The organism is Frigidibacter sp. RF13 (assembly GCF_026626305.1).
Taxonomy (GTDB): Bacteria; Pseudomonadota; Alphaproteobacteria; order Rhodobacterales; family Rhodobacteraceae; genus TMP-24.
The window spans coordinates 1-56,781 of record NZ_JAPNUE010000010.1 but is presented as its reverse complement, the minus strand read 5'-3'; the positions used below and the strand labels follow the sequence as shown (position 1 = coordinate 56,781).

51 protein-coding genes and 1 riboswitch (1 of these 52 only partly in view) are annotated in these 56,781 nt (G+C 65.1%); of the genes, 14 read left to right on the top strand and 37 right to left on the bottom strand.

Annotated elements, in window-relative coordinates; translation table 11 throughout:
* Window positions 1-291, bottom strand: partial view of a helix-turn-helix transcriptional regulator gene (locus OU426_RS15670; RefSeq protein ID WP_267635009.1) — the start only. The gene continues 390 nt to the left of window position 1, outside the view; only the first 291 of its 681 coding nucleotides appear in the window; the start codon lies at window positions 289-291; its stop codon lies beyond the left edge, outside the window.
* Window positions 292-361: 70 nt separating this feature from the next.
* On the opposite strand from OU426_RS15670, the gene OU426_RS15665 reads away from it, so the two are divergent.
* Together OU426_RS15665 and OU426_RS15660 are read left to right on the top strand one after the other, a co-directional pair.
* Window positions 362-970 (top strand): glutathione S-transferase family protein, encoded by a 609-nt coding sequence (locus OU426_RS15665; RefSeq protein ID WP_267635008.1) that lies wholly within the window; start codon window positions 362-364, stop codon window positions 968-970.
* A 65-nt stretch (window positions 971-1,035) separates the two neighbouring features.
* Window positions 1,036-2,145, top strand: coding sequence for a histone deacetylase-like amidohydrolase (locus tag OU426_RS15660; RefSeq protein WP_267635007.1), 1,110 nt, complete (start codon window positions 1,036-1,038; stop codon window positions 2,143-2,145).
* A gap of 85 nt (window positions 2,146-2,230) precedes the next feature.
* Here the strand turns inward: OU426_RS15660 and OU426_RS15655 are convergent, their stop codons facing one another.
* The 10 genes from OU426_RS15655 to fabA all read right to left on the bottom strand — a co-directional run bounded on the left by OU426_RS15655 (window position 2,231) and on the right by fabA (window position 11,966).
* On the bottom strand, window positions 2,231-3,478 hold the full coding sequence (locus OU426_RS15655; RefSeq protein ID WP_267635006.1) for a mandelate racemase/muconate lactonizing enzyme family protein: 1,248 nt from the start codon (window positions 3,476-3,478) through the stop codon (window positions 2,231-2,233).
* 155 nt (window positions 3,479-3,633) lie between these two features.
* Window positions 3,634-4,413, bottom strand: coding sequence for a 3-oxoadipate enol-lactonase (gene pcaD / locus OU426_RS15650; protein ID WP_267635004.1), 780 nt, complete (start codon window positions 4,411-4,413; stop codon window positions 3,634-3,636).
* Window positions 4,410-5,387, bottom strand: a complete 978-nt coding sequence (locus tag OU426_RS15645) for a threonine ammonia-lyase (protein WP_267635003.1) — start codon at window positions 5,385-5,387, stop codon at window positions 4,410-4,412. Before OU426_RS15645 ends, pcaD begins: the two co-directional genes overlap by 4 nt.
* Entirely contained in the window at window positions 5,384-6,211 is an 828-nt protein-coding gene (locus tag OU426_RS15640; protein ID WP_267635001.1) for an alpha/beta fold hydrolase, read from the bottom strand. Before OU426_RS15640 ends, OU426_RS15645 begins: the two co-directional genes overlap by 4 nt.
* Before the next feature lie 90 nt (window positions 6,212-6,301).
* A complete protein-coding gene (locus OU426_RS15635) occupies window positions 6,302-7,810 on the bottom strand; it encodes a hypothetical protein (RefSeq protein ID WP_267635000.1) in 1,509 nt (502 codons plus the stop codon).
* Complete coding sequence (locus OU426_RS15630) at window positions 7,807-8,592, bottom strand: metalloprotease (protein ID WP_267634999.1); 786 nt, start codon at window positions 8,590-8,592, stop codon at window positions 7,807-7,809. Before OU426_RS15630 ends, OU426_RS15635 begins: the two co-directional genes overlap by 4 nt.
* A gap of 99 nt (window positions 8,593-8,691) precedes the next feature.
* On the bottom strand, window positions 8,692-9,378 hold the full coding sequence (locus tag OU426_RS15625) for a haloacid dehalogenase type II (protein ID WP_267634998.1): 687 nt from the start codon (window positions 9,376-9,378) through the stop codon (window positions 8,692-8,694).
* 25 nt (window positions 9,379-9,403) lie between these two features.
* Entirely contained in the window at window positions 9,404-10,198 is a 795-nt protein-coding gene (locus tag OU426_RS15620; protein WP_267634997.1) for an enoyl-ACP reductase FabI, read from the bottom strand.
* Window positions 10,199-10,205: 7 nt separating this feature from the next.
* The gene (gene fabB / locus OU426_RS15615; protein ID WP_267634996.1) at window positions 10,206-11,435 is read right to left on the bottom strand and encodes a beta-ketoacyl-ACP synthase I; all 1,230 of its coding nucleotides are present in this window, start codon (window positions 11,433-11,435) and stop codon (window positions 10,206-10,208) included.
* A 21-nt stretch (window positions 11,436-11,456) separates the two neighbouring features.
* Complete coding sequence (fabA, locus tag OU426_RS15610; RefSeq protein ID WP_267634995.1) at window positions 11,457-11,966, bottom strand: bifunctional 3-hydroxydecanoyl-ACP dehydratase/trans-2-decenoyl-ACP isomerase; 510 nt, start codon at window positions 11,964-11,966, stop codon at window positions 11,457-11,459.
* Between the two features lie 141 nt (window positions 11,967-12,107).
* Here fabA and irrA point away from each other — a divergent pair, with 141 nt between their 5' ends.
* On the top strand, window positions 12,108-12,542 hold the full coding sequence (irrA, locus tag OU426_RS15605) for an iron response transcriptional regulator IrrA (protein ID WP_267634994.1): 435 nt from the start codon (window positions 12,108-12,110) through the stop codon (window positions 12,540-12,542).
* Between the two features lie 157 nt (window positions 12,543-12,699).
* Here the strand turns inward: irrA and OU426_RS15600 are convergent, their stop codons facing one another.
* Window positions 12,700-13,569 (bottom strand): hypothetical protein, encoded by an 870-nt coding sequence (locus tag OU426_RS15600; protein WP_267634993.1) that lies wholly within the window; start codon window positions 13,567-13,569, stop codon window positions 12,700-12,702.
* Window positions 13,570-13,680: 111 nt separating this feature from the next.
* On the opposite strand from OU426_RS15600, the gene miaB reads away from it, so the two are divergent.
* Window positions 13,681-14,991, top strand: coding sequence for a tRNA (N6-isopentenyl adenosine(37)-C2)-methylthiotransferase MiaB (gene miaB / locus OU426_RS15595; protein WP_267634992.1), 1,311 nt, complete (start codon window positions 13,681-13,683; stop codon window positions 14,989-14,991).
* On the opposite strand, the gene OU426_RS15590 is transcribed toward miaB, so the two are convergent.
* From OU426_RS15590 to OU426_RS15545, 10 genes are all read right to left on the bottom strand, one after another.
* Window positions 14,988-15,689, bottom strand: a complete 702-nt coding sequence (locus OU426_RS15590) for a Crp/Fnr family transcriptional regulator (protein ID WP_267634991.1) — start codon at window positions 15,687-15,689, stop codon at window positions 14,988-14,990. The two genes, miaB and OU426_RS15590, sit on opposite strands and share 4 nt — an antisense overlap.
* 113 nt (window positions 15,690-15,802) lie before the next feature.
* Entirely contained in the window at window positions 15,803-16,210 is a 408-nt protein-coding gene (locus OU426_RS15585; RefSeq protein WP_267634990.1) for a c-type cytochrome, read from the bottom strand.
* 25 nt (window positions 16,211-16,235) lie between these two features.
* Window positions 16,236-17,147 (bottom strand): FAD:protein FMN transferase, encoded by a 912-nt coding sequence (locus tag OU426_RS15580; RefSeq protein ID WP_267634988.1) that lies wholly within the window; start codon window positions 17,145-17,147, stop codon window positions 16,236-16,238.
* A gap of 1 nt (window position 17,148) precedes the next feature.
* On the bottom strand, window positions 17,149-17,721 hold the full coding sequence (locus OU426_RS15575; RefSeq protein ID WP_267634987.1) for a nitrous oxide reductase accessory protein NosL: 573 nt from the start codon (window positions 17,719-17,721) through the stop codon (window positions 17,149-17,151).
* On the bottom strand, window positions 17,718-18,539 hold the full coding sequence (locus tag OU426_RS15570) for an ABC transporter permease (RefSeq protein ID WP_267634986.1): 822 nt from the start codon (window positions 18,537-18,539) through the stop codon (window positions 17,718-17,720). The genes OU426_RS15575 and OU426_RS15570 overlap by 4 nt, the downstream gene beginning before the upstream one ends.
* Window positions 18,536-19,432, bottom strand: a complete 897-nt coding sequence (locus OU426_RS15565; protein WP_267634985.1) for an ABC transporter ATP-binding protein — start codon at window positions 19,430-19,432, stop codon at window positions 18,536-18,538. The genes OU426_RS15570 and OU426_RS15565 overlap by 4 nt, the downstream gene beginning before the upstream one ends.
* Window positions 19,398-20,732: a nitrous oxide reductase family maturation protein NosD gene (locus OU426_RS15560; protein ID WP_267634984.1), complete on the bottom strand. Its 1,335-nt coding sequence runs from the start codon at window positions 20,730-20,732 to the stop codon at window positions 19,398-19,400. Before OU426_RS15560 ends, OU426_RS15565 begins: the two co-directional genes overlap by 35 nt.
* Before the next feature lie 4 nt (window positions 20,733-20,736).
* Window positions 20,737-22,677: a TAT-dependent nitrous-oxide reductase gene (gene nosZ, locus OU426_RS15555; RefSeq protein ID WP_267634983.1), complete on the bottom strand. Its 1,941-nt coding sequence runs from the start codon at window positions 22,675-22,677 to the stop codon at window positions 20,737-20,739.
* An 11-nt stretch (window positions 22,678-22,688) separates the two neighbouring features.
* Window positions 22,689-24,866, bottom strand: a complete 2,178-nt coding sequence (locus OU426_RS15550) for a NosR/NirI family protein (RefSeq protein ID WP_267634982.1) — start codon at window positions 24,864-24,866, stop codon at window positions 22,689-22,691.
* Window positions 24,867-25,567: 701 nt separating this feature from the next.
* Complete coding sequence (locus OU426_RS15545; RefSeq protein WP_267634981.1) at window positions 25,568-26,407, bottom strand: prephenate dehydratase; 840 nt, start codon at window positions 26,405-26,407, stop codon at window positions 25,568-25,570.
* A 119-nt stretch (window positions 26,408-26,526) separates the two neighbouring features.
* On the opposite strand from OU426_RS15545, the gene OU426_RS15540 reads away from it, so the two are divergent.
* The 6 genes from OU426_RS15540 (at window position 26,527) to OU426_RS15515 (ending at window position 34,132) form a co-directional block, all read left to right on the top strand.
* Complete coding sequence (locus OU426_RS15540) at window positions 26,527-27,054, top strand: c-type cytochrome (protein WP_267634979.1); 528 nt, start codon at window positions 26,527-26,529, stop codon at window positions 27,052-27,054.
* Window positions 27,055-27,185: 131 nt separating this feature from the next.
* Window positions 27,186-29,081 carry an extracellular solute-binding protein gene (locus tag OU426_RS15535; protein ID WP_267634978.1) on the top strand — a complete coding sequence of 632 codons (1,896 nt, stop codon included), beginning with the start codon at window positions 27,186-27,188 and terminating at the stop codon, window positions 29,079-29,081.
* 41 nt (window positions 29,082-29,122) lie between these two features.
* Window positions 29,123-30,211, top strand: a complete 1,089-nt coding sequence (locus OU426_RS15530) for a microcin C ABC transporter permease YejB (protein WP_267634977.1) — start codon at window positions 29,123-29,125, stop codon at window positions 30,209-30,211.
* On the top strand, window positions 30,211-31,314 hold the full coding sequence (locus tag OU426_RS15525; RefSeq protein WP_267635053.1) for an ABC transporter permease: 1,104 nt from the start codon (window positions 30,211-30,213) through the stop codon (window positions 31,312-31,314). Before OU426_RS15530 ends, OU426_RS15525 begins: the two co-directional genes overlap by 1 nt.
* A complete protein-coding gene (locus OU426_RS15520; RefSeq protein ID WP_267634975.1) occupies window positions 31,311-32,912 on the top strand; it encodes an ABC transporter ATP-binding protein in 1,602 nt (533 codons plus the stop codon). Before OU426_RS15525 ends, OU426_RS15520 begins: the two co-directional genes overlap by 4 nt.
* A complete protein-coding gene (locus OU426_RS15515) occupies window positions 32,909-34,132 on the top strand; it encodes a glycosyltransferase (protein WP_267634974.1) in 1,224 nt (407 codons plus the stop codon). The genes OU426_RS15520 and OU426_RS15515 overlap by 4 nt, the downstream gene beginning before the upstream one ends.
* Before the next feature lie 144 nt (window positions 34,133-34,276).
* On the opposite strand, the gene OU426_RS15510 is transcribed toward OU426_RS15515, so the two are convergent.
* From OU426_RS15510 to OU426_RS15440, 15 genes are all read right to left on the bottom strand, one after another.
* Window positions 34,277-35,374: a transporter substrate-binding domain-containing protein gene (locus OU426_RS15510; protein WP_267634973.1), complete on the bottom strand. Its 1,098-nt coding sequence runs from the start codon at window positions 35,372-35,374 to the stop codon at window positions 34,277-34,279.
* Window positions 35,375-35,512: 138 nt separating this feature from the next.
* Window positions 35,513-36,811: a transporter substrate-binding domain-containing protein gene (locus OU426_RS15505; RefSeq protein ID WP_267634972.1), complete on the bottom strand. Its 1,299-nt coding sequence runs from the start codon at window positions 36,809-36,811 to the stop codon at window positions 35,513-35,515.
* Between the two features lie 38 nt (window positions 36,812-36,849).
* Window positions 36,850-37,617 carry a PP2C family protein-serine/threonine phosphatase gene (locus OU426_RS15500; protein WP_267634971.1) on the bottom strand — a complete coding sequence of 256 codons (768 nt, stop codon included), beginning with the start codon at window positions 37,615-37,617 and terminating at the stop codon, window positions 36,850-36,852.
* 16 nt (window positions 37,618-37,633) lie between these two features.
* Entirely contained in the window at window positions 37,634-38,632 is a 999-nt protein-coding gene (locus tag OU426_RS15495; RefSeq protein WP_267634970.1) for an FHA domain-containing protein, read from the bottom strand.
* Between the two features lie 92 nt (window positions 38,633-38,724).
* On the bottom strand, window positions 38,725-40,851 hold the full coding sequence (locus tag OU426_RS15490; RefSeq protein WP_267634969.1) for a serine/threonine-protein kinase: 2,127 nt from the start codon (window positions 40,849-40,851) through the stop codon (window positions 38,725-38,727).
* Between the two features lie 358 nt (window positions 40,852-41,209).
* Entirely contained in the window at window positions 41,210-42,538 is a 1,329-nt protein-coding gene (locus OU426_RS15485) for a dynamin family protein (RefSeq protein WP_267634968.1), read from the bottom strand.
* The gene (locus OU426_RS15480; protein ID WP_267634967.1) at window positions 42,535-43,356 is read right to left on the bottom strand and encodes a hypothetical protein; all 822 of its coding nucleotides are present in this window, start codon (window positions 43,354-43,356) and stop codon (window positions 42,535-42,537) included. Before OU426_RS15480 ends, OU426_RS15485 begins: the two co-directional genes overlap by 4 nt.
* 28 nt (window positions 43,357-43,384) lie before the next feature.
* Window positions 43,385-43,780, bottom strand: a complete 396-nt coding sequence (locus tag OU426_RS15475) for a hypothetical protein (RefSeq protein ID WP_267634965.1) — start codon at window positions 43,778-43,780, stop codon at window positions 43,385-43,387.
* Window positions 43,781-43,843: 63 nt separating this feature from the next.
* Window positions 43,844-45,445, bottom strand: a complete 1,602-nt coding sequence (locus OU426_RS15470) for a dynamin family protein (RefSeq protein WP_267634964.1) — start codon at window positions 45,443-45,445, stop codon at window positions 43,844-43,846.
* A gap of 13 nt (window positions 45,446-45,458) precedes the next feature.
* On the bottom strand, window positions 45,459-47,486 hold the full coding sequence (locus tag OU426_RS15465) for a dynamin family protein (protein ID WP_267634963.1): 2,028 nt from the start codon (window positions 47,484-47,486) through the stop codon (window positions 45,459-45,461).
* A gap of 422 nt (window positions 47,487-47,908) precedes the next feature.
* Window positions 47,909-48,499: a (d)CMP kinase gene (locus tag OU426_RS15460; RefSeq protein WP_267634962.1), complete on the bottom strand. Its 591-nt coding sequence runs from the start codon at window positions 48,497-48,499 to the stop codon at window positions 47,909-47,911.
* Window positions 48,496-49,014: a hypothetical protein gene (locus tag OU426_RS15455; protein WP_267634960.1), complete on the bottom strand. Its 519-nt coding sequence runs from the start codon at window positions 49,012-49,014 to the stop codon at window positions 48,496-48,498. Before OU426_RS15455 ends, OU426_RS15460 begins: the two co-directional genes overlap by 4 nt.
* Window positions 49,011-50,360, bottom strand: coding sequence for a 3-phosphoshikimate 1-carboxyvinyltransferase (gene aroA / locus OU426_RS15450; protein ID WP_267634959.1), 1,350 nt, complete (start codon window positions 50,358-50,360; stop codon window positions 49,011-49,013). The genes OU426_RS15455 and aroA overlap by 4 nt, the downstream gene beginning before the upstream one ends.
* 82 nt (window positions 50,361-50,442) lie before the next feature.
* On the bottom strand, window positions 50,443-51,543 hold the full coding sequence (aroC, locus tag OU426_RS15445; RefSeq protein ID WP_267634958.1) for a chorismate synthase: 1,101 nt from the start codon (window positions 51,541-51,543) through the stop codon (window positions 50,443-50,445).
* Between the two features lie 150 nt (window positions 51,544-51,693).
* Entirely contained in the window at window positions 51,694-52,146 is a 453-nt protein-coding gene (locus tag OU426_RS15440; protein ID WP_267634956.1) for a GNAT family N-acetyltransferase, read from the bottom strand.
* 112 nt (window positions 52,147-52,258) lie between these two features.
* Window positions 52,259-52,366: riboswitch (TPP riboswitch) on the top strand.
* Between the two features lie 41 nt (window positions 52,367-52,407).
* On the opposite strand from OU426_RS15440, the gene OU426_RS15435 reads away from it, so the two are divergent.
* The 4 genes from OU426_RS15435 to OU426_RS15420 are packed head-to-tail and all read left to right on the top strand — an operon-like array spanning window position 52,408 to window position 56,633.
* Complete coding sequence (locus OU426_RS15435) at window positions 52,408-53,403, top strand: thiamine ABC transporter substrate-binding protein (RefSeq protein ID WP_267634955.1); 996 nt, start codon at window positions 52,408-52,410, stop codon at window positions 53,401-53,403.
* Between the two features lie 2 nt (window positions 53,404-53,405).
* A complete protein-coding gene (thiB, locus tag OU426_RS15430; protein WP_267634954.1) occupies window positions 53,406-54,407 on the top strand; it encodes a thiamine ABC transporter substrate binding subunit in 1,002 nt (333 codons plus the stop codon).
* Complete coding sequence (locus OU426_RS15425; protein ID WP_267634953.1) at window positions 54,383-55,951, top strand: ABC transporter permease subunit; 1,569 nt, start codon at window positions 54,383-54,385, stop codon at window positions 55,949-55,951. Before thiB ends, OU426_RS15425 begins: the two co-directional genes overlap by 25 nt.
* Window positions 55,938-56,633 carry a thiamine ABC transporter ATP-binding protein gene (locus OU426_RS15420; RefSeq protein ID WP_267634952.1) on the top strand — a complete coding sequence of 232 codons (696 nt, stop codon included), beginning with the start codon at window positions 55,938-55,940 and terminating at the stop codon, window positions 56,631-56,633. The genes OU426_RS15425 and OU426_RS15420 overlap by 14 nt, the downstream gene beginning before the upstream one ends.
* The last annotated feature ends 148 nt before the right edge of the window (window positions 56,634-56,781 follow it).

The following is a 56,781-nucleotide window of genomic DNA, read 5'->3' as shown; positions in this document are numbered from 1 at the left end:
CTGGGCAAGCGCCGGATCGCCCATCTGGCGAACCTCGGCGAGGCCGAGCGCCAGCGCCTCGACCTCTATCCGCGTGAACATCTGCGGCGGCAGCGCCGGATCTTCGGTCAGCACATAGCCAAGGCCCGGCGCCCCGTCGATCAGCGCGCCGCCCGCGCGCAGGGCCTCGATATCGCGGTAGAGCGTGCGTTCCGACACGCCGGTTTCCGCGGCAAGCCGCCCGGCCGTGACCGGCTGGGGCAGAAGCCGGAAGGCGGTGAGCAGGCGAAGAAGGCGGTCCGCGCGGGCCATGGAATACTGACAGGTTCTGACAGGATGAACGGAGCATAAGGCAAGAGCAACCAACCGGAAAGGACCGATCATGCTGACCCTCTTTCACGCACCCAATTCCCGCTCCTCGGCGATCGTCACGCTTATCGACGAGATGGATATCGCCGACCGTGTCGATCTGCGCGTCGTCACCGTCCCGCGCCATGACGGGTCGGGCGCCGCCGATCCGGCCAATCCTCATCCCGAGGCGAAGGTGCCCGCGCTTGTCCATGACGGGCAGGTCATCACCGAACGGGCAGCGATCATCCTGCATCTGACCACGCTCTTCCCGGACAGAGGTCTCGCGCCACGGGTCGGGACGGCGGACTGGGGCCGGTTTGTCATGTGGCTCACCTGGTATCAGGGGGTGCTGGAGCCGGTGCTGATCCACGAGATGGCGGGCCTCTCTCACCCCTACCTGACCAGCACATTCCGGGGCTCCGCAGAGGTGAAGGCACGGCTCCGGGCGGCGCTGGAAGAGGGCCCGTGGCTTCTGGGCGGCAGCTACAGCGCGGCCGATCTTCTGGTCCATTCGCCATACGCCTGGTTGCCGGATGCGACGCCCGACGACGATCTGATCCGCGACTGGGTGGCGCGCTGCATGGCGCGGCCCGCGCGTCAGCGCACGCTGGCCGCCGATGCCGCGCGGATGGCGGCCTGAGGCGCTTGCCCCCGGACGGCCCCGCGTGCTTCTCTTGGCGGGGCCGGTTCGGACAGGGGAGCGCGATGGCGGGGACGGGATTTTTCTGGGACGAGCTCTGTTTCTGGCACACGACCGGGGAGCATGCGCTGTTTGTGCCGGTAGGCGGCTGGGTCCAGCCGCCTGCCGCCGCAGGCCATGCGGAATCGCCCGAAAGCAAGCGGCGCATGAAGGCGCTGATGGATGTATCGGGCCTAACCGCCCGCCTTGCGGCGCAATCCGCGCCGCCCGCATCGGACGAAGACCTGCGCCGGGTCCACCCGGCCAGCTATCTTGAGGCGTTCCGCGTGGCGAGCCGCAAGCGGGGCGGCGATCTGGGTGAGGATGCGCCCTTCGGGCGCGGCAGTTTCGAGATCGCCTGCCAGTCGGCGGGCCTCGCCCTTGCCGCCGTCGATCAGGTGGTGTCGGGCGCGCTTGCCAATGCCTATGCGCTCTCCCGTCCACCGGGGCACCATTGCCTGCCCGACCGGCCGATGGGCTTCTGCCTGCTCGCCAATATCGCCATTGCCATCGAGGCCGCGAAGGCACGTCATGGACTTGGCCGTGTCGCCGTCGTGGACTGGGATGTCCATCACGGCAATGGCACACAGGCGATCTATTACGGCCGCGACGATGTGCTGACCATCTCGCTTCACCAGGAGAAATGCTATCCGACCGATACCGGCTTTGCCGGGGAACGGGGCGAGGGCAAGGGTGATGGCTTCAACATCAATATCCCGCTGATGCCGGGCGGGGGGCATATCTCCTACCTTGCCGCGATCGACCGGATCGTGCTGCCCGCGCTCGCGCGGTTCCGGCCCGACCTGATTATCGTCGCCTGCGGCTTCGACGCAAACGGCTGCGATCCACTCGCACGGATGCTGGCAACGAGCGAGACTTTCCACGTCATGACGGAGCGGCTGCGGCAAGCAGCGGAGGTACTGTGCGGCGGGCGGTTGGTGATGGTGCATGAGGGTGGTTACGCCGAGGCGGTCGTGCCCTTCTGCGGCCTTGCAACCATCGAGGCGCTGTCGGGTGAGCAGACCGAGGTCAGGGACCCGTTCTTGCCGCTTCTGAATGACCAGCAGCCACCCGACGAATTCGACCGTCTGGAGGCCGAGCGGCTCGCTGCGCTCGCCGAAGCCTTCGGCCTGTAACGCGGGAGGGGCCGAAATCCTGCATAAATTGCGGACCTGAACCCGTGACGGGTTCCGGCCGAATTTCGTGCCGAAATCCGGTGCCTCAGGCCTTGGGCCGGGTCGTCGTAGGCGCGCCGCCCTCGAACCAGTTCGGGCGCGCGTAATCGCAGGGCGCTTCCTGCATCTGCAGATGCAGACCGGTTCCGGTATAGGGATGGGCACGGGCGAGATCCTCGTCGAAGTCGATGCCGAGGCCCGGCGCGTCAGGGACGATCACATAGCCCTCTTCCCAGCGGATCGAATTCTTGATGAGTTTCAGATGGAATGCCCCGCCTGTCTCGATCGTTTCGACCATCAGGAGGTTGGGGATCGAGGCGCCAAGCTGGACGTTCGCCGCCCATTCCACCGGGCCGGCGTAAAGGTGCGGCGCCATCTGGGCGGTGAAGACCTCGGCGATGGCGGCGATCTTCTTGCATTCCCAGATGCCGCCCGCGCGGCCAAGCGCCGGTTGCAGGATGCGCGCGCCCCCCGTCCTGAGGACAGTCGCGAATTCTGCCTTGGTGGTGAAGCGCTCGCCGGTTGCGACCGGGATGCGCACCGCTTTCTGCACTTCGGCGAAATCGAGAAGGTTGTCGGGCGGGATCGGTTCTTCGTACCACAAGGGTCCGTAGGGTTCGATCGCCTGCGCGAGCCTGACCGCGCCCGCGATGTTGAACTGGCCGTGTGTGCCGAACAGGAGGTCGGCGCGGTCGCCCACCGCCTCGCGGATCCGTTTGCAGAAGAGCGCCGAGCGGGTGATGTCTGACTGGCTTGGGTCATGGCCGCCGCGGATCGTATAGGGGCCGGCGGGATCGAACTTCACTGCAGTGAAGCCCATATCAACGAACCGTGCCGCCGCCTCGGCGGTCATGTCGGCATTCACCCAGAACTCGCCAATTTCCTTGCCGGGCTCAGGGTAGAGGTAGGTGTAGGACCTGAGCCGTTCGTTCAGCTTGCCGCCAAGAAGTGCGTGAACGGGGCGGTTCCGTGCCTTGCCGATGATGTCCCAGCAGGCGATCTCCAGCCCCGAGAAGGCGCCCATCACCGTGGGGTCTGGCCGCTGAGTGAAGCCCGAGGAATAGGCCCGGCGGTACATCAGCTCGATCTCTTCGGGATTTGTGCCCGCCATATGACGGTTGAACACATCCTCGATCACCGCGCGCATCGCCTCGGGCCCGACGGTCGAGGCGTAGCATTCACCATAGCCCACGATGCCGTTGTCGGTCGTGAGCTTGGTGAAGATCCAGTAGCGCCCGCCCCATCCCGGCGCGGGCGGCGCCACGACGAAGATTTCGAGATCCTTGAGTTTCATCGGCGTCCCCTTTTTCTGCACCGACCCTGCTTTCGGCTCAGCGCCGCTTCCCCTGCATTTGCGACAGAATCTGCCGCAAACGAGCCAGAGCGCTCGTCGTGGCTCTCCGTGCGCCCCTCACGATACCCGACGAGAAGCGACGTGCGCGACGAGGATCAGCTCGAACTATGCCCGATCCGGGTGAGAAAGTCGCAGAGCTTCGCCGCGAACACCTCGGGTTGGTCAACCGGGGGCAGGTGCCCGGCGCCGCGCAGGATGCGGAAGTCCGACCCGGGGATGAGGTCGGCCAGTTCGCGCACCAGATCGGGCGGGGTGGAGCCATCGCGGTCGCCCGCGAGGACCAGGGTGGGCAGGCGCAGGCCGGAGGTGGGGGTGATTAAGTCCGTCCCGCCGATCGCCGCCGATACGCCGATATAGCCCTCGACCGGGGTAGAGAGCAGCCTGTCACGCCAGAGCCTCCCATCAGGTCCGTCGCGGAAGGATTTCGGGAACCAGCGTTCCAGCGTCGCATCGGCAATCGCCGTGATGCCGCCCTGGCGAACAGCCTCCACCCTGCCCTCCCAGATCGCGCGGGTGCCGATCTTTGCCGCCGTGTTCGACAGGACGAGCGCGCGCACCATGTCGAGCCGCTTGACCGCCAGCCCCTGCGCGATCAGTCCGCCGACCGAGAGGCCGACGAAGACACAATCGAGAACCTCAAGCCGGTCGAGCAGCGCCTCAGCGTCGCGCACCAGCGCCCCCATCGCATAAGGGGCGGGTGGGACCTCGGATTGCCCATGCCCGCGCAGGTCGAAACGGATAAGGCGGAGCCCCGTCGGCAGCAGCGGCAGAACCTTGTCCCAGAGCCTCAGGTCAAGGCCGAGCGCATGGGCGAAGACGACCGGCGCACCCTTTGGATCTCCCTCCTCCTGCCAATGAAGGCGCGGCTCGCTCATGCGGCCTCCACGAGGTCGAGCGCGCGCCGGAAGACGGCAGCGTCGACATTGCCGCCCGAGACGACCGCGATGATCGTGTCAGCCTCGGTTTCGGCCGTCCGGTAGAGGGCAGCGGCAAGCGCCACGGCCCCGCCGGGCTCGGCCACGATCCTGAGCCGCTGCCAGGCCTCGCCCACTGCTTTCAGCGCCTCTTCATCGCTGACCGCAAGGCCCCGACCGGCACGGGCAGAGACCAGCGGAAAGGTGATGTTGCCCGGCTGAGGTGTGACGATCGCGTCACAAAGGCTGGGGCGCGGGTTTTCATTGGCGCGGATCGCGCCTGCCACCAGCGACCGGCGCATGTCGTCGTGGGTTTCGGGCTCGCAGGGACGCACGCTCAGGCCCGGTGCGTCAGCCTCGAGCGCGAGCGCGATGCCAGAGGTCAGCCCGCCGCCGCCGCAGGGCACGAACACTTCGGCCCGCCCGATTCCGAGCGCGCGCGCCTCGGCGGCGATCTCCAGGCCGACTGTCCCCTGGCCCGCGATGACTTGAGGATCGTCATAAGGGCGCACGAGCGTCAGGCCGCGATCCCCGGCGATCCGTGCGCCCAGCGCGTCGCGGTCCTCGGTCTGGCGGTCATAGAGGATGACCTCCGCACCCAACGCGCGAGTGTTGGCGATCTTCACCGCAGGCGCATCCGACGGCATCAGGATCACCACCGGCGCGCCCTGCTCGGCCCCGGCCAGTGCCACGCCTTGGGCATGGTTGCCGGAGGAAAAGGCCACCACGCCTCGCGCCCGGGCTTCTGGCGTCAGCGCGGACAGCGCAGCAGAGGCACCCCGGTACTTGAACGATCCCGTATGCTGCAGGCATTCGGGCTTCACCAATATCCGCCGCCCGGCGATCCGATCGAGGAAGGGCGAAGAGAGGAACGGCGTGTACCTGAGGCGCGCGCCGATGCGCGCCTGCGCCGCGCGGATCATCTCGATATTCATTCCATCAACTCCAGCCAGGACCGGATGGCCGCCAGCGCCTCCGGCTCGTCCAGGAAGGGCACATGCGCGCGGTCGGGCACGTCGGCAAAGATCATGTCAGGGCGGCGGCGGCGCATCTCGGTCGCGGTTTCGGACGAGAGGAGATCGGAATTCGCCCCCCGGATCAGTGCGAGCGGCAAGCCCGCACATGCGTCGAACAGCGGCCAGAGATCTACCGGCGGCCCTTCGAAAGCGGCAAGGAAGGACATGCGCAGCGCCGGGTCGTAGCGGATTTCCAACCCGCGCGGCCCTTCCGTGTAAAGCCGCTCGGCAAAGGCGCGCCAGCGTGCCTTGGGCACATTGGCAAAGCCCGCCATGGTGCGGGAAAAGCGCTCGACCAGCTGGTCGATGGACTTGGCGGCAGGGTTGCGGCCGACATAGTCGAAGATCTTCTCAAGCCCCGCCCGTTCGACCACCGGGCCGACGTCATTCAGGCAAAGACCGAGGAGCCGGTCCTTTGCCGTGGCCGCCAGCGCCATGCCGATCAACCCGCCGCGCGAGGTGCCGAGGATCGCGGCCCGGTCGAGCGCGAGGTGATCCATCAGCGCAAGCACGTCCTGCGCCTCCTGCGGGATCGTGTAGGTCGCGGCACCGGTCCGCTCCGACGCGCCCCGGCCGCGATAGTCGGGCCGGATCAGCCGCAGGCCGGTCAGGTGTGGCGCGAGGAAATCGAAATCTGTATGCGCCCGCGTCAGCCCGGCCAGCGCGATCACCGGCAAGCCCCTGCCCTCTTCCCGATAGGCAAGCCGCGCCCCATCGGCGGCGGTAAAGAAATCAACCGTCATGCTGCCTCCTTGCGGGCGCAGACTGGCTGCGGCCACGATCGGGGACAAGCGTGAAGATGTACCGGCTACAAAGTCGACCGATACCCACCGTTAGGGCAAAGGGACGATTCTGCGCCAAAATCGGTGATTTTCAGCCTCGCCGACGAACCGGTAGTCCGCCATGGCGGCAGCGAAGGAAGGTTCGGCAAAATAGCGCTTCTGAAGATCGTATCGTCTGTCGCTATCGAGCGGCCAGAAGAAGGGTGATCTGCTGTCAAAAACCACAAGGTCGGGCTTCTTGTCGCGAATGTCCTGCGCGACGAGATCGACGGTCCCTGCTATGCGATCATTCAACTCTGCGCAGCGATCTGGCGCCGTCGCGCAATCGGTCCGGGCAAGTTCCAGCAATGGCCCGACGACTGGCCATTGCACTGGAAAACGCCCCTCCCACTCTGTGCCGTACAGGTCGACCAGCGGGAAGTAAGGCATGATGTCCGGCGACACCGCCACGATGCTCCGTGCCCGGTCCGGGCCGGACATGTAGGGGGCGAAGACTTCTTCCATCGCATAGCTGTAGGGATGGGCGCGGAAAGTGAACTGGGCTTGCAGCGCGAGAGCCGCGAGCCCGAGAGCAAGGGTCGGCCCGCCGGGCGCTGCGGCGGCGAGCCAAGTGTAATACAGGCACAGAAGCGCGAAGAGCGGGATGGCGTGATAGTCGAAACCATTCCCTTGCGCCAGGTAAGCGCCAAGCGCGCCTGTCGCGGCAAGCAGTGCATAGGGCAGGCCACGGGGCAGCCCGGCTCGCCAAGCGGCGGCACTAACCGCAAACAGTGGAATGACGAGCCAGGGTTGCGAAGCGCTTGCCAGCTCAACCGGGGTCAACCGATAGGCGTCATAGGTCGCGACGGCGAGCGGCACTATCGATTCGAAATAAGCCGGTAAGAGCAACCACGCGGCGAGGACATATACGACTCCGGCCACACCGAATGTTAGATTTCCGCAAGACAGTACGGCGCGCGGGTCGCGTTCGGATAGCAAACGCCCAAATGTAACCGTAAGCGGGATGAGGATGAAATAGGGTTTCAGGAGAACACCGAACGCTGCAAAGAGCGCCCGCGTCACCGCGCGCCACCCTGCATCCGGCCGGCCCTCTGTCAGATGGGCTGCGAGATAGGGCCAGAGGAAGATCACGAGGAAATGTTCGCGTTGGCCGAAGTAGATCGAGAAGGGAAAGACCAGCGCCAGCGCGCTGCCGGCCAGGAATACCAATGCCGTTCGCCTGCCGTGGGTGCGCGCCACGATCTGCCCGCTCCACCACAGGCTTGCGAAGATGAGGGCGAGGATCGTCGCATAGAAGGCTTGGGTGCGGGTGATGCCCAAGACATCTGAGAGAAGCACCGCCGGAACATGGTGAAGAAAGATCAGCGGCGGGTTGACCTCCATGATGTCCTGGTAAAGCCGCGCGCCGCGCAGCCATTCCGCGGTCGCATGCAGGAACCACGAACTGTCATGATTGATCGGTGCGCCACTGAACCAGTACATCAGAAGGCCGAGGTAGAAGAGAAGCCCCACCGCAGCCGGGAACCCCGGCGAGCGGGTATGTTTCGCGGGTCCGCTCATCCCAGCAGCGCCGCAATATAGCTGCCGGACCCCATGAAAAAGGCGGCAAGCGTGGAAAGATAGCAGGCGAGGCAAAGAAGCGCCCGGCCTTTCGGCATCGGGCGCTGAAGACGCGAGAATATGTCGGCTTGGGCAAGCGAGCGTGTCGTCATAAGGCAGAAGAAAATCAGGAGGAGCGATTTCAGGTAGACCGCCGTCGCAAAGGCGATGCCAGACATCAGAAGCGTCGCGGGGCGGACCGCCTCGGGCCAGAAGGTCGCGAGGATGGGGCGGAGGCATTTCGAGCCGTCGAGCGGCCAGAGCGGCAGGAGGTTGAAGAAATTCAGGACCGCCGTCACCTGGCCGAAGGTCCAGAAGAACCAGGCTGCCTGAGGCGCGCGGTCGTAGGTGAGCTCGAAGAGGCTCAGCGACAGGACCATGGGTGCGAGGCCGATTGCCGGGCCCATGAGCGAGATGAAGAACTGCTTTTCCTGGCTCGCGGGCAAGCTGTTCGAAATCGCAAGCCCCCCCATCAGCGGCACAAGGCGAAAGCGGGCGTCGGCATGGCCGCAGATCCGGTAGGCGGCGACATGGCCGAACTCGTGGATCATCACGGCGAGGATCAGCGCGGCGCCGACCATCGGCCCCCAGAAATACCCGGCGGCAAGGATCGCCAGCAGGCCCATGCCCATCGCCTCGGGGTCAAGGCCGACCACCTGCAGGCCGCGATGGCCCTTGAGGCCACCCATCAGGATCAGGCCGGTACCGGCGCAGAGCGATAGCGAAATCAAGAGCGCGAGCATCGGTCTTCCGTGGTTACAACCTGCACGAGACCTGCATAGCGCAAAGTCGGGCGTTGGAAAGGCCGCACAAAGGCATCGCTGCGACCTGTGGCCTATCGGTCAGCCTTCGGCCGCAAGTGCAGGCAGGCCGGTGAGATCGGACAGGATATGGTGGGGGCCTGCGGGCAGGCGGTCGACCGGCAGGCCCGCGCGGTTCACCCAAAGCGTGCGGAAACCGAAGGCGCTTGCACCCGCCACGTCCCAGCCGTTTGAAGAGACGAAAAGCACCTCATCAGCCACGCAACCGAAATGCGCGGTCACCAGCGCATAGACCCGCGCGTCGGGCTTGAAGTTGCCGATGCTTTCGACCGACAGGCAGGCGTCAAGGAGGCTTTCGATCCCGGCAGAACGCGTCGCGGCGGCAAGCATCGAGGGCGTGCCGTTCGACAGGATCGCGCGCGGCAGGCCCATGGCCTTCAGCGCCTCAAGCATCGCGGGTACTTCCGGATAGGCGGGCAATTCGTCGTAAAGCGCCAGAAGCCGCGCCCGCAGCGTCGGATCGCCGATCCCAGCCGCCTCCAAAGCCCAGTCGAGCCCCTCGGCCGTTACCTGCGCAAAATCGGCATGCTGCCCCATGATCGCCCGGAGCCAGGTATATTCGAGCTGCTTCCTCCGCCAGTCCTCGGCGAGCTTCGGCCAGATCGTGCCCAGCCGCTCGCCCCCCGGCTCCGCCGCCGCACGGCGCGCGGCACCTGCTACATCAAAGAGCGTGCCGTAAGCGTCAAAGATCACGGTCGCGACGGGCATAGCTACCTCCCTTCGCGGACACAGATCATCCGCCCAGATGGTCCTGCTGCGGCATGCCGAGGACGTGGAAGCCGCCGTCCACCCGGATGATCTCGCCGGTGGTGCAGGCGCCATGGCCGGAGAGCAGATAGACCGCCGTGCCGCCGATCGCCTCCAGCGTCGCGTTGGCGCGCAAGGGCGCGTTCGCCTCGGTATGGCGGAAAGTGGCACGCGCGCCGCCAATCGCTGCCCCGGCGAGGGTCTTCATCGGACCGGGCGATATGGCGTTCACGCGGACCTGTTGCGGGCCAAGGTCGTTGGCCAAATAGCGCACCGAGCTTTCAAGTGCCGCCTTCGCGACGCCCATCACATTGTAGTTGGGCGTCACCCGGTTCGACCCGCCATAAGTTAGCGTGATGAGAGACCCGCCCTCGGGCATCATCTCGGACGCGCGCCGCGCGACGTCGATGAAGGAAAAGCAGGAAATGTCGAGCGACTGTTTGAAATTCGCGCGGCTGGTGTTGATGAAACGCCCGGTAAGCTCGTTCTTGTCGGAATAGGCGATGGCGTGGACAAGGAAGTCCATTGTCCCCCAGCGCGCCTTGAGGCCCGCGAAACAGGCGTCCAGGCTTTCATCGTTCGTGACATCGACATCGACGAGGAAATCCGAGCCGACCGAGGCGGCCAAGGGCTCGACCCGCTTGCCGAAGGCTTCGCCCTGATAGGAAAAGGCAAGTTCCGCGCCCTCGTCGGCCAGTGCCTTGGCAATCCCCCAGGCGATCGACCGTTCGTTCGCGACGCCCATAACGAGCCCGCGCTTGCCCTTCATCAGTTCCGGCATCTGCCCCTCACCCCAGGTATCTGCTCATGACCAGCGTGGCATTCGTGCCGCCGAACCCGAACGAGTTCGAGAGAACCGAATCCAGTTTTACACCCTCCCGGAGAGTGGTGACAATTTCCGCCGGGTCAAGGGCAGGATCAAGCGTGGTGACATTGGCCGAAGCGGCGATGAAGTCCTTGTTCATCATGATCAGCGAATAGATCGCCTCATGCACACCGGTCGCGCCCAAGGAATGGCCGGTCAGCGATTTCGTCGAGGCAACGGGCGGGGTCGAGCCCTTGCCAAAGACGCGGCGGATCGCATCCATTTCGGTCACGTCGCCCACCGGCGTTGAGGTGCCGTGGCTGTTGATATAGTCGATCGTTCGCCCTTCGGGCAGGGTCGAGACCGCCAGCCGCATCGACCGCTCGCCGCCCTCGCCCGAGGGCGCGACCATATCATAGCCGTCCGAAGTCGCGCCGTAACCAGTGACCTCGCCATAGATCTTCGCGCCGCGCGCCAGCGCGTGGCTAAGCTCCTCCAGCACCACGACCCCGCCGCCGCCCGCAATCACGAACCCGTCGCGGGTCGCGTCGTAGGTGCGGGATGCAGTTTCCGGTGCATCGTTGTACTTGGACGACATCGCCCCCATCGCGTCGAAGAGGCACGACAGCGTCCAGTCCAGCTCCTCGCCGCCGCCGGCGAAAACCACATCCTGCTTGCCCATCTGGATCAGTTCCACGCCATTGCCGATGCAATGCGCGCTGGTCGAGCAGGCCGAAGTGATCGAATAGTTCACGCCCTTGATCTTGAAGGGCGTCGCAAGGCAGGCCGAGTTGGTCGACGACATGCAGCGTGTCACCATGAACGGGCCCATGCGCTTCGGCGCGCCCTTGTTGATGACCGTGTCGAAGGCCACGAAGAAGTTCGAGGTCGACGGCCCGCCCGAGCCCATCACCAGGCCGGTGCGCTCGTTCGAGACGTCTGTTTCCTCCAGCCCGCTGTCGGCGATCGCCTGTTCCATGGCGAGGAAGTTGTAGGCCGCCCCCGGCCCCATGAAGCGCAGGTTGCGCTTGTCGATGTGATCCTCAAGCACGATCTGCGGCTTGCCGTGCACCTGGCTGCGGAAGCCGTGCTCGGCATAGTCGGGCGAGAAGACGATACCGGATTTTCCGGCGCGCAGGGAGGCTTCGACCTCGGCCACAGAATTGCCGATGGGCGAAATGATCCCCATACCGGTGATGACGACGCGGCGCATGGGCCTACTCCTTCAATTCCGTCAGTTCGCCGAGAGGGCGACCTTCATATCCGTGACCTGATAGATAACCTCGCCGTCGGCTTCGACAATGCCGTTGGCGACGCCCATCGTCAGGCGGCGGGTCTGGATGGCCTTGGTGAAGTCGACCTTGTAGGTCAGCATTTTGCGGTCAGGCCGCACCATGCCGGTCAGTTTCACCTCGCCCACGCCCAGCGCATAACCGCGCCCCTCCCAGCCGCGCCAGCCAAGGTTGAAACCGGTGAGCTGCCACAGTCCGTCCAGCCCGAGGCAGCCCGGCATGATCGGGTTGCCGGGGAAATGGCAGTCGAAGAACCACAGGTCCGGCGTGATGTCGAATTCGGCCACCACATGGCCCTTGCCATGCTCGCCCCGGTCTTCCGAAATATCGGTGATCCGGTCCATCATCAGCATGGGCGGCGCGGGCAGCTGCGCATTGCCAGGGCCGAAGAGGTCCCCCCGCGCGCATTTCAGTAGGTCTTCCTTTGAGAAGCTCGAAGGATAAAGCGCCATTCGCCCCGCCTGTTTGATCGCGTTTCGTTACAGGCCCTGTAACATTCCGCCCCTCGCAAGGGCAAGCGCAACTGCCCCGCCGTCCCGCAAAAGACCGTGTCCCGATTGAATTTGTGCGCGAAGCTGCCGTATAAGGGTGGCATGACGGATTTGACCGCTTCGCAGAAAGCCGCCGAAGAGCGCGGCACACGCTGGCTGGATGGCGCGGGCCTGAGGCCGACGCGGCAGCGTGTGGCTTTGGCGACGCTTCTGGTTGGCGACGGCAAGGACCGCCATGTCACTGCCGAATGGCTCTTCGGTGCGGCCCGCGACGCGGGCGAGACGGTGTCGCTCGCCACCGTCTACAACACGCTCCGCGCCTTCTGCGAGGCCGGGCTGATGAGCGAGATCACGGTGGATGGCTCGCGGTCCTATTTCGACACCAGGCTGGATGACCATCCGCATTTCTACTGGGAAGAATCCGCCGAACTGACCGACGCGCCGAAGGAAGAGCTGGATATCGCCCGCCTGCCGCAGGCACCCCACGACACCGAGGTGACACGCGTCGATGTGGTGATCCGCCTCAGGCGGCGGTAGGTCTGCCGCATTCCAAACCGCACCTAGGACGGCAGTATGTCAGCAGGCGGGTTTCCTGACCGCCCCTCGCCTAATCAGGTCGCTCATCGGGCCTTTCAGTCCTCTTCGCGGCGAAGACGCCTGACAGGGCGGATGAGCCCCCCGTAGACGGACCGTCTCAGAACCACTGGCCGGGTTCCATCATGCCCGCGTCGAGCAGCTGTTTCGACGACCAGTCGAACCGCTCTGAGCCGCGCCAGAGGAAATTGCCGATCGCCCATTTCGAGCCGGGATTGGCGCGGAGTGCCTTTGCCGTGCGGAACGAGGCGACGGCGGCAGTGAGGTTATTGTGCCAGGGGCAGGAGATCGTGTTGCGCTCCTCCTCCGACAGGGTGAAATCGGGGCGCATTTCCAGCCCCTTTTCCGGCCGGATCAGCGCCACGCGGTCAAGACGGCGGCTTTTCCAGGGGATATGTTCCTCGAACCGCCAGCGGATGCCGCCGAAGACTTCCATCTGCCGGTCCAGCGGCTGGCCGTCGCGGTAGCGCGCTGCGGCGTAATAGCCCGAGCGGTCGAAATGGGCGTTGCCCAGCGTCACGCCATCGGGGTGGGCCTGCAGATCCGGCGCATAGAGGTCGATCACATAGGCGATCATCGCCTGTCGCCGCTCCTCGGCGTGGAAGGCGAGCATCTCGCCCACCGTCCGCGTCTCGCAGAAGGGGAAGAGCAGATATTCGGCGTTGTAGCCCCAGTAGAGCCAGGTCGCCTCAGGCGTCACCGCCATGATCCTTGTCAGAGCCTGAGGCACCGCATCGCGCGGGAAGGGATCGAAGGTCACCACGGACAGGCGCGCGGCGGTCTCGGCCTCGGGTGCCCAATCGACCGCCTCGGGTTTCAGCACCGCGACCGACCGGAAGCCGAGCTTCAGGTGATGGGCAACGGTCGAGGTCAGTTCCACCCCGTCCTCGGCAAAGATCAGCGCCACCGGCCCCTTGGCCAGCACCGCCCGTCCCCGCGTCAGGAAATCCTCTAATCCGTTGAAGTTCATTCCGCCTCCGCCCCTCACCTTCCCGATCGGGCGGGCCAAATCAAGCCCCGCCATTGCGGGGGCCGCCCGCTTTGCGGTAGAAGCGCCCGGTCCCGCGGAAAGACCCCGACGATGCCAGAGCCGAAGAAGCTTTTTATCAAGACCTACGGCTGTCAGATGAATGTCTATGACAGCGAGCGCATGGCCGAGGCTCTGGGCGCGGAAGGCTATGTCACGACCGAGCTGCAGGAAGAGGCGGACATGGTCCTTCTCAACACCTGCCATATCCGCGAGAAAGCCTCTGAGAAGCTCTATTCCGATCTCGGGCGGCTGCGGTCGCTGAAAGCCGGTAAGCCCGATCTGAAGATCGGCGTGGCGGGCTGCGTCGCCCAGGCCGAGGGCGAGGAGATTTTGCGGCGGATGCCGCTGGTCGATCTGGTGGTGGGGCCGCAAAGCTATCACCGGCTGCCCGCGATGGCGAAGGCCGCGGCGCGGGGCGAGAAGACCGTCGACACCGAGTTTCCGGCCGAGGACAAGTTCGACCATCTGCCCGACCGGCCGATGGCGAAGGCCCGGCCCACCGCCTTTCTGACGGTGCAGGAAGGCTGCGACAAGTTCTGCGCCTTCTGCGTGGTGCCCTACACCCGCGGCGCCGAGGTCAGCCGCCCGGCGGAGCGCATTCTGACGGAAGCGCGGAAGCTGGTGGAAAAAGGCGTGCGGGAAATCACGCTTCTGGGCCAGAACGTGAATGGCTATCACGGCGACGACGGCTGGACGCTCGCCCGGCTCGTCCGGGCGCTGGCGAAGATCGACGGGCTCGACCGTATCCGCTATACGACCTCGCACCCAAACGACATGGGCGATGACCTGATCGCAGCCCATGGCGAGCAGCCGAAGTTGATGCCCTATCTGCATCTGCCGGTGCAGTCGGGATCGGACCGGATTCTGAAGGCGATGAACCGCAAGCACACGGCCGAGGCCTATCTGCGCCTGATCGAGAGGATCCGCTTGGCACGACCCGACATGATGATGTCGGGCGATTTCATCGTGGGCTTCCCGGGCGAGACGGACGCGGATTTCGCGGCGACGATGGATCTGATCCGCGCCGTGAACTACGGCATGGCCTATTCCTTCAAATATTCCGCCCGCCCCGGCACGCCTGCGGCGGAACGCACGCCGGTTGCGGCGGACGTCGCCGATGCACGGTTACAGGAATTGCAGGCGCTGATCCTCGACCAGCAGCGCGCCGCTCAGCAAGCAATGGTCGGGCGCGAGGTTTCGGTCCTTTACGAAAAGCCGGGGCGGCTTGCCGGCCAGATGGGCGGCAAGTCTGACTATCTGCATGCCGTCCATGTCATGGACCGGACAGCGCAGGTCGGAGAGATCGCGCGGGTCCGGATCACCGCGAGCGCTCCCAATTCTCTGACCGGCGAACGGGTCTAGTCCCGCGACCAGGCCAGCGCGGGGTCGGCCTCGGCATAATCGCGCAGGCGGTGGATATCGGCGATCTCGGCCACATTCTGGCGGATGGTGACGCCCTGCCCCTTCAGGCGCGAAAAGGCGCGGCTGAGGCTTTCGGGCTTCATGCCCAGCCGACCGGCGATCAGCACCTTGTCATAGGGAAGCGTGACCCGGCAGGCACCCGCCGGGCAGGGAGCGAGTTCGAGAAGGAACTCCGCCACACGTTGCGCGCCGGTCTGGGCTTTCAGCTGTTCGACCTGTGCCACCAGCAGGTGAAGATGCGCGAAAGTCGATGACAGCATCGAGATCGCGATATCAGGATTTTCCCGCAACAGGCGCAGGAAGACATCCGCCTCGATCCGGACCAGGGTGCATTCCGTCACCGCCTCGGCCGAGACCGGATAGGTGTCATGGCGGAAAGCCACCGCTTCGCCGAAGCTCGCGCCTTTGGTGAAGACCCCGACGATGGCCTCGGCCCCGTTTGGCGCGATCCGGTAGAGCTTCACCCAGCCATCAATGACGATATAGATAGCGCTCGCGGGCTCACCCTGCAGAAAGACGGTCGAGCCCCGATCCAGATCGCGCACCCGCGCCTGCTGCAAAAGCTCTGCGGCGACCCCGTCTGGAAGCGTTGCGAGCAGAAGTGCGCGTCGCGCGAGCGCCTGAATTTCGGGTTTCATATCCACATCCGTCCGATGCTGCACGCTTAGCAGATGTGGAAACGCCAGTCAGTAGCGCATACAAGATTACCCCGCGCCAAGCGCGGCAGGCGGAGGCGCGGGGTTGCGCAAACCTACTTGAGGGTCACGAGGTAGGCCGCGATGTCTTCCGCGCCCTTGGCCAACTTGAAGGTCATTTTCGATTTGGCGCTGTCATCACCCAGCTTTTCCTTCAGCCAGGCGGTCGGATCCGTCACATAGGCGGCGATCTCGGCTTCGTTCCAAGTGGCGCCTGCCGCACCGACGGCCACGATCGAGTCGCCATACTTGAAATCTGCCGCGGTGCCTACAGTCTTGCCGTCGAGACCCCAGAGGCTCGGGCCGGTCTTGCCGCCCTTGACGATCTCGGTGCCGTCGGCGGCAATGATCGAATGGCAGGCCTTGCACTTTTTGAAATCGGCTTCGCCCGCAACCGGGTCGCCGGCCAAAGCCGGGGCGGCGACAAAAAGGCTGAAAGCGAACAGGGCAGTGGTCTTTAGCACGGGGCTCTCCTGTATTCTGACTGAACTACAATGTGACGGCGGCTTCGAAGCGCGCTTCGGGGAAGGAAGAGAGAATCGCATCGATGTCCGCCTTGACCTTAATCAAACAGGCGGCCGTTGAAAGCGCGTCGGCCAGCGCTGCCGAAGGTGCCGAGATGCTGACCGCGCGCCAGACGTGCGGCGCGGCTTCCCCCGTCATCGGATCGAGAATATGGCCCGACCGGCCGTCTGCATCGAAGGTCGTGCCAAGGGGTGCCGAAGTCGCGAGCGCCCGCTGCCGGAGCGGCACGAGGCCGCCCTCCGCCAACTGGACGGGCCAGTCGCCCCCGTTCGGCTGACCGCCAAGCGCGCGGATTTCACCGGTGTCGATGAGGATATCGGTCAGACCTTGGCCTTCCATTAGGGCAGCCACCCGGTCGGCAACATAGCCCTGCGCGATTCCGTTCAGGGTCAGCGCCATGCCGGGCGCGAGCGTCACCGCGCTGCTGTCGAGCCTGAGTTCCGCCCAGCCGCCGAGCGCGCGTGCGGCTTCCAGTTCCGGCGGGGTCGGTCTCGCGCCCGTCGCCGCCCGCTCGGCCCAGAGTGCCCAGAGGGGCTGGATCGTCGGATCGAAACGGCCGCCGCTGGCGCGGTGGACGGCGCCGGCAAGCGTCAGGCATTCCAGAAGCTCGGGCGGCGGGGCGTCGATCCGGCCCGTCCGGTTCAGACGCACAAGCGCGCTATCGGGCCGGTAGAGGCTGAAGATATCCTCAAGCCGCGCAATCTCGGACGTGACCTCTTCGGCAATGCGGGCGGCGTCGGGATGGTCGATGCGCAGGCTTGCCCGCGCGCCAAGCGCCACGCCGGTCCAAGTCGGAGATAAGGCGGCGCGGGTCGCACCGGCGAGGGCGAAGGGTGCGGCGGCGGTTATGGCGAGGAAGCGGCGGCGGGTCTGCATCTTATTCTCCGACGGTTTCGGACAGGGCCTTGAGGCGCGCCTGATAATCGGCGTCGCCTGCTTCGGTTGCGGGGCTCTCGCCGACTTCTACAGGCGCGAGGACCGCGCTGTCGGGCACATCGGCCAGACGCAGGACGGCGCCTCCGCGCTCGGCCGCGAAAGCCGCGGCCTTCGCTTCATCGGCGAAGGGCACCAGTTCCGGCGCGCCCATGCCGCCTTCGGCGCTGGAGCCGGTCACATAGTAGGCGCTGTCGGCTGCGATCCAGTTCTCCGCCCCGGGCTCGGCCCAGCTGGCGCCGGGCGCACCCATGTCATTGACATAGATCGCGAGGATCACCCCATCCTGCTCAGGCAGCCGGGCATAGGCGATGGCATCGCGAACCTGGCTGAAGAAGAGCGGCATCCCGGGCACGCCGTCGAGATGCACCTGCGCCTTCGGCCCTTCATGTTCCATAAGGTTCATCTGACAATAGTGGCCGACAGCCTCTTCGGTCAGGGCGACCGGGGTCACGTCCTGTGCTTCCTCTCTGCAGGCAGCAAGCGCGACAAGCGCGATCAGGAGAAGGCGTTTCACGGCGTCACCCTCCGGAAGGCGGCACTGGCAAGTGCGAGCGCGCCAAGCGGCCAGAGGAGCACCGAAAGCGCGGATTGCCAAAGAGGGACGGCCGCCGCAGCGCCGCCGACACCGGCCGCCGCCGCCGTCGCCTCGGAAGCGGCGAGGTTGAAAAGCCGGAAAGCATCCGCCGGATTGGCCAGAAGCGCGAGCGGGAAGAGATCCGTCGTGAACCAGCCACCGCCATCGGCGACCACGGCGGCGAGCAGCGCCAGATCATAGAGGACGACGGCGCCGAGCCACAGACCCATCGCAAGGCCGGCCGCGCCCGATGGGCGACGGGCAAGCGCGGACAGCGCGTAACCCGCGCCAAGAAAGGTGGCGCCGAGGAGAAGAGAGGTCCAGCCAAGCCGGAAAAGCGCGGGCAGTCCCGAAGCCGCGCCCGGATCCGCAAGGAACGCGGCGACGGCGGCCAGCCCGTAGCCTGCGAGAAGGGCGAGCGCGAGGACGCAAAGATGGGCCGCGAGCTTGCCCAGCAATATCTCCACCCGGCTTCCGGGATAGGTGAGGAGCAGCGGCAGCGTGCCGCGCTCCGCCTCGCCTGCGATGGCGTCGAAGGCCATCAGAAGCGCCAGAAGCGGCACGAGATAGACCGCAAGCGAGGTGAGCGAGGCAACAGTAACCGACAGCCGGTCGGCGCCCAGCGCCCCGGTCGGCGCCGATCCGGCGGCAGAAAGGACGAGCGCGAAAAGCGCCATAAGCCCGATGGCGATCGCCACCCAGCGATTGCGGAAGGCGATACGGAACTCGGTCAAAGCGGTGGCGAGGATGCGGTTCATTGCCCGTCCCTCCGGCTGAAATGGCTGTAGATATCCTCAAGGCTTGGCGGCACGACCTCGATATCGGCCAGCCGGTCGCCGAGGCCGGTCACACGGGCAAGCGCGCCGAGCTTGTCTTCCTGACTGCAGGACAGCTGAAGGTCCGCGCCGAACCGGATGCTGCCGGGAAGTGCCGCGGCAATGTCGGCTGCATAGCCGTTGCGCGCGGTCATGTGGATGGTGACCGGCAGCGCCGCCTCACGCCGCAGGTCCGAGAGCGTGCCCGAGGCGACCATGCGCCCCTTCGACAGGATCAACAGTCGGTCGGTCCGCGCCTCGACCTCGGTCAAAGCATGGGACGAGAGGAGGATTGCCGCGCCCTCGGCCGCGAGGCCGTCGAGCAGCTCATAGAAGTCGCGGCGCGAGACCGGATCGAGGCCGGAGGTCGGCTCGTCCAGAACCAGAAGCCTCGGCCTGCCGATCAGCGCCTGCGCAAGGCCGACCCGTTGCCGCATGCCTTTGGAGTAGGACCCGATCCGGCGCCCCGCGGCCTCGTGCAGGCCGACGCGTTCCAGAAGCGCCCGCGCGCCCTTCGGGCTTTCGCCGCGCAGTGCGAGGTAATGGCCGATCTGTTCTTCACCCGTCAGCGCGGGATGGAAGGCGGCATTTTCCGGCAGATAGGCCACGCCCGCCCGTGCCGCCGTCGACCCGGGCGCGGCGCCGCAGACCTCGACCTGGCCCTTGTCGAACGGCAGAAGGCCCAGCACGATCTTCATCAGCGTCGACTTGCCCGCGCCATTATGGCCGAGAAGGGCGACGCGCATGCCCGGCTCGACCGTCAGCGACACGGCATCAAGCGCCTTGAGACCGGCGAATGTCTTAGTGAGTGCCGAGATTTTCAGGGTCGATGTCATCATATTGTCCTTGCGTCCAGCGGCCCGCTACCTCCGCCTCCATGGCGAGGGTCGCGGGCGGGACGGGAATGGTTCGGGGCGTCATCAAGGGAAAGGCGTCCTGCACACCACCGGGCAGGATGGCGGGAAAGCTCTTCTGGCTCCAGCGCACCAGTTGGACGGCGGGCGAACCGGTCAGGAGTGCGGCGGCAGGTTGCGACCATAGGATATGGTCCATCAGGTCGTTCGGCCGGTAGACGCCATCGGCGATCCCGTCACCGTTCAGGTCGAAGGCCGGGTTGTCCGACCAGAAATTGCCCCGCCCCTCGAAGCTCCATTCGATCTGGCGGGTGCCTACATATTTCACCTGGTTGCGGTTGGCGATGAAGCTGTTTTCGGTCAGCACATTGCGCTCCGACCCGGCGGTGAAATGGATGCCGATGCCGCAGCCCTCGAACCGGTTGCGGTAGATCAGGTTCTTGTGGGCATTGTAGATGAAGAGGCATTTTTTCGCCCCGCCGCGCACGAGGTTGCCGCTGACGTCGGCGCTGTTGGCATAGTTCAGCATCAGCCCATGCTCGCGGTCGCCGAGCGAGAGGTTGTCCTTCACCACCACCTTGTTCGAGAACATGATGGCAAAGCCCAGATGATTGCCGACCGAGATATTGCCACTGACCTCGCTGTCGTGTGTGTACATGTAGTGGACGGCGAAGCGCAGATCGCGGAAGAGGTTGTCGCGGAAGGCATTCTCGCGCGAGGTATTGGCGAAGATGCCGTCGCGACCGAAGCGGATGTCATTGCCCTCGACGACCGTGCCGGGCGCATTCCAGACATAGATGCCGTTGCCGCGCTCGTTCATCCGGGCGCTTTGCAGCCCGACTATGGCATTGCCTCGCACCACACTGTCGCGCGACCCGTGCACATCGATCCCGTGCATGTTCGCCTCCAGCCGCACGCCTTCGACCAGCGCGCGGTCAGCACCCTTGACGATCTTGATCCCGGCATCGAGGTCGGAATTGCGGGTGCCCGAACCGGTGACGGTCAGACCACGGATCACCACGTCATCGGCAGTGACCGTGATCACGGTGCCACGGCCATGGCCGTCGATCACCGCCTCTGCCGGGCCGGTCAGGGTCAGCGTCCGGTCGAGCGTGACCGGGCCTGAATAGTGCCCGGCAGACAGGGCAAGCACATCGCCGGGTTCAGCCCCGGCGATGGCAATGGCAAGCGTTCCTTCGCCCGGCGCCACCCGCAGCTCTTCCGCCCCCGCCGCAGAGGCGAGGAGAAGGGCAAGCAGAAAGGCTGGGCGAAGGAACTTCATGGCATCAGGCCGCCTTCGGTTCCACGAACATCCGGCCGCGCATTTCCATGTGCAGAGCGTGGCAGAACCACTGGCAATAGTACCAATAGACGCCCGGCTGACCCGCAACGAAAGTGACAGAGCTCGTGGCCTGCGGCCCGATCTCCATCGCCACGCCGTGGTTGCCCATGGTGAAGCCGTGCGTCAGGTCGTCGATATCGTCGAGGTTGGTGACGATCACCGTCACCTCGTCGCCTTCCTTGACCGTAAACTCCTCGATCGCGAATTGCGGCGCCTGGCTCGACATGTAGACCCGCACCTTGTCGCCATCGCGGATCACCTGATCCTGATAGTCGTCTAGATCCACACCGTCGGCCTCGGCCTGCTTGCGCGTTTCGGCCCACATCGGATCCTGCCGGTCCCAGACAGACTTGATGCCGGTCATCTTGGACGCATGCACCGCGATTGCGTCATGCGGCTCGGCGAAGTTCGGGCCATCGTGAACAACGACCATCTTGTCGCCGGAAATGTCGATCAGCTGATCGTTCTCCGGTTTCAGCGGACCCACGTTCAGGAACCGGTCCTTCGAGAACTTGCACAGGCACACAAGCCATTTGCCGTCGGCTTCCAGCGTCTCGCCCATTGAGGTCTTGAGATGGCCGGGCTGGTACTGGACATCGACCTTGTCGAGGATCGGATCGACCGCCTCGCCCTTGTAGGCGGCGATGGCCTTGTCGATGTTCCATTTTACCACCTGGCTGTCGAGGAAGAGCGAGGTGAAGACGTTGCCCTGCCCGTCGAAGGCGTTGTGCAGCGGCCCGAGGCCCAGTTCCGGCTCAGCCACCACGCAGGAGCGCGGATCGGCACCATCGAAGACCGCATCAAGCAGCGTGACGTCGATCACCGTGACCGTGGGCGACAGCTTGCCCCCGATGCAGAGGTGCTTCTTGTCCGGCGCCATGTTGCAGCCGTGCGGGTTGTTGGCGATCGGGATGTAGCGGGTGAACTGGCTGTTCGCTTCCTTCCGGCCGTCAAGCACCTTGACCCCGTTCTGCTCGGTATAGGCGCCGGCCGCGATCGCCTTTTCGATCTCGGCGATATTGAAGACCACGACATGGTCCATCTCGCTCGCGGTCATGTCGGCAAGGGTCATGCCCATTTCGGAATTGTACGAGGTCGAGAAGGCCCATTTGCCCTCGTAGTCAGCATCGGTATTGTCGAGGTTGCCGGACACCAGGACCTGCCAGGCGACATCCCACTTGTCGGCATCGACAGCGGTGAAGACGTTCACATAGGTGCTCACGTCCTTCATGGTCGAACCGTCGTTGACCAGCGGCGCCTCGTCCTCGCCGTTGGCGAAGACATAGTTGGTGCGCGGCCACTTCTGCGGACGCAGGCCATGGATGCCCTTGGCATTTGGGATCTCAAGGATCGCGTCGCACTTCATCACGTCGCAGCGCACGCGCGCCACGCGGGTGTTGGCCTTGTCGTTCATGTACAGATGGCGGCCGTCGTACTTGCCTTCGGTGAAGGACATGTGGACATGGTGAAGATCGCCATTGTCGTGGATCTTCTTGCCGTTCGCCGCAAGGAAGGCCTTGGTCTTGTCGGTCATCGTGCGCTGGTGGATGCGGATCGATTCGTTGGTCTGGCCCCAGCCGCTGGCCGAGCAGCGGTTGAAGACCGGCACCCGCATCAGTTCGCGCATCGAGGGGATGCCGAGGATGCGCATCTCACCGGTCTGGCCCGAGGACCAGAAGCCGTAGTATTCGTCAAGCTGGCCGGGGGCGACGGTCGCTGCCTCGGTCGCGCCCGCCGCCGTCGCGGAAGAGGCGAGCGCCGCGACACCGACAGCGCCGCCGGTCAGGGTCGCGCGCCCGGCGAAGGCGCCGGCAAGCGCTGCGGTTCCGGCGGTGGCGCCGAGAAGGCCGCGCCGGGAAATGCGATTCTTCAGGTCGTCAGACATGATCTGTCCTTTCATTCGGCAGGTTGCTGTTTGGGGTGGTTCGGGTGCCCGGAAATGTCGCGCGGCGTGGCGGAACCCACGGCCTCGCGCCGTTTCAGCTTCTTGATCACGACCGGGCAGGTCGTCTTGGATTGGTAGAGAACCTGGCAATGCAGGCAGTTCAGGCATTCGTTGGGGTTGATCTCCCCCGTCGGATGAATGGCCTGGACCATGCATTGGTTGGCGCAGGTCTGGCAGGGATTGCCGCAGTCCTTGTAGCGCTTCAGCCAGTCGAACATGCGTATACGTGCCGGAATGGCGAGGGCGGCACCCAGCGGGCAGAGATAGCGGCAGTAGAACCGTTCAACGAACAGCCCCGCGATCAGCAGTGCGGCGGCGTAGGCTACGAACGGCCATGCGCGGATGAATTTCAGGATGATCGCGGTCTTGAACGGCTCGACCTCGGCCAGATGTTCGGCCTGTTCGATCGACATCAGCGACACGCCGAAGAGACCGAGGAAGATCATGTATTTGATCGGCCAGAGCCGTTCGTGCAGTCCCCAGGGCAGCGTCCATTGCGGGATATGCAGCGCCTTGGCCGCGCGGTTCGTCAGTTCCTGCAGCGCGCCGAAGGGGCAAAGCCAGCCGCAATAGGCCCCACGTCCCCAGAAGAGCAGGGCGGCGGCGACGGCGAACCACAGGATGAAGGTGAGGGGATCGAGGAGGAAGGCCTGCCAGCTGAAGCCCGTGACCAGCGCGCCGAAGAGGGCCATCAGGTTCACGACAGAAAGCTGGGCGTTCGCATACCAGCCGAGGAAGACGAGCGTGACGGTCAGATAGGCGATGCGGAACCAGAAGAAGGCGCGCTCGTTCCGTGTTGTCCAGATCTGGAAGAAGAAGACGGCGGTCAGCACGATCAGCATGGCGACCAGTCCGGCGATCTCGACCTTCGAGCCCTGCCATATCTTCTTCCACAGGAGCGCCTGCGCCGCGCTTTCGTCCTCCGCTCCGGCGGTATCAGCCACGGCTGGTGCCGGTTCGGCGACCACCGGACGCAAGTAGGCGGACGGCAGCTGGTAGCCAAGGTCGAAGGTGGTGAAGAGTTTTTCGATCGGCCCGACCTCGCGCTGCACCAGAAGCTGGATGCGGAACGGCTCGGCCGGGTCGAAGCCGACATCGGCGGGGATCTTGAAGAGGTCGGCCTCGGTGAACGCGGGCGCGCCCGGGGTGGTAACCGCCACCAGCCTGCGGTGCATCTTGTCGCGGAAGCGGACCGAAACATCGCCCTGTATCAGCACGATCCGGTCGAAGATGCCGCCCCGGACATAGCCTGAGCCCTTGAAACTGTAGAGGCCGCGCCCGACCACGGCGATCGCCTGTTCGCCGGGCTGAAGCCAGCCCGTCAGGTTGGCATATTCCGCCTCGCCCAACACCGCCTTGCCGATGGCGGGCACCGAGACGAGCGCGGTTTCCATCTCGATGAAGTTCGTGTCGGGCGCCTCTGTCATCGCGCGTTCGGCCGCGCGCTTGTCTTCAAGCCCCGCAAATGCGGCGTTCACCTGACCCACATCCAGTGACAGACGCCGGATCGTGCCGTCGCCTTCCAGCGCCGTCCAATCCGCCGCGGCACCGGCCTCTGGATTGATCTCGAAGCGCGGACCTGCCGCCTTTGTTTCGGGCGCAAGCCCGCCAAGGCCAAGCGCGCGTGCCACCTTTAGGCCCGATCGTACGATGGAATCGTCGATGACCATCACCGTGACCGTGGCGCCCGAGATGATGTCAACATCGTGCGAGGTGCCGCCCGCCTGCGCCTCGGCCACCAGATCGAGGCCGACATAGGCCGCGGCGAGCGCCTTCACCTTGGCGTCAGGAATGCCGATGAGGACGATCGGCTCGGAATGTTTCACCAGCGCGACACCGATGACCTTCGCATCCGTGTCGATGGCGACCATCGTGTGGATCGGCTTGCCGGAATAGCCGGTCGTGCCGACGAAATCCGATGTGACGAAGGCCCAGCCGATGGTTTCGCCGCCCTTAAGGACCGGCGCAACCGCCAGATCATCGCGGGGCGGGCCGAACCCGTCGGCACCCTCGACCAGATCGCCGGCGGCAACCTCGGGCAGATATTTGGCAAGCACCGTGTCCGCCGCTGCGGGCAGCACGGCGAGCCAGAGAATGGCAAGCGATAGAAGGAAACGGAGGTATCTCATCTCTGGGCGCCCTCGGAAAGCCGCCCGGAGGGGGCCGGGGGCACAACGCGCGTGCGACCCCTGGCAAAGCCCAAGGCAGTCAGATCAGGATGTGAAGCCGGGGGGCCGCGCGCGGTCGCGCGGCTTTCGTGGCGTACAGGTGCGCTTTTGTCGGACAGGCGCCATACGACCCGGCGCCGCGCATCGCGGCGCGCGAACAGAGGTGAGCCTGCGAAGATCGCGCCCAGCCCGGCGATCAGGCATTGCGGGCATTTCTGGCAATCCTTCATCGGCTGGGCAGGTGCGCCTGAGGCGTCGAGCCAGACCGTCCCGCTGCCCCCATCCGCGCAAATCTCGTACGCGATCGCACCTGCGGCGGATCTGGCATGCGGCAGGCCTGCGAGCCCGAGACCGAGTGCGAGCAGCAGGATCAGGCACAGGTTCAGGCACCGACGCCCAAACTCGGCCAATCTAGCCGTCGGGCCGAATTTCCATGCCGGGGGACGCATGCGCCGCTCGATTCGTTCCGTTTCCGCTGCGGCAGCACCACGCCCCACAGCTTTCTCGGCCAAACCAATGCACCGCAGCGCAACAGCGCGCCTTGATTTAAATCATGTCCGGTTGAAGTCGTTCAGAAGGGCCGAAAAGCCCCGCCGCCCGGGAAGCGCATGGCTGTACACCCAAGGGCAGCCGCCGGTCAGACGCGGCCAGGTATGCCGCACTCAGGCACCGTGGCGCATCGGGTCGGCGGGGTAGACGCCCAGAAGCTTCATGTATGAGGTGAAATAGGCCAATTCCTCCAGCGCGCGCTGGACGTTGGCATCGTCGGGGTGACCTTCGATGTCGGCGTAGAACTGGGTGGCGGAGAAAACACCATCGACCATGTAGCTTTCCAGCTTGGTCATGTTCACGCCATTCGTGGCGAACCCGCCCATCGCCTTGTAAAGCGCGGCCGGAATGTTGCGGACCCGGAAGACGAACGAAGTCATCATCCCGTCGTCGCCCCGGCGCTTCAGGTCCGGCTCGCGTGCCATCACCAGGAAACGGGTGGTATTGTTCGACTTGTCCTCGATATGGCGGGCCAGCACTTCGAGCCCGTAGATCTCGCCGGCGAGTTCCGAGGCGAGGGCTGCGAGCTTCGGGTCGGCCAGTTCGCTGACATGGCGGGCGGACCCGGCGGTGTCGGCGCCGGTGACGGGCCGGATGCCATGTTGCTTCATGAAACCCCGGCACTGGCCCAGAAGCACCGTATGGCTCATCGCGCCCTCGACCGCCTCAAGCCGCGTTCCGGGAACCGCCAAGAGGTTGATATGGACGCGCACGAAAGCTTCATCAACGATGTGAAGGCCGCTTTCCGGCAGCAGGTGATGGATGTCGGCCACCCGCCCGTAGGTCGAATTCTCGACTGGCAGCATGGCGAGGTCGGCATCCCCCCGGCGGCAGGCCTCGATCGCGTCCTCGAAGGTCGCGCAGGGCAGCGCCTCCATCTCCGGCCGCGCCTGGCGGCAGGCCTGATGCGAATAGGCTCCCGGCTCTCCCTGGAAGGCAATGCGACCCTTCATGGCGTTCCCCACATGCGGCTGGCCCCAAAAAGGGCAATTCGCCGCGCTAACTATACCTTGATCCCCGGCGGGGGAAGCGGATAGATAGCCCGCAAACCAGCCAAGACCCGAGGCGCGACATGTTCGACACGATGACTGTAACGAAGGCCGGCGGCGCGCTCTGCGGTGCTTTCCTGATCTTCCTTCTGGGCAAATGGGCGGCAGAGTCGCTCTATCATACCGGTGTGGAAGGCCACGGCGGCGAGGAAGTGGCGCAGGCCTATTCGATCGACACCGGCGCCGAAGGCGGCGGCGAGGGTGAGGCGGCCGAGGCCGGGCCCGATTTCGCGACCGTGTTCGCGGCGGCCGATGCTGCGGCGGGTGAAAAGGTCTTCGGCAAGTGCAAGGCCTGCCACAAGGTCGACGGCACCAACGGCACCGGCCCGCACTTGGACGGCGTTGTTGGGCGCGGGATCGGCTCGGTCGCCGATTTCGGCTTCTCCGACGCGCTCAAGGGCCTCGGCGGCAACTGGGAGCCGGAGCGTCTGAACGAATTCCTCGCGAGCCCCAAGGGCTATGCGCCGGGCACCAAGATGGCTTTCGCCGGACTGCCGAAGATCGAGGACCGCGCGAACCTCATTGCCTATCTGCAGGGCCTTGGCGGCTGATCTGAGCCACAGGATGTTTTTCAGGGCCGCCCGCTGGGCGGCCCTTTTCATTTCACGTCCCGATCACCCCAACGCGACTTGATGACAGGGGCCGCGCCGGTCTAGCTTGAGAAAAACATCGGAGACTGCCCATGACCCGAAGCGCCAGCCTGCCCCTTGTCGCCGACCACCGGCTGCGTGCTTTCTGGGCTGGAACACTGATCGCGGGCGCGGCGCTTTTGCTGACCGTCGGCGCGGTGCGGGCCGAGGAAAACATCATCAGCGCGCACGCAATCACCACGTTCGGCGACCCGCCGAAATACGGGCCGGATTTCCAGCATCTGGATTACGTGAACCCCGACGCGCCGAAGGGCGGCGAGATATCCCTCTCAACTGTCGGCACATTCGACAGTTTCAATCCGTATACGCAGAAGGGCTCCGGTGCCGTCCTCGCCAATATCGGCTATGAAGACATGATGATCGGCACGGCCGACGAGATCGGATCGCTTTACTGCCTGATCTGTTCGACCATCGAATATCCCGAGGACAAAAGCTGGGTCATCTTCAACATGCGACCGGAAGCGAAATTCTCGGATGGTTCGCCCCTGACAGCCGATGACGTGCTTTTCACCTACGAGCTTTTCCTGAAGGACGGCCTGCCCTCTTTCTCGACCGTACTCGGTCAGTTCGTCGAGGGTGTCGAGGTTCTGGACCCTCACCGCGTGAAATATGCATTCAAGGCCGAAAGCCCGGTACGCGACAGAATCCAGATGGCGGGTGGCATGCTGGTGGTGTCGAAGAAATGGTACACTGACACGGGCGCGAAGCTTGACGAATCCCGGCTCGACCCCGGCATCGGATCAGGCCCCTACAAGCTTGACCGCTACGACATCAACCAGCGCGTGGTCTACAAGCGGAACCCCGATTATTGGGGCAACGATCTGCCGATCAACCGGGGCCGCAACAACTTCGATACGATCCGGATCGAATATTTCGGCGATCCGACCGCTGCCTTCGAAGGGTTCAAGTCTGGCGCCTTCAGCTTCCGCGACGAGAATTCCTCGAAATTCTGGGCCACCTCCTACGATTTTCCGGCGATCCAGAAAGGCTGGGTCAGGAAAGAGGAAATCCACCACGGCAATATCGCTAACGGCCAGTCCTTCGTCTTCAACATGCGGCGCGACAAGTTCAAGGATGTGCGCGTGCGCGAGGCGATCGGGCTGATGTTCAATTTCGAATGGTCGAACGAAACCCTTTTCTACGGCCTTTACACCCGCATCAATTCTTTCTGGGAAAACAGCGAGCTGGCTGCGACCGGCCTGCCCTCGGCCGAGGAACTTGCGATCCTTGAACCCTTTGCTGCGGCGCTGCCGCCCGGGGTTCTCGATCAGGAACCGGTGATGGCGCCGGTTTCGGGCGACAGGCAGCTTGACCGCGGCAACCTGCGCAAGGCCTCGGCCCTACTCGACGAGGCGGGCTGGACGGTTGGTGACGACGGCAAGCGGCGCAATGAAAAGGGCGAGGTGCTGCGCGTCGAGTTCCTTGAAAACGACGATGCCTTCGACCGGATCATCAACCCGTTCATCGAGAACCTGACGAAGCTCGGCATCGAGGCGATCATCGACCATGTCGACACATCGCAATTCACCGACCGCAGCCGCAAGTTCGACTTCGACATGATGACCGACCAGTTCCCCACCGGCTATGAGCCCGGCGCGGGCCTGCGCCAGTATTTCGGCAGCGAAGGCGTGAACGATGTCTTCAACACCTCGGGCCTTGCCGATCCTACGGTGGACGCGCTGATCACCAACGTGCTGGAGGCCGACACCAAGGCCAGGCTGATCCCGGCGGTCAAGGCGCTGGACCGGGTTCTTAGGGCGATCCGGATCTGGGTGCCGCAATGGCACAAGGACAAATATACCGTTGCCTATTACGACATGTTCGAGCGGCCCGAGAAAATGCCGCCCTATGGGCGTGGCGAACTGGACTTCTGGTGGTATAACCCCGAAAAGGCCGAGGCGCTGAAAGCCGCCGGGGCCTTCAGATAGGCGCTGGAAAAGGCGCGGGCCGGGGAAAGAGCAGCGGATAGATGGGCGCCTATATCCTGCGCAGGTTGCTTCTGACGATTCCGACGCTGATCGGGATCATGCTGGTGAATTTCGCCCTGACCCAGTTCGTGCCCGGCGGACCGATCGAACAGATGATCGCCAAGTTGGAAGGTCAGGGCGATGTGCTGAAATCCGTGACCGGCGGCACCGGCGCGGATGCCGGGATCGAGGATTCCTTCGGCGACGAGAAATATGCCGGTGCCCGCGGCCTGCCGCCCGAGTTCATCGAGAAACTGGAAAAGCAGTACGGGTTCGACAAGCCCGCCTATGTCCGCTTCTTCGACATGATGGGCAAGTATCTGCGCTTCGATTTCGGAGAGAGCTATTTCCGCTCGATCTCGGTCATCGACCTTGTCTTGGAAAAGATGCCGGTCTCGATCTCGCTCGGCCTCTGGTCCACGCTTCTGGCCTATCTCGTGTCGATCCCCCTGGGGATTCGCAAGGCGGTGAAGGACGGCACACCGTTCGATACCTGGACCTCGGGCGCCATCATCGTGGGCTACGCGATCCCGGGGTTCCTGTTCGCGGTCCTCCTGATCGTCCTTTTCGCGGGCGGCAGCTACTGGAAGATCTTCCCCCTGCGCGGCCTGACCTCGGACAATTGGGATGACCTCAGCCTTCTGGCCAAGATCGGTGACTATTTCTGGCATATCACGCTGCCGACGATCGCCATGACCATCTCGGGCTTCGCCACGCTGACGCTTCTGACCAAGAACAGCTTCCTTGACGAGATCAACAAGCAATATGTGATGACGGCGCGGGCGAAGGGCCTGAGCGAGGGGCGCGTGCTTTACGGCCATGTCTTCCGTAATGCAATGCTTCTGGTGATCGCGGGCTTTCCGGCGCTGATCATTTCGGTCCTCTTCGGCGGGGGTCTCCTGATCGAAGTGCTATTCTCGCTCGACGGATTGGGGCGGATGGGGTTCGAGGCGGCGGTGCAACGCGACTATCCGGTGGTCTTCGGCACGCTCTACACATTCGGGCTTCTGGGCCTTGTCGTCGGCATCATCAGCGATCTGATGTATGTGGTGGTCGATCCGCGCATCGATTTCGAAAGCCGCGCCGGATGATCCGTCTTTCCCCCCTCAACCAACGCCGCCTGCGCAATTTCAAGGCCAACCGCCGCGCCCTTTGGTCGTTCTGGATCTTCCTCGTGCTGTTCGGCCTTTCACTTTTCGCCGAGGTGATCGCCAACGAAAAGCCGATCCTTGTGCGCTACAAGGGCGAGTGGTTCACGCCGATCTACCGCTTCTATCCCGAAACCGCCTTCGGCGGCGATTTCAGGACCGAAGCGGTCTACAAGGACGCAGAGGTCCAGTGCCTGATCCTCACGGGCGGGTTGCAGGACTGCTGGGACGATCCCGAAGGCATCATCGCCGATGCCGCGGATGGCGAGGTCGCGGGCGCGGCGGTCGAGAAAGGTTATATCCTCTGGCCACCGATCCCCTTCAGCTACACCACCGTCGACAATGTCGGTCGCGCGCCTTCGCCGCCCGACAGCGTCCACTGGCTTGGCACCGACGATACCGCCCGCGACGTGCTGGCGCGCATCATCTATGGTTTCCGCCTTTCGGTCTTCTATGCGCTGATCGTCACCACCGGCGCGTCGGCGCTTGGCATCGCTGCCGGCGCGGTTCAGGGCTATTTCGGCGGGCGCACCGACCTGATCTTTCAACGGATCATCGAGATATGGAGCGGGACACCAACGCTTTATGTCATCATCATCCTGTTCGCGATTCTCGGGCGGTCCTTCTGGCTTCTGGTCGGGCTTTCGATCCTTTTCGGATGGACCGGGTTGGTGGGCGTGGTGCGCGCCGAATTCCTGCGGGCGCGGAATTTCGAATATGTCCGCGCTGCCCGCGCCCTTGGCGTGCCCGACCGGGTGATCATGTTCCGCCATGTGCTACCGAACGCTATGGTGGCAACGCTGACATTCCTGCCCTTCATGGTCACTGGTGCTATCGGCAGCCTTGCCGCGCTTGATCTTCTGGGCTTCGGCCTGCCGTCGAACCTGCCCTCGCTCGGCGAGCTTACCCAGCAGGCCAAGCAGAACCTGCAGGCACCCTGGCTTGGCTTCACCGCCTTCTTCACCTTCGCGATCATGCTGTCGCTTCTGGTCTTCATCTTCGAAGGCGTGCGCGATGCCTTCGACCCGAGAAAGACCTTCCGATGACAGCGCTTCTGAAGGTCAAGGGGCTGCATGTCAGCTTCCGTCAGGACGGACGGGTGATCCCCGCCGTGAAGGGCGTGAGTTTCGAGGTGGCGAAGGGCGAGACTTTGGCCATCGTCGGCGAAAGCGGATCGGGCAAGTCGGTCAGCGCCCTCTCGGTCGTCGGGCTCGTCGGCGGCAATGCCGAAATCAGCGGCAGCGCGACCTGGCAGGGGCGCGCGCTTCTGGGCGCGGGCGAGGCGGCGCTGCGCCGCGTGCGCGGCAATGAGATCAGCTTCATCTTCCAGGAGCCGATGACATCGCTGAACCCGCTGCACACGATCGAGAAGCAGCTGGGCGAAAGCCTCGCACTGCATCAGGGCGTGACCGGCCAAGGCGCGCGGGCGCGGATCGTCGAGCTTCTGGAAAAGGTCGGCATCGCCGATCCGGCCAGCCGTCTGGGTGCCTATCCGCACCAGCTGTCGGGTGGCCAGCGCCAGCGCGTGATGATCGCGATGGCGCTGGCGAACGGGCCGGACCTGCTGATCGCCGACGAACCCACGACCGCGCTCGATGTGACGATCCAGGCGCAGATCCTCGATCTTCTGGCGGACCTCAAGGCGCGCGAAGGGCTGTCGATGATCTTCATCAGCCACGACCTCGGCATCGTGCGGCGCATCGCCGACCGGGTGGCGGTGATGCAGACGGGCGAGATCGTCGAACAGGGGCGGGTGGCCGAGATTTTCGGCAACCCGCAACATCCCTATACGCAGAAGCTGCTGGCGGCAGAGCCACACGGGACGCCCGACCCCGTCGCCGCAGACGCGCCCGAGGTGATCCGAACCGAAAATCTGCGCATCTGGTTTCCCATCGAGAAGGGGTTACTGAAGCGCGTCGTCGGCCATGTGAAGGCGGTGAATGCCGCCTCTGTCAGCGTGCGCGCGGGCGAGACGCTGGGCATCGTGGGCGAAAGCGGATCGGGCAAGACCACGCTTGCACTTGGCATCATGCGGCTGATCCAGGCGGACGGGCCCGTGATCTACATGGGCGAGGATATCAGCAAGTGGCGCGCGCGCGATCTGAGGCGCCTCAGGCGCGACATGCAGATCGTCTTTCAGGACCCCTACGGCAGCCTGTCGCCGCGCATGACCGCCGAGGAGATCATCGCCGAGGGCCTGGGCGTGCATGGCGTCGACCCCGGCCGCGACCGGCGCGAGATGGTGGCCGAGATCATGGCCGAGGTCGGGCTCGACCCGGCGATGATGGGCCGCTATCCGCACGAATTTTCCGGCGGTCAGCGGCAGCGCATCGCGATCGCCCGCGCGATGATCCTGCGGCCGAAGGTCGTGGTGCTGGACGAGCCCACCTCGGCGCTCGACATGACGGTGCAGGTGCAGATCGTGGAGCTGTTGCGCGATCTGCAGAAGCGGCACGGGCTCGCCTACCTGTTCATCAGCCATGACCTGCGCGTCGTCCGGGCGCTCTCGCACCGGATCGCGGTGATGCACCGGGGCGATATCGTGGAAAGCGGTACGGGGGCAGAGATCTTCGACAATCCCCAGCACCCCTATACCCAGACGCTCCTCGCCGCCGCCCTCGCCGACCGGAAGGCGGCGGAATGAAGATCCTCTTCATCCACCAGAACTTCCCCGGCCAGTTCAAGCACCTGGCCCCGGCGCTTGTGGCGCGCGGGCATGAGGTGCTGGCGCTCGCCGATGTGGCGAACAAGGCCAACCCGACGCCGGTCCGGACGCTGTATTACAAAAGCCCGGTGAAGAACCGCCTGAAAGGCATCGGCGCCACCTTCGCCGACATGGTCGCCTGCGGCGAGATGGTGGGCGGGGCGTGTTCGCAGCTGCGCGAGCGCACGGGGTTCGTGCCGGACGTGATCTTCGGCCATAACGGCTGGGGCGAGATGCTGTTTCTGCGCGAGATCTGGCCCGAGGCCAGGATCATCAACTATGCCGAACTTGTCTACCGCTCGCGCGGGCTCGATTCCGATTTCGACCCGGAGTTCCAGCAGACTGATCTGAAGGCGCGGATGGCGACGACGGCGCGGGCGGCGCATATCCTGCAAAGCATGATCGACGCCGATGCGGCGCAATCGCCGACCGCATGGCAGGCGGGGAGCTTTCCGCCGCTTCTGCGCGACAAGATCACGGTGATCCATGACGGGGTCGATACGGACGAGGTCAGCCCCGATCCGACGGCGGAATTCTCCCCCGGTGAAGGCAAGCCCGTGCTCCGTGCCGGGGACGAGGTGCTGACCTTCCTCAACCGCAATCTCGAACCCTACCGGGGCTATCATATCTTCATGCGGGCGCTGCCTGCGGTGATGGCGGCCCGGCCAGACGCACAAGTGGTGATCGTCGGCGGCGAGGGGCAAAGCTATGGCCGCGCGCCGCAAAGCGGCACCTGGAAGCAGATCTTCCTCGACGAGGTGAAGGACCGGCTCGACCTCACGCGCGTCCATTTCACCGGCAAGGTGCCGCGTGCGTCCTTCCTGTCACTCATGCAGGTGACGCGGGTCCATGCCTATCTGACCTATCCCTTCGTCCTGTCCTGGTCGATGATCGAGGCAATGAGCGCCGGGGCGCTCGTCATAGGCTCGCGCACCGGGCCGGTCGAGGAAGTGATCCGGGACGGGGTAAACGGGCGGCTCGTCGATTTCTTCGATGTCGAGGGCTGGTCCACGGCGTTGATCGCCGCCCTTGCGGACCCGACCCGCGACGATCCGCTCAGAGCCGCGGCGCGGGCGACCGCAATTGAGACCTACGACCTGCGCCAGGTCTGCCTTCCGCGCCTTATCCGTTTCGTCGAAGACATTGCTGCGCAGCCCTAGAGGCAGCGTCCTCATCGAGCACTGCGTGCATTTCTCGGGGGCCCGCCCCCGACGAGAAACGATGTGCCCGAGGATGTGCGGGGTGCGATCACAACGAAAAGGGCGGCACGTCGTGCCGCCCTTCTCATCTCACAGGATCGAAAGTTACTGGCCGAGCTTGTTGTATTCGGCCAGACCGGTGGCGACGATGTCGTACCATTCGCCCGATTCACGCATCTCGGCGATGCCCTTGTTCAGCATCGAGAGATAGACGCGGCCGCGCGGGTTGGTCTTCGATGTCATCAGCTGGTAGGAGGTGAACTTCGCGTTATAGGGGTTCAGCGTCACCTTGTCGGAGGCACCGAGCTCCTCGAAGTTCGCCGTCGCGGTCTCAAGCTCGATCGAATAGACATCGACCTTGCCCTCAAGCAGCAGGTTGGCGCAGTCGATCGGGTCCTTCGGGCGCACCATCTCGATGAATGGCGCGACCAGACCTTCGACTTCGAGGTCCGCAGAGCCCCAGGCCGCCGGGCGGCAGATCTTCGCGCCCTGATACTCGGTGAAGCTCTTCGCATCGACATACTTGTTGTCGTTCAGAGTGAAGAAGCTTTGCGCCACTTCATAGATCGGCAGCGAGAAGTCGAAGTCGGTGCAGCGCTTCACGCTTTCTTCCGACAGGATGTCGAGCTTGGAGCAGTCGGGCTGTTCCCAGGCGATCGAGATATCGAAGGCACCGCTCGGCAGCAGCACGTCGATGTGCGACTGCCAGTCGTCAACCCAGCCCACCTTGGATTCGCGGTCGTTGCCGCCGCGCTGCAGCGCGGTTGTGGCGATCCGGGTCAGGATGCCGCCACCCTCAAGGTCCTTCGAGGTGAAGGGCGCCCAGCCATTGCCGGTCACGAACTTCAAGGGCGGCTGATAGCTGTTCGATTTCTTCTTCGTCGTCGCGGCTGCCTGCTCTTTTTCCTGCAGGCTGGCAGCGAGATCCTGGTCGGCCGACAGACGCCCGTCCTCGCAGGGAAGCGCCAGCTCGAGCCCCTCGGTGAGGTTGTTGGGATTGCCGGCCAGCGTCTCGCGGTTGGCGTTGAAGATGATCTGGTAGTCATAGCTGCCATAAGCGGCAAGCGCGATGGAGCCGAGGCTGTCGCCCGCCTTCACCGTATATTTGGAGCAGGCTTCCTGAGCATTCGCCCCGATCGGCAAGGCGATCGTGACGACGGCTGTCGCCAGGAGGCGTTTGGAGGCTGCAGACAGTTTGGTCATTGTCATGGTCCTTTGCAGTCGTGGTCCAGGGCGGCCCTGGAAAAGGTTGGTTCAGCTGTGGGGTGCTCTGGGCAGAGCGAACTGGTTACGCGGGAGCTGTTCGGAGTACAGATTTCAAGATCGGGGTGGCCATCTCTCTCAGTTCTGGCCAAGCTTCTGTTCGTTTTTCAGCGCGGTGGAAACGACATCGTACCACTCGCCGGATTCGTACATCTCGAGGATGCCCTGGTTGAGAAGGTCGAGCGCCGCGACCGCCTCTGGGTTCGATTTGTGCGCGATCACATGCAGCGTCTTCACCGAGGAAAGCTGCGGGTTCTCGCTGATCTGGCCGGTCAGGCCGATTTCCGCGATCTCGTCGGCCGCAACGGTCGTATCGAGGGCGACGAGATCGACCTCGCCCTTCATCAGCATGTTAAAGCAATCCGCGACCTTCACCGGGCGGACGACCTGGACCACGTCCATTGTAAGGCCCGCGCCATCAAGAACCCCGGTCGAATAACCTTCGGGGCGGCAGATGCGCTTGCCCATATATTCGTCATAGGTCGTGGCGGCCGCGATCTCGCTATCGGCGCGAGAGAAGAAACCGTCGACGACCTCATAGAAGGGCTGCGAGAATTCGAAATTCTGGCAACGGCCCAGATCGCCTGCCGACAGGGTTTCCGGGGCCTCGCAGTTCGGGCGCGACCAGGGGAAGGTCAGGTCATAGGCATGGCTCGGCAGAAGTGCGTCGAGATGGGCCTGCCAGTCGTTGATGAAGGTCAGCGAATAGGCGCGACCGGGATCGGCGCGGAACATCGCCATTTCGACCAGCTGGGTGAACATGCCGCCGCCCGGCAGCGTTTCGTCGGTGAAAGGCGCGTAATCATTGCCGGTCACAAGGGCAAGCGGCCTGACCGACGCCTGGGGCGCAGGCGCGGCCGGAGCGCTTTCCGGGGCGGCAGGAGCTGCCTCGGCCACGACTTCGGGCTCGGGGGCAGGCGTCACTTCGGCGGCAGGCGCATCAACCGCCTCGGCCACTGCGTCGACAGTTTCAGTCGCCGCTTCCGCGGTCTCGGAGAGTGCAGCTTCCTCGGTCGCGGCAGGCGACGCCTCGGCAACCGCGGCGACCGCCGCGCCGTCGGCACAGGGCAAGTTCAGCTTCGCGCCGACCTCGATCAGGTCAGCCTTGGCACCGATCACATCGACATTGGCATCATAGATCTTGCGATAGAGGTCGGGATCGCCATAAGCGGCGCGGGCGATATTGCGCAGGTTGTCGCCGCGCTTGACCTCGTAAGTTTCGCAGGCCTGTTGTGCCAGTGCTGCGCTTGATCCCAGAAGCATCGCCAGACAGGCGGCGGGGGCAGCGCGGGTGATGAGTTTCATCGTCTTCTTCTCCTCGTCCGAGACCTGCTCGTTACACCCGTGCTGGGCAGCATTGGGGCTGAAAGCGGTCAATTCGGCGTTCTTGCTTGTGGGGTCCTGGGCGGCTGCCATCAGGTGACTTTGATTACCGCGAACGACACATTGTCTTGGTCGGGATCGTCGAGCTTCTCGACCGCCGTCATCAGCGCGTCCACGAGGTCGCTGCTGCGGGCGTTCTGATGTTCACGGACGATCTTGTGAATTTCCTCGTCGGTCAGGAACTGCAGACCGTCGCTCGACACGATCACGATATGACCCTTGCGCAGCGCCAGCGGTGGCTTGTTGCAGTCGATCTTGGCGATCGCCGAACCCATCAGGACCGAGGTCAGGCAGTTCCGGTCGGGATGGTTGCGGCCCTTTTCGGGGTCGAGCATGCCCGACTTGACCATCATGTCGATCTGTGGCCCAAGCGAGTGATCCTCGTTCACCTGGCGCAGATCCTCACCGTCGAAGACATAAAGCGGCGAGTCGCCCACTGACACCCAGTAGAGATGTCCGTCGGCCAGCACTGGCAGCACAAGCGTGGTGCCCATGCCCGCGACATTGCGGTTGCGTTTGACATAGGAGGCGATCGAGGCGTTGGCGGCCAGCGTCGCTTCCTTGAGTATCTCGGGGATGCCCCCTTCGTTCACCTCGTCCTCATAGAGCTTGTCCTTGAGGAATTCGGCGATCTCCGACACGACGAGGCGGCTGGCAATATCGCCCGCCTGATGGCCGCCCATGCCGTCGGCAAGGACGATGAACCCCCGGCCCTCGCGTTCGGGAAAGTCGATCGCGACGGCGTCTTCCTGATAGTCACGCCGACCTTTGCTGGCGGCTGCTGCAACGTCATACATCATCTGCTGGGGTCCCGCCTCAGGTCGTCCAGTGGAAATCGGGGCCGCAGAGCGCCACGAACCGCAAGGTGGTTTCGCCGATACGGATCTTGTCGCCGCTTTCCAGCGCTTCGGTCGACAGGACCGGCTTGCCGTTCAGCCGCACGATATTGGTCTTGCCGCCATGGCCGAGGTAGAATCGGCGGTCTTCATGGTCGAAGGCGATGGCGGCGTGATTGGAGCGCGAAATCGCCATATCGCCGAAATTCAGCTGGATGGCCTGGTCGTCGCCGCGGCCGATCTGCGAGACGCCCGCCTGAAGCGCGATGGAATTGCCGCGGCCGGGTCCGTCGACAATCGCGAGCCAGCCCACCGGATACATAACCCGGTCGACCTGCGGCGCGGCAGCTGCGGGGGCGGCGGCGGCATCGTCGCGGGCAAAGACATCTACGACGCGACCATCGGAATGTTCAAAGCCAAGGAAGGTGGTCTTCACGCGGCTCGACCGGCGGGAAGGTCCGGGTTCGGGCGCGGCCTCTGCGGCGGGCTCCGGCGCGGCATCCTGAACGGGCTTCACTTCCGGCTCGGCGGTTGCCGCTGTGACGGGTTTGACCTCGGCGACCACCGGCTCAGGCGCGGCCTCCGGCTCCGGTGCACGCACGGCGGCGAGGATCGCGGCCGCGGTCATCGCATCAGGCATCGGGCCATCGGATGGCGCTGCTTCCTTTTCCATCGAAGCCACAGGATCAGCGACTGGCGCAGCCTCGGCGACCACCTCGGGGGCGGCCATTTCAGGGGTTTCCGCTTCGGTCGCGGCCGCTACAGGGGCGGGCGCCTCAACCTCTGCCGGTGCATCAAGCGGGCGCTCGACCGTCGCCTCAGCCCCCTCGGTGCCCTGCTGCTCTTCGCGGGCCCGGAGCTTGCGGGCGAACAGGTTGAGCGGCGAGAGCGACCGTCTGCGGGCGGGCTCTGCGGCTTGCGCTGCCGGATCATTGTCCCTGTCGAACCAGTATGATGCTGAGCTGTCCTGCTTCGCCATGTCATCACCCTATTCTTACGAGCGGCGCAGAGCCGTCGTGCTTTTTCGTTGATTGTGACGGTCGCCCGCCCGACAAGCGGACTACCGTGCGATTACTGAGCGGCCTCGAGCGCCAGCGGAACCTCGGCGGTTTCCACTCCGCTGTCGCGAACCACCGAAAACTCGGTCACGGCGATCTTCTGCTTGGCCAGTTCGGCCATCACCAACTCGATCGTTTCCGGCCCGTCGATGGCGATGCCGGTGGTCTTGTCGCGGAAGAGAACGTCTCCGGGCTGCACCGAACCAAGGCCGCCTGCGGGAACCGTCTGGACGATCGTCTGCCATTTGCCGTCGGCAAAGGCGGCAGAGACGTTCATCCCGTTCGCAAGGCTCACGATCCGCACGGTCGGCACCGCCAGAAGCCCGCTTTGCTCGTCGCCCGAGGCGGTCTTGTAAGTGACGCCGACGCGCGAATAGCCGTCAGGATCGACGTGGAGGTTGTTCAGCACCATGCCTGCGGTGGTGCCGCCGTTCTCGAAAGCGACGTCGTTGATGCCATAGAGCGTCACGCCGGGCTTCAGCCAGCTTCCGACGACGCTGAGGTCTGCCGCAGGGTCGATCCGCGAGACAACCGCGACGCGCTTGCCGTCGACGGTGCGCATGCTCTCGGAGAAGGGCATGCGAACGTCCCAGGCCGCGAAGGCGATCTGGTTTTCCGCAACCGGCCCGGTGACCGGCGCGGCGGGCGTTTCGATGACGGGCGCAGCAGCCTCTGCCGTCTCGGTCTGAGGTGCGGCTTCTGCTGCGGCCTCAGGTGCGGAAGCAGTGGGCTCTTCGGCCGGGGTCTCGGTCGTTTCGGTTGCTGAGGGCGCCGCGTCTGTGGGCGCCGCTTGCGCTGTTTCCTCACCCGCCGTCGTGGCCGGGGCGGGTTCCGCCGTCGCTTCGGGCGCAGCCGGTTCGGTCGTCGCAGCGGCGGGGGCCGCGGCCGTTTCGGTCGGCGCGCTGGCAGCGGCGGGCTCGGTCGTCGCCGTGTCCGACGAACCGCCCGAGAAGGTGATGGCGAGACCTGCGACCACCACGACGGCTGCAACTGCGCCTATCACCGGCACGCCGAGCTTGCGGCCACCCTTGGCCGCCACCGGTGCGTCGACATCCGGCAGCGGGGCGAACTGCGCCTTTGGCTTCACGGCTGCCGCTGGCGCGGCGGGCACCACCTCGGCGGCCGGCTCGTCCGCAATCTGCGCGGTTTCAGCGATCATATGGGCGACCGCCTCTTGCAGCGCATCGTCATTGACCGGTACCGGCATCACGCCGTCCTTGAACATCGCCAGCCAGTCCTGCGCGGATTGCAGGCGGTTCTTCGGGATCGTGTTCATCACCCGGTCGATCGCTTCCAGGAAGCCCGCCGGATAGCCCGCGACACGGCCAGCGAGCGGCTGATAGGGGTCGGGCCGGTTCTCGGCCAATGCGGCCAGACGGGCCTGGCCGTTGATCGGCGCCTCACCGGAGATCGCATGGTAAAGCGTGGCGCCCAGCGCGTAGAGGTCGCTCCACGGCCCCTGTTCGGACCCGGCGATGTAGAATTCCTGCGGCGAATAGCCATCCTTGACCACGCGCAGCGCAGTCAGCGCCCGGCTCTTGCGCGACGCCTGTTCGCGTGCCGCGCCGAAGTCGATGAGGATCGGTTCGCCCTTCTTGTTGATCAGGATATTGTCGGGCGAGATGTCGCGGTGAAGCATGTCGCTTTCGTGGATGAAACCCACCGCCGACAGCATCTTTTCGGTGATGTTCACGATCTCGGCGGGCGAGAGCGTCGTGCTCTTGTCCTCGATCACCTCCAGAAGGTCGCGCCCCTGGATGTAGTCGATTGCCATATAGGCGGTGCCGTTATCCTCGAACACCTGATGGACAGCGACGATATTGGGATGGACCATCTTCGCCAGGCTGTGCGCCTCGCGGACGAAAAGCTGCACGACCGAACGCAGTTCGGCCTGATGGGCGCGCGAGCGGGCGGCGACCACGGTCTTCGACCGGCGGCAGAAGGCGTTGGGGAAGCATTCCTTGATCACGACGTCGCGGTTGAGGCTGTCTTTTGCCAGATAGGTGATCCCGAAGCCGCCGTTGTTGAGGAAGCGCGAAATCGTGTACTGACCTTTCAGGAGCTTCGTCCCGGGCTGGAGCTCGTCCATGACGCTCATCACGTCATCGGCCATCGGCTCCACAACCTTTTGTTGTCCCATCTTCATCCCCTTCCCGCAGGAGCGATCTCGTCCGAGCAACGGAAGATGAGGGGACCGGTTCAGCGCGTCACTGCGCGCTCCACGAGCGACTACCCACCACCATCGTCCACACGTACGAACCAATTACAAGGAAAGGGAATCGTTATGGATGGCGGCGAAAATGGGGCGGGGAGGAGGAATTATAAAGGTTCCGCATGAATCGGGGCATTTTCGGGTCTTTGTTTCCCAGACAGGATGAATCGCCTGATGACAGTTGACAGGCCGTAAAAATCGTACATGCGTAAGATAGAACTGACCCGGAGACGCCGAACCCTAGGTTGCAGCGCCGAAAGTCGAGCTTTTCCAGCCGGTTATACTCTCAGGCAGCCTTCTGCCCCGCGGGGCACAGGTGATCGATGCCTTCGCTTAGCTGAACAACGATCCGTGCGGCGTCGAGAGCGGCGCTATCGGCGCTTTCGAACTGCAGAAGGATCAAAATGTCGTTCGCCTTCTCGCACTCAGCGATCAGCTCATCCGATTCGGCCAGCTGACCTTCGGCGTCCGATAGCCGGTCACGGAAGCCGTCCACCTCTTCCTGCGCGGCCATCACGAACTCCGCAGGATCGCCGTAGTCACCGTCGCGCGCCCGATCCAGCAGCGATCTGGCGCGCGCAAACCAGTCTTGCCGCAACTTGTCGAGGAGCTGCGCATCCGCTGCCTGCGTAGCAGTGCCAATCGGCGTCGGCGCCGGCACGACCGGCACTGCCGCAGGCGGTACAACGGGGTCGCTGGTGGGCGCCGGAGTCGTGGCAGAGGTGCGGGCCAGCGCATCAAGCTCCGCCTGCGCAGGCTGAATGAACTGTGCAAGGCCGCGCCGGATCTTCTCGATTTCGGCTTCGCGCAGTTCGACCGCCGCGGCGATGACCGATTCCACCAGCTGCTGGGCGCCACTGACCGACCAGAGCTCTTCGAAATTCGGCCCCGGGTTGGAAAGGGCCAGCATCGCCACCTTGGTGGAAACCGGGATCACGTCGCGAAAGCTGCGCAACCGGTCGGGTGTCAGCTTTTCCTTCGCGGCCGCAATGCCCGCTTCGTCGACATCTTCGGCATGGGTCAGGATCAGCATGCTGTTGCGGATGAGACGCCCGGGGATCATTCGCCAGCTCTCGCTGTCGGCCTTGATCATCGGATTTTCGGCCCGGCTACACCAGAGCATCACGTCAGCGAGACGCATCAGCGAGAAGACTGCGCGCTTGCTCGACTCCGCATCATCGAAACTGACGATATCGATCAGCGACAGGCCCTCGAGCGGTTCGCAGGTGATATCGAGCGTGATGATATCGGGGCCAAGTTCCGCCGCCTGGGCCAGCGCGCGTCCGGGCAGCTCGACGCTCGGCCGGTCCCACCAGCTGGCGGTCGTGCGTTCAATCAGCGAATGCCGCACCATAACCGTCACGGAGCCGACCGAAGCCTTGCCGGTCGGCAGGACCTTTTCGCCTATGAGCAGGTTGATCAGGCTCGACTTGCCCGCAAGGCTCTTGCCGGTGAAGGCGATCCTGACCGGCGTTTCCAGCCGGGTCTTGTAGGCATGGGCATGGTCGAGCGCCTGGTCGAACACAGCACTCGGCGCGGGGTCGAGCGCCGCGAACATCTCAAGGAAACGGTTGACCTCGCGAAGTTCGGCTTCTGCCGAGGGAAAGGCGCTCATTTTTCGGGCCCCCCGGCCTTTTCGGCCTGCAACCAGCGGCGAAGAAGCTCGTGCAGGTCTTCGCCCTCGCCAACATTCACCGCCAGATCGTCAGGGCTGACCGCGATGACAAGGCCGCGATCACCACGCGCCGCGCCCGGCAGCGCGATTGCCGCCCGAGGGCCGAGCAGCGCGCGCACGTCGTCGGGCAGCGCGGCAAGAGCTGACGCCAGCGCCTCGCCGTCCGCCTGCGAAAGCTGATAGGCCTCGGCGCCGGTGGCGTCGATCCGCGCGCCATCCGGCGACATCAGGGTCTGCGCCAGCGTGAACGGATGCGCCGCGGCATGGAAGGCCGCCCCCGCCCCCTCATAGGCCAGGTGGCGAAACTCAACCTCTTCGGCAAACCAGTTGACCGTCTCCATCAGGTCGCGGATCTCGCCCGCGCCATGGCCGACATCATCGGCGGCGACCTCTTCGGCCAGCGGATGGCGATCAAGCCCCAGCGGACCCTCGACCTCGGCCAGACCGGCAAGTGCCTCGCAGAGGACCGCGAGCTGGTCGTCTCGCGTCGACCCCGCTGCTGCGCTCAGCACCTGATGGCCATCGGGCGTGGTGACCGACATGCGCATCAACCGGCCGCTGGCCACAGTAAGGGTGCAGCTCATGTCCTGCGCGGCCGAAAAGACCAGGTTCCGGGGCAGCACCGTGTCGGCGATCATCCCGACGATAACACGCAGCCGGGCGTCGCGGCCCGTATCCGGCAAGCTGCGCTGCGCCCCTTCAGCGGCGATCGGTTCGATCCGCGCCAGAAGGGTCATGATGTCGTCCGGAAGTCCCACGTCGCCCCGCTTCTCGCCTCACCCGCTCTCAGATCAGGTCGGCGAGCTTATTCTTGTGTTCCGCGACCCCGCGGTCAACCTCGGCCGGGTCCGCATCGCTGCCACAGACATAGCACAAAGCATGCTCGGGGTAAGCCGGGGAGCGCGCCAGAACGATCAGCTCGTCTGGCCGCGCAATTGCAAGCTGATCAAGCCCGCCGCCGCCCGTACTCGCCGTGCCGCCGAGACGGGCCCGGAGCTGTGTAAGGGCCGGATGGTGCAAAAGCGCATTCGCGGCGCTTGCCAGCCGGTCGAACTGCTCCTGACGTACGCGGGTCTGGCTGGCGGAGCCGAGCACGAGGCCCGAGGCCATATCGACATAGCAGATGGTCCGGCAGCCGGGCACAGACGCGAGGCCCTGGTCGAGCGCTTGTTTCAGTGACATCTGCCCCCCGGCGACTGAATGGGTCGGCGCGCTCGCCCGTTTCGGGCGGCGCCGGTCCCGACCTTACCCCTCGCCGCGACCGAAATCCATCGCGCCTTGCGGCGCGGCGATCCGGCCCTCGCGTTCGAGCCGCTCCAGCAGATCGCCGATCGCGACGATAAGATCGGTGGTGGTGACCACATCGTCGCGGCCCGCGATCTCTTCCCAGATCGCACGGACGCTGAGCGGCGGCGATGTTGACCCTGGCAAGTGCTCCGGCGCGACGGTCACCTCATGCGCCTCGACCGAGCGGCCGATGTCGGCCAGAAGCGCCGAGAAAGCCCCTACATCGACATCGCTTGGCTCTTCGGCTTCTTCTATCGCAGGCGCGTCGCCCTCGTTCTCGTCGTCGATCCGGAACGCGCTGAGGTCGAGAACATCCTCTTCACCCTCTGCCGCATCGATAACGGTCTCTGCCACCGGCAGCGGGGCGGGTTCGACAGCCTCGACCTCTTCCGGCATGTCGAGTTCGATCGCTTCGGCGAGTGCGAGCTCCTCTGCCTCTTCCTGTGCCGCGATATCCTGATCAGCAGTGAGGCTTTCGTCAGATACCTCCTCCGCGCCGCCGACATCCGCGATATCGGTGGCCGCTTCATCGGCATCCATCTCGGGCGCAGCCGCAACCTCGATCCCGGCATCTTCAGCCAACACCTCGGGCGCCGCGCTTTCCTCCACATCAGCCTCGGGCGCGACCGCGGCAGGTTCCGGTCTGCGGCGGATCGGCGTGGGCTCCACCGCCGGGCCGCGCAGGTCGTGCTCCATCGCACCCGCCGCCTCGGGGCTCAGTCTCTGACGTTCGCTGCCTGCGGCGCGACTGACTCGGGCGGGCCGGACCGAGGCGGGCGGCAGGGGAACGATGACGGCCGAAGCCGGTTCTGGTTCGGGCGCGACAGCGGCAGAGCCCGCGATGCCGTTCGCGACCTCGTGCAGCGCGGCAACAAGCCGCTCCGCGCCGCTCGCGGCGAAAAGCGCCTCGCCGCCTTCCATCTCGCAGGCGCGGATCGCATCCATGGTCGAGAACATGATGATCTCGCCGAAAAGGCTTCCCGCCTCGTGGCGCAGCCGCGCCTCGACCCGGGCACGATCTTTGTCGGCCAGCTTGTCGGACCGCGTGGCCAGCAGGATGCTCGACGCGAACAGCCGGTCCGGCATCGCCACCCAGGCGGAACGCTCGCTTTCGCGCCAGGCCTGCGGTGCGTGGGTGCACCAGATCACGCCATCGACGAAGTCGATGACCGCCTGCCGGTAGGCATCGGGGATGTTCGGGTCGGAAATGCCGGGCGTGTCGATCAGGTCGAAATCATGCAGGATCTCGGCCTCACAGGTAATCTTCACATAGCGCACGCCTTCCACCTCGACCGCGCCGATCTCTTCAAAGTCGATGTCCCGGCGCTCGCCGTCGGTGGTGACATAGTGCGCGGCGCGCGGCCCGTAGCTCAGCCAGACCGGCGGCATCTGGGTGGCGGTGACACGCGTCGGCAGCACCTCGTCGCCCAGAAGGAAATTGATGAGCGTCGTCTTGCCCGCGCTGAACTCTCCCATCAGGCCAAGACGCGGCGGTCCCGGCAGGCGTGTCGGCGCCGGTTGTGCCTCTTCGGTCGGACGGATGAGAGATGTCTCGTTCATGTCTGCCTCTTTTTCACGCCGCCTCTGCGCCGAGATCGCGCAGGATCTCGCCCAGGCGGTTCAACCGGTCATCCGGTGTTGTCGCCGCGGCCTGCGGCGAAGGCGCGGCCGGAGTTTCGCCCTGCATCAGCCGCATGATGTTTTCCTGCTGCTCGCTGGCAAAGGACGTGTAGGTCATGCGGATCTTTTCCAGCACCTGCTGGGCCTGACCCGACTCCAACTCTTCGGTCATCGACTGGGCTTCGGCCTTGATCAGATGCACATAGTCGCTGGCAAAACTTTCGATGCCGCGCCGCTTCTTCCACCAGCTGCGCCACCAGTTCGAATGGAGGTCGAGCGCGATGGTGCGGCCAAGGCCCACTGGCGGCGGCACGTCGGGCGGCAGCGGCGCCGCGATCTGGAAATCGTCGAGCCCTTCGCCGATCACCGCCTGATAGACAGCTTCGGTATTCTTCGCGGCCTCGTCAAAGACCTTGGTCACCTTCGACCGAACCGAACGGGCGAAGTTCGTATAGGCCGCCCGCTGCAGAACGCGCAGGCCCGCCGGATCGTAGCTCCAGGTGCCCTGCTCGCCGTTTTCCTGCAGATGCTGGATAAGCGAATCCGTCGCGCGCTTGATGAAGCCGGACTGTGCCTTGTCGAGACGGTCGTGCAAATCGTCGGACAGGTCCTTGATCAACTTGTCGATCTCCTGCCCGAAGCGCTGGGCGATATCGTCGATCGCGGCCTTCGGATCAGAGCCTTCGAAGCTCGGCACGACGCTCGGCTCCGCGGCCCGCGTGCGGCTCGCGACCAAAGTCGCGCGTGCTTCATGCGTCAGGTTGCGGACGCTGCGACTGATCTTCTGATGCAGTCGCTGGGCGCTGCCCTCGCTGACCCGCTCGCCGATGGCCTGCAAAAGCGCGGGCAGGCCCGAGGCGTTCCAGGTTGTCTCGTCGTCGGTGTCGCAGACGAGGTCGTGGTTGGCCTCGACGAAGCTTTCCAGCGCCTTCAGGCTGTCCTCGGGCAGGTCCTCAACCGTGCCCATCAGCGCCGCCTCGCCCCATTTCGCGCTGCCGAAGACCAGCGCGACATCGCCGTCGATCCGGGCCTGCGTCAGTGTGCGGACGATGCCGTCGCGGATCTCCGGCACTTGCTCGGCCGGGTTCTGCAATTCGTCGATCCGGTTGACGAAAATAATGATCTGCCGCTTGTCGAGGTTGGAGATGATGCGCAGAAGCGCCATGTCCGAGGTCGTCAGCGCCTGATGAGCCGACAGGACAACGACGCACAGTTCCGACCCGCGCAGCGCACGGATGGTGATCTGCTCGCGCATCAGGAAGGTGTCGTTCACGCCGGGCGTGTCGCACAGCTGCAGCGGCATGCCGTAGGCGGGAACATCCAGATAAATCTCGGCCGATTTGGTCACGTCGGCGAAACGGCCGGTCTTGGCATTCGCGTCCTGAATTTCGGGGGCGTCGCCAAGGCAGACATAGCGTTCCACCAGTTCGGTATCGACATAGCCGTAGGAATGGCTCTGCCCGAGCAGGAACTGGAAATGCTTGCCCAGACGCTTCTCGGTCGCGGCGCGCATCGCCTCGACCTGTTTCTGGATCGTGGCCATTTCGTCCGTCGATCCGGCGCGTTCGGCAAGTTCTCCCAGCCGCCCGCCGCCGATCACCAGCTTGTCCCATTCATCCTGATCGAAGAAGGTGAAGCGCGCCTTCACATCCGCCTCGCCATTGGGGTCGGACGGGTTGCGGTTGTTGATCATCAGCGTCGTGACGACCGAGGTCCAGGGGTTGACGTCCGAAGGCAGAAGGCCCGGTTGGCCGGAAAGGACGTTGGTCAGGGCGGACTTACCCGCCTTCACCTGACCGACGAAGGTCACCTTCGCCGCAAACTCTTCAAGCCGCGCCTGCAGCGAGGTCACGCGAGAGGCGGTGCGCCGGTCGCTGACCTCGGCCAGTTCGCCAAGCTTCTTGGAAAGGTCGGACAGGGCCCCCATCTGGCCCGCGACAGCCGCATTCCCTGCAGACAGAAAACGTGCGTTCTTCACCATCTGAGCGTATGCCCCTTCTTCCTACCCAACGCCGCAGGGCCAAGGCCCCGGCGATCAACCCAACATCACACCCGATCGGAACCGGCCCCTTCCGCGCACCGCTTGCTCCCTGACCGTGGCGCGGGTTCCGCGCCTGGGTCGCTTGCGAGCAGTCTCGCCAACTGTTGCGTATTCGGCGCCGGTCACCACCCGATCAGGCAGACAGTTAACGATTTGAAAGCACAGGATTGTGGCGAGAACGGGTCACCAAGATGGCGCCCGAAGAACGGCCGATCCGCGCAGCCGGGAAAACAAGGGGTTTCAAGCGAAGCTCCGCCGAAATTTGCGCCTTCAAGGGCGCCCGGGGCGGGTCTCCGCACATGTTCAGTGCTGCCCCGTCGCGACGGCCGCCTGACCGATTCTTATCTGCGCCGGGTTAGCGCTCACAGGTCTTTCAGTCGCCCCCGGACGAGGGCGCAGGCCCGCTCGACCGCCTCGTCAATCTTCATGTCGGACGTGTCGAACGTCACCGCGTCGACGGCCGCCACCATGGGGGAGGCTGTACGGTTCCGGTCGCGCTCGTCGCGTTCACGCACCTCGGCGAGCACCTTGGCCTCGTCGCCGCCCACCTCCAGCCAGCGACGATGGGCGCGCACCTCGGCGCTCGCGGTGACGAAGAGTTTAACCTCAGCCCCTGGGCAGATGACAGTGCCGATGTCGCGCCCGTCCAGCACCGCGCCGCCTTCGCGGCGCGCGAAGGCGCGCTGATAGGCGACGAGCGCCGCGCGGACTTCGGGCAGAACCGCCACGCGGCTTGCCGCCTGCCCGGCCGCAAGCGTGCGAAGGTCGTCGCGCGCCATATCTTCCTCGTTCAGCGACCGCGCGGCGGCGACCGGATCGCCACCCTTCATGCCGACGGCACGGTAAAGAAGCCCGGTATCGAGATGGGCAAAGCCAAACTCCCGCGCGATGGCCCGCCCGATCGTGCCCTTGCCCGCCGCCGCCGGCCCGTCGATGGCCACGGTGAATATCATGGCTGCACTCTGACCCGCCCTCTGAGGCGCGAAACTGCCAGTACAAGGGCGGCTGTCAGTGCCAGCGCGCCGAGGGCCGACTTTGTCATGGTCCAGCCTCTTGCCCAAATCACCATCGCATCGCTCACGGCCTCGGGTGGCAGGGCCAGCATCGCCCGGACCGCGTGGTTTTCCAGATAGTCGCAAGCCGCCGCCAGAAGGGCGAGCGCGGCGAGCCAGCGCGCCACTTTCGCCGGTGCAAGAGCACGGAAGGCGATGGCCAGCGTCAGCGCCAGCAGCGCGGGGAAGAGAAGATCGAGTCCTTGCTGCACATCGCGGTAGAAGGCGCGCCCTGCCTCGCCCAAGGCGCCAAGATAGGCGCGCGTCTCGTCCGGGCCATAGCCGAACGGCCTGAGGTCGAAGGCGCGGCCCGCCTCTCCCATGTCAAGGCGCGGCAAAGACCAGAAAAGCATCGTCAGATAGACGGCGAGCGTTGTCCCGGCCAGAAGCCAGAAGGCTGCCCGCCTGCCCGTCACTTGTTCGCCCGCTCGATCCGGGCGCCAAGGCCCGCCATCAGGTCCTCGAAGACCGGGAAGGACGTCGCGATGGGCGAGCCGTCATCGACCGAGACCGGCTTTTGCGAGGCGAGGCCCAGAACCAGGAATGACATGGCGATCCGGTGGTCGATATGGGTCTTCGCCGTCGCGCCGCCCGGCACGCCGCCCGCACCCATCCCGTGGACGATGAGCGTATCCTCATCCTCCTCGATCTTCACGCCACAGGCCTCGAGCCCGCGCGCCATCGCGTCGATCCGGTCGCTTTCCTTGACGCGCAGCTCCTTGATGCCGCGCATGATGGTCGTGCCCTCGGCGCAGGCCGCGACGACCGAGAGGATCGGATATTCGTCGATCATGCTTGCCGCGCGCTCTTCCGGCACTTCGATGCCCTTGAGCGAGGAAAACCGGACCCGCAGGTCGGCGACCGGCTCTCCGCCTTCCTCGCGCGGGTTCTGGAAGTCGATGTCGGCGCCCATTTCGACAAGCGTCGTATATAGGCCATTGCGCGTGGGGTTCTGGCTGACGCCGGGAACGAGGATGTCGGAGCCTTCGACGATCAGTGCCGCGCAGACCGGGAAGGCCGCCGACGAGGGGTCGCGCGGCACGGCGACGGTCTGCGGCTTCAGTTCTGGCTGGCCAGTCAGGATGATGATGCGGCCTTCAGGCGCGTTTTCGACCGTCAGGTCGGCGCCGAAACCGCGCAACATCCGCTCAGAATGGTCGCGTGTAGGTTCTTTTTCGATCACCACGGTCTGGCCGGGGGTATTGAGGCCCGCGAGCAGCACGGCAGATTTTACCTGCGCCGACGGCATCGGCACGGTGTAGGTCACCGGCATCGGGTCCTTCGCGCCGATGATCGTCATCGGCAAGCGTCCGCCCTGCCGCCCGTAGGCCTGCGCGCCGAACAGCGCCAAGGGATCGGTGACGCGGCCCATCGGGCGCTTCCTGAGGCTCGCGTCCCCGGTGAAGGTCGCGGTGATGGGCGATGTCGCCATGCAACCCATGATCAACCGCACGCCGGTGCCGGAATTGCCGCAGTCGATCACCTGTTCCGGTTCACGGAACCCGCCGACACCGACACCCCAGACCGACCAGTCGCCCGGCCCATGCTGCGTGACCTCGGCGCCAAAGGCGCGCATCGCCGCGGCCGTGTCGAGCACGTCCTGCCCCTCCAGCAGCCCGGTGACTTTCGTCTCACCCACCGCCATCGCGCCAAGGATTAGAGAGCGGTGCGAGATCGACTTGTCGCCCGGTACCTCGGCCCGGCCCTTGAGCGGCCCGGACTTGCGGGCGGTCATCGGAATGGCGGTGCCGTGGCCGGACATGAAATTCTCCCTCTCAAGACCCCGGCGCTGATAGCGCAGGTCACTGCCGGGGTCCATGCCCGTGCGGGCGCGTTGCTAGTTCTTAGCCGATCCTGCCGCGTTCGCCGCCGGTCTGGGCGCGGTCGAGCAGGATATGGTCGAGGATCACACAGGCCATCATCGCCTCGCCCACCGGCACGGCGCGGATGCCGACGCAGGGGTCGTGCCGCCCCTTGGTGATAAGGTCGGTCTCCTCGCCGCCGCGCGTTACCGTACGGCGCGGGGTGAGGATCGAGGAGGTGGGCTTGACGGCGAAGCGGCAGGTCACATCCTGCCCGGTCGAGATACCGCCAAGGATACCGCCCGCATGGTTCGACTGGAAGCTATGGCCCTCTCCCCCCATCCGTATCTCGTCGGCATTCTCGACCCCGGTCAGTTCCGCCGCCGCCATACCCGCGCCGATCTCGACGCCCTTGACCGCGTTGATCGACATCATCGCCGACGCAAGATCGGCGTCGAGTTTGCCATAGATCGGCGCGCCCAAGCCCGGCGGTACATTGCGGGCCACCACTTCGACGACGGCGCCGACGGAATTGCCATCCTTGCGCAGCTCATCAAGATGCGCAGCCCAGATCGCGGCCGCGCTGGCGTCGGGGCACCAAAACGGATTCTGTTCGATCTCGGCCATGTCGAACCGGTCGCGGTCAGCCTTCAGGCGCCCCATCTGCACCATATAGCCCTGGATCTCGACCCCCGGCGCCAATCGCTTCAGCACCTCGCGCGCCACGCCGCCCGCCGCCACCCGTGCCGCGGTTTCGCGCGCCGAAGACCGGCCGCCGCCGCGCGGGTCGCGGATGCCGTATTTCTGCCAGTAGGTGATGTCGGCATGACCGGGCCGGAAGCTTGCGGCGATGTCGCCGTAATCCTTCGAGCGCTGGTCGGTATTCTCGATCATCAGCTGGATCGGCGTGCCGGTGGTGCGGCCTTCGTAGACGCCGGAAAGGATTCTGACTTCGTCGGGCTCGCGCCGCTGGGTCGTATATTTGTTCTGGCCGGGTTTGCGGCGGTCGAGCCAGTGCTGGATCATCGGCTCGGCCAGCTCGACCCCCGGCGGGCAGCCATCGACCGTCGCGCCCAGCGCGGGCCCGTGGCTTTCGCCCCAGGTGGTGACGCGGAAGAGATGACCGAAGGTGTTGAGGCTCATGGGCTTCTCCTGTCCTTGGAAAGCGGCATAAAGGAGCGTGGCCCCTCACTCAAGCAGCGAAAGGCCCATTCGACGAGAAGCCGAAGGCGCCCGAGGAGCCCTGTCTTGCGGAGCGGCTCGTCGATGACTTCGTCACTCCTCGCGCGAGGGCTACAGCATCCGCTTCAGCCGTGGCCCGACCTCGGTGAACCCCTCGCGTTCGTAGAAGGCCTTGGTCCGCGCCCAGGCGGGCAGTTCCGGCGCGCCAACCTCGATCCGCTTCCAGCCCCGGTCGCGGCCGAGATCGGCCGCCGCCGTCACCAGTCGCGCCGCGACACCCGACGAACGTCGCTCCGGCATGACATATAGCTCTGTAATCTCGCCGAACCGCCCGCCCGCATAGATCGCCGCGCATTCGTTCAGCATCAGCAGTCCCAGCGCTTGGCCACCCTCCATAGCCACAAGCCCAATAACAGAATTCGCAGCCAGTAACGAAAGCGCCGTCGCGGTCATTGCTTCGCGATCCACCTTCTCGCCCCCCGAAAGCTCCTCGATCAGCCGAGCGACGAGCTCGCCGACAAGTTGAGCATCTGCCGCGGTGGCGATCTGAACATGGAAGGACATGGGCACCTCTCTGAATTTGATCAAATACTGCCGCACAGAACGATCCAGGGTCAACCCGCAAGCGCAGGCGCTGCATATTCCGGTTGCGGTCGCGCCGCGCGCCGCTATGGTGCACCTCACCTCGGGGTGCTCCGCCGGACAGGCGAAGCTGAGATGCGCAAGCGGACCCGTTGAACCTGAACCGGTTAAGACCGGCGGAGGGAAGGTAGGATCCACGTGATCGCCCCCATCTCCGCCCGCCTGACCATTGGAGGACGAGAGATGAGACCTATCCTGTCTCCGGCCCTGATGATCGCGGGTAGCCTTATGGCCAGCAGCGCGCTGGCCGAGGGCAAGCCCGAACTGATTGTCTATGCGCCGGATTATTTTGCTTCCGAATGGGGGCCGGGGCCGCAGATCGAGAAAGGCTTCGAGGGCCGCTGCGGCTGCGATCTGCAATTCCGCACCGGCGACCTGCTGACACGCCTGCGACTTGAGGGCGACACGACGCCCGCCGATGTGGTCATCGGCCTGACGACCGACCAGACGGCGGCGGCGCGGGCGACCGGCCTCTTGGCCGACCATGGCAAGGACCTCTCCACCCTGACCCTGCCCATCGCCTGGACCGATCCGGTCTTCGTACCCTTCAACTGGGGCGAGGCGGCCTTCATCTATGACAAGAACCGCCTTGCCACACCGCCTGCCAGTTTCGCCGCGTTTCTGACGGCGCCCGACGACCTGAAGATCGTGATTCAGGACCCGCGCAGTTCGCCCTCGGGCCTGGCGCTCCTGCTCTGGGTCAAGGCCGTCTATGGCGACACCTCGGGCGATGCCTGGCGCGCGCTGAAGCCAAAGGTCCTGACCGTGACGCCCGGCTGGTCGGAGGCCTATGGGCTCTTCACCTCTGGCGAGGCGGACATGGTTCTGTCCTACATCACCTCGCCCGCCTATCACATCATCGCCGAGCATGACCTGACCAAGGCCGCCCTGATCTTTCCGGAAGGGCACTATTTCACCGCCGAACTGGTGGCCAAGACCGGCACCACCGATCAGCCCGCGCTGGCCGATGCTTTCCTCGATTATGTCCTCTCCGACGATTTCCAGGGCATGATCGCGACCGCCAACTGGTCCTACCCTGCGCGGATGACCGAGGGTGGCCTGCCGCCCGAATTCGCGGCCCTCGCCCGGCCCGAGAAGACCCTGTTCCTGACCGAAACCGAAGCCGAAATGATCCGGGGCCCCGTGATCGACGAATGGCTTTCCATCATGAGCGAATGACGATGACTTTCACACGAAATCTTGCCGCCTGCACCCTGCTGCCGCTTCTCGCCCTGCCCGCTTTGGCCGACGAAAAGCCGGTGCTCACCGTCTATACCTACGACAGTTTCGCCTCTGAATGGGGGCCCGGCCCGGCGGTCGAAAAGGCGTTCGAGGCCGAATGCGGCTGCGACCTGCAATATGTGGCACCCGGCGACGCTGGCGCGCTTCTGTCGCGCGTTCTGCTGGAAGGCAAGGACACCAAGGCCGATGTGGTCCTCGGGCTCGACACCAACCTGACCGCACAGGCAGAGGCGAGCGGCCTTTTTTCGGCCCACAGCCTGACCGGCACCGTCCTCGACCTGCCGGTCGCCTGGAACGATCCGGTCTTCGTGCCCTTCGACTGGGGCTATTTCGCCTTTGTCTATGACAAGACCAAACTCACCGAACCGCCCGCGAATTTCGAGGCGCTCGCCGCCTCCAACGTGAAGATCGCGATCCAGGACCCGCGTTCATCCTCGCCGGGGCTTGGCCTTCTGATGTGGGTCAAAGCCGCCTATGGCGACCGCGCGGGAGAGGTCTGGACGGCGCTCGCCGACAATATCGTCACCGTGACGCCGGGCTGGTCCGAGGCTTATGGCCTCTTCCTGTCGGGCGAGGCCGATATGGTCCTGTCCTACACCACCTCGCCCGCCTATCATATCTTCGCCGAGAAGGACGACACCAAGGCGGCGGCGGCATTCGATGAAGGCCACTATCTGCAGATCGAGGTGGCGGCCAAGGTCGCTGCCACTGATCAGCCGGCACTGGCCGATGAATTCCTCAGCTTCATGACCGGCCCGGCCTTCCAGAGCATTATCCCCGAAACCAACTGGATGTATCCGGCGGTGGCGCTTGAGGGCGGCCTGCCTGCCGAATTCTCCGGGCTGGTGACGCCTGACAAGGCACTTCTTCTTCCCGCCGCCGAGGCGGCCCAGATGCGGGAGGCGGCGACCGAGGAATGGCGCGCGGCGCTTTCGAAATAGTGCCGCGCTGGCCGGGCGCGCTCGCGCTCGGCCTCGTGATGGCTCTGGTCCTCGGCGCCTTCGGCGCCGTCATTGCGCGCGCCGGGGCCTTGTCGGGTATCACGACGGCCGACTGGGCGGCAGCGCGCTTCACCGTGATGCAGGCAGGCCTCTCGGCCCTTCTCTCCGCGGGCCTCGCCGTGCCGGTCGCCCGCGCGCTGGCACGGCGGCACTTCCCCGGGCGGCATCTGGTGATCGTTGCGCTCGGCGCCCCATTCATCCTGCCGGTGATCGTGGCGGTGATGGGGCTTCTGGCGATCTTCGGGCGCGCGGGCTGGCTGAACGCGGGCCTCGCCCTTCTGGGCCTGCCGAAAGTCAGCCTCTACGGCCTCGACGGCATCCTCCTTGCCCATGTCTTCCTCAACCTGCCCTTCGCGGTCAGGCTTTTGCTGAACGGCTGGGCCTCGGTGCCCTCCGAGCGTTTCCGCCTGGCCGCAGCGCTGGATTTCGGCCCGCGCGACGTCTGGCGCCATATCGAACGGCCGATGCTGCGCGCCGTGCTGCCGGGCGTGACGCTCGCGATTTTCCTCGTCTGCCTCACAAGCTTCACCGTCATTCTGGTGATGGGCGGCGGCCCGCGCGCCACCACGCTGGAGCTGGCGATCTATCAGGCCTTCCGGCTGGAGTTCGACCTCGGCCATGCGGCGGCGCTCGCGAGCCTGCAGATGGCACTCTCGCTCGCGGCGGCAGGCCTCAGCCTTGCTGTTGCGCGGCCCGCCGCCTTCGGCGCGGGGCTTGGCCGGATTGCCGACCGCTGGGACCGGACATCGCGCAGCCTGCAGATCTTCGACGCGACGCTTTTGGCGGCAACCGGCCTCTTCATCGCCACACCGATGCTGGCTGTTCTGGCCTCGGGCCTGCCCTGGATCACCGACCTGCCGCGCAGCGTCTGGATGGCCGCCGGCCGGACTGTGATCATCGCGATGGCCGCGGCGCTCATTGCCGTCTCGCTGGCCGTCGCGACCGGGTTCCTGATCACCAGTCTTTCCACCCGCGCCGCGCGACTGACGGACGCTGCGGTGATGCTGGCGATGACGGCCTCGCCGCTTGTCGTCGGCACCGGCCTGTTCCTCATTCTGCGAACTTTCACCGACCCGATCGCGCTTGCCCTGCCGGTGGTGGTGCTGGTCAATGCTGTGATGGCCATGCCCTTCTGCCTGCGTGTCCTTCTCCCCGGTCTCGCTGTCCTTCGCGCCGATTACGACCGGCTGTCGGCAAGCCTCGGCGTGACCGGCGCCCACTGGGCCCGGCGCGTCGCTCTGCCGCGACTGCGCCGGCCGCTCGCTTTCGCGGGCGGGCTGGCGGCGGCCTTGTCGGCGGGCGATCTGGGGGTCGTGGCGCTTTTCGCCGATCCGGGGCATGCGACGCTGCCGATGCAGGTCTATGTGCTCGCGGGCGCCTACCGCACCGATCAGGCGGCGGGTGCGGCGATCCTGCTCGTGCTCATCGCCTTCGGGCTCTTCCGCCTCTTCGACCGTCTGGGGGATCGCGATGCTGACCTTTGAGAAACTGGAACTCGCACAAGATGACTTCCGCCTGAGTGCCGATTTCACCCTCCCCGCGGGCGGCATCACCGCCATCATCGGCCCTTCCGGCGCCGGAAAATCAACGCTCCTCTCGGCAATCGCAGGCTTCTTCCCGCCCGGCTCGGGCCGCATCCTGTGGCAGGGCCGGGACCTCGCGCCGCTTGCCCCCGGCGCGCGCCCGGTGTCGATCCTCTTTCAGGACCAGAATCTTTTTCCCCATCTCACCATCGCCGACAATCTCGGGCTGGGCCTGCGCCCCAATCTGCGCCTCTCCACCGAGGATCGCGCGCGCGTCGCGACCGCGCTTGACCGGGTGGGCCTCTCCGGCCTTGGCCCCCGCAAGCCCGGCACCCTTTCCGGCGGCCAGCAAAGCCGCGCCGCCCTTGCCCGCGCGTTGCTGCGTGCCCGGCCGCTCCTCCTCCTCGACGAGCCGTTCGCCGCCCTCGGCCCGGCACTAAAGGCCGAGATGCTCGACCTCGTCGCCGAAATCGCGGGCGAAACCGCAACAACGGTGCTGATGGTCAGCCACGATCCGAAAGACGCGCACCGGATCGCCCACCAGACCATCCTCGTCGCCGATGGCCTGGCCCATCCGCCCGAGGGCACGGCGACCCTCTTCGCCGCGCCGCCCCCCGCCCTCGCCGCCTATCTCGGAACGTGAAAAGGGCGCCCGAACCGGACGCCCTTTCATCTTGGCTCAGATACCTCGGGGGTGCGGGGGCAGAGCCCCCCCCCGTCCCGGTCTCAGCGCCCTGCGTAGATCTGCGCCACGCGGTCGACGGCAGCCTCGGGCGACATCTCCTCGCTTT

What these genes read in the sequence shown, in the direction of transcription:
- OU426_RS15665 (WP_267635008.1), top strand. Translation starts at nt 362, where the DNA reads ATGCTGACCCTCTTTCACGCACCCAATTCCCGCTCCTCGGCGATCGTC.
- OU426_RS15660 (WP_267635007.1), top strand. Translation starts at nt 1,036, where the DNA reads ATGGCGGGGACGGGATTTTTCTGGGACGAGCTCTGTTTCTGGCACACG.
- OU426_RS15655 (WP_267635006.1), bottom strand. Translation starts at nt 3,478, where the DNA reads ATGAAACTCAAGGATCTCGAAATCTTCGTCGTGGCGCCGCCCGCGCCG.
- pcaD (WP_267635004.1), bottom strand. Translation starts at nt 4,413, where the DNA reads ATGAGCGAGCCGCGCCTTCATTGGCAGGAGGAGGGAGATCCAAAGGGT.
- OU426_RS15645 (WP_267635003.1), bottom strand. Translation starts at nt 5,387, where the DNA reads ATGAATATCGAGATGATCCGCGCGGCGCAGGCGCGCATCGGCGCGCGC.
- OU426_RS15640 (WP_267635001.1), bottom strand. Translation starts at nt 6,211, where the DNA reads ATGACGGTTGATTTCTTTACCGCCGCCGATGGGGCGCGGCTTGCCTAT.
- OU426_RS15635 (WP_267635000.1), bottom strand. Translation starts at nt 7,810, where the DNA reads ATGAGCGGACCCGCGAAACATACCCGCTCGCCGGGGTTCCCGGCTGCG.
- OU426_RS15630 (WP_267634999.1), bottom strand. Translation starts at nt 8,592, where the DNA reads ATGCTCGCGCTCTTGATTTCGCTATCGCTCTGCGCCGGTACCGGCCTG.
- OU426_RS15625 (WP_267634998.1), bottom strand. Translation starts at nt 9,378, where the DNA reads ATGCCCGTCGCGACCGTGATCTTTGACGCTTACGGCACGCTCTTTGAT.
- OU426_RS15620 (WP_267634997.1), bottom strand. Translation starts at nt 10,198, where the DNA reads ATGCCGGAACTGATGAAGGGCAAGCGCGGGCTCGTTATGGGCGTCGCG.
- fabB (WP_267634996.1), bottom strand. Translation starts at nt 11,435, where the DNA reads ATGCGCCGCGTCGTCATCACCGGTATGGGGATCATTTCGCCCATCGGC.
- fabA (WP_267634995.1), bottom strand. Translation starts at nt 11,966, where the DNA reads ATGGCGCTTTATCCTTCGAGCTTCTCAAAGGAAGACCTACTGAAATGC.
- irrA (WP_267634994.1), top strand. Translation starts at nt 12,108, where the DNA reads ATGACGGATTTGACCGCTTCGCAGAAAGCCGCCGAAGAGCGCGGCACA.
- OU426_RS15600 (WP_267634993.1), bottom strand. Translation starts at nt 13,569, where the DNA reads ATGAACTTCAACGGATTAGAGGATTTCCTGACGCGGGGACGGGCGGTG.
- miaB (WP_267634992.1), top strand. Translation starts at nt 13,681, where the DNA reads ATGCCAGAGCCGAAGAAGCTTTTTATCAAGACCTACGGCTGTCAGATG.
- OU426_RS15590 (WP_267634991.1), bottom strand. Translation starts at nt 15,689, where the DNA reads ATGAAACCCGAAATTCAGGCGCTCGCGCGACGCGCACTTCTGCTCGCA.
- OU426_RS15580 (WP_267634988.1), bottom strand. Translation starts at nt 17,147, where the DNA reads ATGCAGACCCGCCGCCGCTTCCTCGCCATAACCGCCGCCGCACCCTTC.
- OU426_RS15570 (WP_267634986.1), bottom strand. Translation starts at nt 18,539, where the DNA reads ATGAACCGCATCCTCGCCACCGCTTTGACCGAGTTCCGTATCGCCTTC.
- OU426_RS15565 (WP_267634985.1), bottom strand. Translation starts at nt 19,432, where the DNA reads ATGACATCGACCCTGAAAATCTCGGCACTCACTAAGACATTCGCCGGT.
- OU426_RS15560 (WP_267634984.1), bottom strand. Translation starts at nt 20,732, where the DNA reads ATGAAGTTCCTTCGCCCAGCCTTTCTGCTTGCCCTTCTCCTCGCCTCT.
- nosZ (WP_267634983.1), bottom strand. Translation starts at nt 22,677, where the DNA reads ATGTCTGACGACCTGAAGAATCGCATTTCCCGGCGCGGCCTTCTCGGC.
- OU426_RS15550 (WP_267634982.1), bottom strand. Translation starts at nt 24,866, where the DNA reads ATGAGATACCTCCGTTTCCTTCTATCGCTTGCCATTCTCTGGCTCGCC.
- OU426_RS15545 (WP_267634981.1), bottom strand. Translation starts at nt 26,407, where the DNA reads ATGAAGGGTCGCATTGCCTTCCAGGGAGAGCCGGGAGCCTATTCGCAT.
- OU426_RS15540 (WP_267634979.1), top strand. Translation starts at nt 26,527, where the DNA reads ATGTTCGACACGATGACTGTAACGAAGGCCGGCGGCGCGCTCTGCGGT.
- OU426_RS15535 (WP_267634978.1), top strand. Translation starts at nt 27,186, where the DNA reads ATGACCCGAAGCGCCAGCCTGCCCCTTGTCGCCGACCACCGGCTGCGT.
- OU426_RS15530 (WP_267634977.1), top strand. Translation starts at nt 29,123, where the DNA reads ATGGGCGCCTATATCCTGCGCAGGTTGCTTCTGACGATTCCGACGCTG.
- OU426_RS15520 (WP_267634975.1), top strand. Translation starts at nt 31,311, where the DNA reads ATGACAGCGCTTCTGAAGGTCAAGGGGCTGCATGTCAGCTTCCGTCAG.
- OU426_RS15515 (WP_267634974.1), top strand. Translation starts at nt 32,909, where the DNA reads ATGAAGATCCTCTTCATCCACCAGAACTTCCCCGGCCAGTTCAAGCAC.
- OU426_RS15510 (WP_267634973.1), bottom strand. Translation starts at nt 35,374, where the DNA reads ATGACCAAACTGTCTGCAGCCTCCAAACGCCTCCTGGCGACAGCCGTC.
- OU426_RS15500 (WP_267634971.1), bottom strand. Translation starts at nt 37,617, where the DNA reads ATGATGTATGACGTTGCAGCAGCCGCCAGCAAAGGTCGGCGTGACTAT.
- OU426_RS15495 (WP_267634970.1), bottom strand. Translation starts at nt 38,632, where the DNA reads ATGGCGAAGCAGGACAGCTCAGCATCATACTGGTTCGACAGGGACAAT.
- OU426_RS15490 (WP_267634969.1), bottom strand. Translation starts at nt 40,851, where the DNA reads ATGGGACAACAAAAGGTTGTGGAGCCGATGGCCGATGACGTGATGAGC.
- OU426_RS15485 (WP_267634968.1), bottom strand. Translation starts at nt 42,538, where the DNA reads ATGAGCGCCTTTCCCTCGGCAGAAGCCGAACTTCGCGAGGTCAACCGT.
- OU426_RS15475 (WP_267634965.1), bottom strand. Translation starts at nt 43,780, where the DNA reads ATGTCACTGAAACAAGCGCTCGACCAGGGCCTCGCGTCTGTGCCCGGC.
- OU426_RS15470 (WP_267634964.1), bottom strand. Translation starts at nt 45,445, where the DNA reads ATGAACGAGACATCTCTCATCCGTCCGACCGAAGAGGCACAACCGGCG.
- OU426_RS15465 (WP_267634963.1), bottom strand. Translation starts at nt 47,486, where the DNA reads ATGGTGAAGAACGCACGTTTTCTGTCTGCAGGGAATGCGGCTGTCGCG.
- OU426_RS15460 (WP_267634962.1), bottom strand. Translation starts at nt 48,499, where the DNA reads ATGATATTCACCGTGGCCATCGACGGGCCGGCGGCGGCGGGCAAGGGC.
- aroA (WP_267634959.1), bottom strand. Translation starts at nt 50,360, where the DNA reads ATGTCCGGCCACGGCACCGCCATTCCGATGACCGCCCGCAAGTCCGGG.
- aroC (WP_267634958.1), bottom strand. Translation starts at nt 51,543, where the DNA reads ATGAGCCTCAACACCTTCGGTCATCTCTTCCGCGTCACCACCTGGGGC.
- OU426_RS15440 (WP_267634956.1), bottom strand. Translation starts at nt 52,146, where the DNA reads ATGTCCTTCCATGTTCAGATCGCCACCGCGGCAGATGCTCAACTTGTC.
- OU426_RS15435 (WP_267634955.1), top strand. Translation starts at nt 52,408, where the DNA reads ATGAGACCTATCCTGTCTCCGGCCCTGATGATCGCGGGTAGCCTTATG.
- thiB (WP_267634954.1), top strand. Translation starts at nt 53,406, where the DNA reads ATGACTTTCACACGAAATCTTGCCGCCTGCACCCTGCTGCCGCTTCTC.
- OU426_RS15425 (WP_267634953.1), top strand. Translation starts at nt 54,383, where the DNA reads ATGGCGCGCGGCGCTTTCGAAATAGTGCCGCGCTGGCCGGGCGCGCTC.
- OU426_RS15420 (WP_267634952.1), top strand. Translation starts at nt 55,938, where the DNA reads ATGCTGACCTTTGAGAAACTGGAACTCGCACAAGATGACTTCCGCCTG.